This window comes from Vibrio sabulosilitoris (genome assembly GCF_055391395.1).
In genome coordinates this window covers 1,441,789-1,499,459 of the sequence record NZ_AP029600.1, presented here as the reverse complement: position 1 = coordinate 1,499,459, position 57,671 = coordinate 1,441,789, and the positions used below count along the sequence as shown (strand labels likewise).

General features: G+C 46.7%; 54 protein-coding genes and 1 riboswitch (2 of these 55 only partly in view). Of the genes, 28 read left to right on the top strand and 26 right to left on the bottom strand.

Annotated features, from left to right (window positions below):
* The 8 genes from ACZ5R2_RS22200 to ACZ5R2_RS22165 form a co-directional block, all read left to right on the top strand.
* Positions 1–496 carry the 3' portion of a DUF6279 family lipoprotein gene (locus ACZ5R2_RS22200; RefSeq protein ID WP_464902466.1) on the top strand. The gene continues 341 nt to the left of window position 1, outside the view, so 496 of the gene's 837 nt are visible here — the last part of the coding sequence; its start codon lies beyond the left edge, outside the window; it ends in the stop codon at positions 494–496.
* Between the two features lie 30 nt (positions 497–526).
* On the top strand, positions 527–1,291 hold the full coding sequence (locus ACZ5R2_RS22195) for a sulfite exporter TauE/SafE family protein (RefSeq protein WP_464902467.1): 765 nt from the start codon (positions 527–529) through the stop codon (positions 1,289–1,291).
* 192 nt (positions 1,292–1,483) lie between these two features.
* Entirely contained in the window at positions 1,484–1,693 is a 210-nt protein-coding gene (locus ACZ5R2_RS22190) for a hypothetical protein (RefSeq protein ID WP_464902468.1), read from the top strand.
* A gap of 318 nt (positions 1,694–2,011) precedes the next feature.
* Positions 2,012–2,725: an amino acid ABC transporter ATP-binding protein gene (locus ACZ5R2_RS22185; RefSeq protein ID WP_464902469.1), complete on the top strand. Its 714-nt coding sequence runs from the start codon at positions 2,012–2,014 to the stop codon at positions 2,723–2,725.
* A 17-nt stretch (positions 2,726–2,742) separates the two neighbouring features.
* On the top strand, positions 2,743–3,540 hold the full coding sequence (locus ACZ5R2_RS22180) for an amino acid ABC transporter permease (protein ID WP_464902470.1): 798 nt from the start codon (positions 2,743–2,745) through the stop codon (positions 3,538–3,540).
* Between the two features lie 82 nt (positions 3,541–3,622).
* Complete coding sequence (locus ACZ5R2_RS22175) at positions 3,623–4,414, top strand: transporter substrate-binding domain-containing protein (RefSeq protein ID WP_464903688.1); 792 nt, start codon at positions 3,623–3,625, stop codon at positions 4,412–4,414.
* Positions 4,415–4,464: 50 nt separating this feature from the next.
* On the top strand, positions 4,465–5,370 hold the full coding sequence (locus tag ACZ5R2_RS22170; RefSeq protein ID WP_464903689.1) for an amino acid ABC transporter permease: 906 nt from the start codon (positions 4,465–4,467) through the stop codon (positions 5,368–5,370).
* A 239-nt stretch (positions 5,371–5,609) separates the two neighbouring features.
* The gene (locus tag ACZ5R2_RS22165) at positions 5,610–6,815 is read left to right on the top strand and encodes a hydroxymethylglutaryl-CoA reductase (protein WP_464903690.1); all 1,206 of its coding nucleotides are present in this window, start codon (positions 5,610–5,612) and stop codon (positions 6,813–6,815) included.
* 83 nt (positions 6,816–6,898) lie between these two features.
* Here the strand turns inward: ACZ5R2_RS22165 and ACZ5R2_RS22160 are convergent, their stop codons facing one another.
* The gene (locus ACZ5R2_RS22160; RefSeq protein ID WP_464902471.1) at positions 6,899–7,294 is read right to left on the bottom strand and encodes a ribosome recycling factor family protein; all 396 of its coding nucleotides are present in this window, start codon (positions 7,292–7,294) and stop codon (positions 6,899–6,901) included.
* Between the two features lie 125 nt (positions 7,295–7,419).
* Complete coding sequence (locus ACZ5R2_RS22155; protein ID WP_464902472.1) at positions 7,420–7,863, bottom strand: VOC family protein; 444 nt, start codon at positions 7,861–7,863, stop codon at positions 7,420–7,422.
* Positions 7,864–7,959: 96 nt separating this feature from the next.
* Between ACZ5R2_RS22155 and soxR the strand changes: the two genes are divergently transcribed.
* A complete protein-coding gene (gene soxR, locus ACZ5R2_RS22150; protein ID WP_464903691.1) occupies positions 7,960–8,382 on the top strand; it encodes a redox-sensitive transcriptional activator SoxR in 423 nt (140 codons plus the stop codon).
* 22 nt (positions 8,383–8,404) lie between these two features.
* On the opposite strand, the gene ACZ5R2_RS22145 is transcribed toward soxR, so the two are convergent.
* From ACZ5R2_RS22145 to ACZ5R2_RS22130, 4 genes are all read right to left on the bottom strand, one after another.
* A complete protein-coding gene (locus ACZ5R2_RS22145) occupies positions 8,405–8,899 on the bottom strand; it encodes a YchJ family metal-binding protein (RefSeq protein ID WP_464902473.1) in 495 nt (164 codons plus the stop codon).
* Positions 8,899–10,119 carry an EAL and HDOD domain-containing protein gene (locus ACZ5R2_RS22140; RefSeq protein WP_464902474.1) on the bottom strand — a complete coding sequence of 407 codons (1,221 nt, stop codon included), beginning with the start codon at positions 10,117–10,119 and terminating at the stop codon, positions 8,899–8,901. Before ACZ5R2_RS22140 ends, ACZ5R2_RS22145 begins: the two co-directional genes overlap by 1 nt.
* 66 nt (positions 10,120–10,185) lie before the next feature.
* Positions 10,186–10,938, bottom strand: coding sequence for a UDP-2,3-diacylglucosamine diphosphatase (lpxH, locus tag ACZ5R2_RS22135; RefSeq protein WP_464902475.1), 753 nt, complete (start codon positions 10,936–10,938; stop codon positions 10,186–10,188).
* A gap of 61 nt (positions 10,939–10,999) precedes the next feature.
* Positions 11,000–11,494, bottom strand: a complete 495-nt coding sequence (locus ACZ5R2_RS22130) for a peptidylprolyl isomerase (protein ID WP_438456961.1) — start codon at positions 11,492–11,494, stop codon at positions 11,000–11,002.
* Between the two features lie 201 nt (positions 11,495–11,695).
* Here ACZ5R2_RS22130 and cysS point away from each other — a divergent pair, with 201 nt between their 5' ends.
* Together cysS and ACZ5R2_RS22120 are read left to right on the top strand one after the other, a co-directional pair.
* Positions 11,696–13,078: a cysteine--tRNA ligase gene (cysS, locus tag ACZ5R2_RS22125; RefSeq protein ID WP_464902476.1), complete on the top strand. Its 1,383-nt coding sequence runs from the start codon at positions 11,696–11,698 to the stop codon at positions 13,076–13,078.
* A gap of 95 nt (positions 13,079–13,173) precedes the next feature.
* Entirely contained in the window at positions 13,174–13,752 is a 579-nt protein-coding gene (locus tag ACZ5R2_RS22120) for a thymidine kinase (RefSeq protein WP_438456963.1), read from the top strand.
* Positions 13,753–13,820: 68 nt separating this feature from the next.
* Here the strand turns inward: ACZ5R2_RS22120 and infA are convergent, their stop codons facing one another.
* From infA to aat, 3 genes are all read right to left on the bottom strand, one after another.
* Positions 13,821–14,039, bottom strand: a complete 219-nt coding sequence (gene infA / locus ACZ5R2_RS22115) for a translation initiation factor IF-1 (protein ID WP_001040192.1) — start codon at positions 14,037–14,039, stop codon at positions 13,821–13,823.
* Positions 14,040–14,119: 80 nt separating this feature from the next.
* Entirely contained in the window at positions 14,120–14,818 is a 699-nt protein-coding gene (locus ACZ5R2_RS22110; RefSeq protein WP_464902477.1) for an arginyltransferase, read from the bottom strand.
* 56 nt (positions 14,819–14,874) lie between these two features.
* A complete protein-coding gene (aat, locus tag ACZ5R2_RS22105; protein WP_464902478.1) occupies positions 14,875–15,582 on the bottom strand; it encodes a leucyl/phenylalanyl-tRNA--protein transferase in 708 nt (235 codons plus the stop codon).
* Positions 15,583–15,804: 222 nt separating this feature from the next.
* On the opposite strand from aat, the gene aroA reads away from it, so the two are divergent.
* The gene (gene aroA / locus ACZ5R2_RS22100) at positions 15,805–17,085 is read left to right on the top strand and encodes a 3-phosphoshikimate 1-carboxyvinyltransferase (protein ID WP_464902479.1); all 1,281 of its coding nucleotides are present in this window, start codon (positions 15,805–15,807) and stop codon (positions 17,083–17,085) included.
* Positions 17,086–17,140: 55 nt separating this feature from the next.
* Here aroA and ACZ5R2_RS22095 read toward each other — a convergent pair whose 3' ends face one another.
* Positions 17,141–17,389, bottom strand: a complete 249-nt coding sequence (locus ACZ5R2_RS22095; RefSeq protein ID WP_464902480.1) for a YciN family protein — start codon at positions 17,387–17,389, stop codon at positions 17,141–17,143.
* Between the two features lie 331 nt (positions 17,390–17,720).
* Here ACZ5R2_RS22095 and topA point away from each other — a divergent pair, with 331 nt between their 5' ends.
* The 4 genes from topA to ACZ5R2_RS22075 all read left to right on the top strand — a co-directional run bounded on the left by topA (position 17,721) and on the right by ACZ5R2_RS22075 (position 24,487).
* Positions 17,721–20,351, top strand: coding sequence for a type I DNA topoisomerase (topA, locus tag ACZ5R2_RS22090; protein ID WP_464903692.1), 2,631 nt, complete (start codon positions 17,721–17,723; stop codon positions 20,349–20,351).
* 433 nt (positions 20,352–20,784) lie between these two features.
* The gene (gene glgC, locus ACZ5R2_RS22085) at positions 20,785–22,077 is read left to right on the top strand and encodes a glucose-1-phosphate adenylyltransferase (protein WP_464919455.1); all 1,293 of its coding nucleotides are present in this window, start codon (positions 20,785–20,787) and stop codon (positions 22,075–22,077) included.
* 1 nt (position 22,078) lies between these two features.
* Positions 22,079–23,533, top strand: coding sequence for a glycogen synthase GlgA (gene glgA / locus ACZ5R2_RS22080; protein ID WP_464902482.1), 1,455 nt, complete (start codon positions 22,079–22,081; stop codon positions 23,531–23,533).
* Positions 23,534–23,686: 153 nt separating this feature from the next.
* Positions 23,687–24,487, top strand: a complete 801-nt coding sequence (locus ACZ5R2_RS22075; protein WP_464902483.1) for an alpha/beta fold hydrolase — start codon at positions 23,687–23,689, stop codon at positions 24,485–24,487.
* Positions 24,488–24,506: 19 nt separating this feature from the next.
* Here the strand turns inward: ACZ5R2_RS22075 and ACZ5R2_RS22070 are convergent, their stop codons facing one another.
* The 10 genes from ACZ5R2_RS22070 to cmoA all read right to left on the bottom strand — a co-directional run bounded on the left by ACZ5R2_RS22070 (position 24,507) and on the right by cmoA (position 33,961).
* On the bottom strand, positions 24,507–24,821 hold the full coding sequence (locus ACZ5R2_RS22070; RefSeq protein ID WP_464902484.1) for a putative signal transducing protein: 315 nt from the start codon (positions 24,819–24,821) through the stop codon (positions 24,507–24,509).
* An 8-nt stretch (positions 24,822–24,829) separates the two neighbouring features.
* The gene (locus ACZ5R2_RS22065) at positions 24,830–25,531 is read right to left on the bottom strand and encodes a TVP38/TMEM64 family protein (RefSeq protein ID WP_464902485.1); all 702 of its coding nucleotides are present in this window, start codon (positions 25,529–25,531) and stop codon (positions 24,830–24,832) included.
* 282 nt (positions 25,532–25,813) lie between these two features.
* Positions 25,814–26,404, bottom strand: a complete 591-nt coding sequence (locus tag ACZ5R2_RS22060) for a TfoX/Sxy family DNA transformation protein (RefSeq protein WP_464902486.1) — start codon at positions 26,402–26,404, stop codon at positions 25,814–25,816.
* Between the two features lie 111 nt (positions 26,405–26,515).
* Positions 26,516–26,627: riboswitch (cyclic di-GMP riboswitch) on the bottom strand.
* Positions 26,628–26,766: 139 nt separating this feature from the next.
* A complete protein-coding gene (gene purR / locus ACZ5R2_RS22055; RefSeq protein ID WP_464902487.1) occupies positions 26,767–27,780 on the bottom strand; it encodes an HTH-type transcriptional repressor PurR in 1,014 nt (337 codons plus the stop codon).
* A gap of 185 nt (positions 27,781–27,965) precedes the next feature.
* On the bottom strand, positions 27,966–28,619 hold the full coding sequence (gene torD / locus ACZ5R2_RS22050; protein WP_464903646.1) for a molecular chaperone TorD: 654 nt from the start codon (positions 28,617–28,619) through the stop codon (positions 27,966–27,968).
* Positions 28,620–28,797: 178 nt separating this feature from the next.
* Complete coding sequence (locus tag ACZ5R2_RS22045) at positions 28,798–29,763, bottom strand: alpha-L-glutamate ligase-like protein (protein ID WP_464902488.1); 966 nt, start codon at positions 29,761–29,763, stop codon at positions 28,798–28,800.
* 3 nt (positions 29,764–29,766) lie between these two features.
* Positions 29,767–31,272, bottom strand: a complete 1,506-nt coding sequence (locus tag ACZ5R2_RS22040; RefSeq protein ID WP_464902489.1) for an inactive transglutaminase family protein — start codon at positions 31,270–31,272, stop codon at positions 29,767–29,769.
* A gap of 11 nt (positions 31,273–31,283) precedes the next feature.
* Entirely contained in the window at positions 31,284–32,054 is a 771-nt protein-coding gene (locus tag ACZ5R2_RS22035; protein WP_464902490.1) for an ATP-dependent zinc protease family protein, read from the bottom strand.
* Positions 32,055–32,172: 118 nt separating this feature from the next.
* Complete coding sequence (gene cmoB, locus ACZ5R2_RS22030; protein WP_464902491.1) at positions 32,173–33,144, bottom strand: tRNA 5-methoxyuridine(34)/uridine 5-oxyacetic acid(34) synthase CmoB; 972 nt, start codon at positions 33,142–33,144, stop codon at positions 32,173–32,175.
* A gap of 88 nt (positions 33,145–33,232) precedes the next feature.
* A complete protein-coding gene (gene cmoA / locus ACZ5R2_RS22025; RefSeq protein ID WP_464902492.1) occupies positions 33,233–33,961 on the bottom strand; it encodes a carboxy-S-adenosyl-L-methionine synthase CmoA in 729 nt (242 codons plus the stop codon).
* 309 nt (positions 33,962–34,270) lie between these two features.
* Between cmoA and ACZ5R2_RS22020 the strand changes: the two genes are divergently transcribed.
* Complete coding sequence (locus ACZ5R2_RS22020) at positions 34,271–35,428, top strand: D-alanyl-D-alanine carboxypeptidase family protein (protein WP_464903647.1); 1,158 nt, start codon at positions 34,271–34,273, stop codon at positions 35,426–35,428.
* Positions 35,429–35,450: 22 nt separating this feature from the next.
* On the opposite strand, the gene ACZ5R2_RS22015 is transcribed toward ACZ5R2_RS22020, so the two are convergent.
* Positions 35,451–36,326 carry a DUF72 domain-containing protein gene (locus ACZ5R2_RS22015; RefSeq protein ID WP_464902493.1) on the bottom strand — a complete coding sequence of 292 codons (876 nt, stop codon included), beginning with the start codon at positions 36,324–36,326 and terminating at the stop codon, positions 35,451–35,453.
* 299 nt (positions 36,327–36,625) lie between these two features.
* On the opposite strand from ACZ5R2_RS22015, the gene aspS reads away from it, so the two are divergent.
* Positions 36,626–38,404: an aspartate--tRNA ligase gene (aspS, locus tag ACZ5R2_RS22010; RefSeq protein ID WP_464902494.1), complete on the top strand. Its 1,779-nt coding sequence runs from the start codon at positions 36,626–36,628 to the stop codon at positions 38,402–38,404.
* Between the two features lie 397 nt (positions 38,405–38,801).
* On the opposite strand, the gene ACZ5R2_RS22005 is transcribed toward aspS, so the two are convergent.
* Both ACZ5R2_RS22005 and ACZ5R2_RS22000 read right to left on the bottom strand, forming a co-directional pair.
* Positions 38,802–39,896, bottom strand: coding sequence for a carbohydrate porin (locus tag ACZ5R2_RS22005; RefSeq protein ID WP_464902495.1), 1,095 nt, complete (start codon positions 39,894–39,896; stop codon positions 38,802–38,804).
* 252 nt (positions 39,897–40,148) lie between these two features.
* On the bottom strand, positions 40,149–42,407 hold the full coding sequence (locus ACZ5R2_RS22000) for a beta-galactosidase (protein ID WP_464902496.1): 2,259 nt from the start codon (positions 42,405–42,407) through the stop codon (positions 40,149–40,151).
* Positions 42,408–43,380: 973 nt separating this feature from the next.
* Between ACZ5R2_RS22000 and ACZ5R2_RS21995 the strand changes: the two genes are divergently transcribed.
* The 7 genes from ACZ5R2_RS21995 to ACZ5R2_RS21965 all read left to right on the top strand — a co-directional run bounded on the left by ACZ5R2_RS21995 (position 43,381) and on the right by ACZ5R2_RS21965 (position 50,062).
* Positions 43,381–44,544 (top strand): iron-containing alcohol dehydrogenase, encoded by a 1,164-nt coding sequence (locus tag ACZ5R2_RS21995; protein WP_464902497.1) that lies wholly within the window; start codon positions 43,381–43,383, stop codon positions 44,542–44,544.
* Between the two features lie 4 nt (positions 44,545–44,548).
* Positions 44,549–44,842 (top strand): SemiSWEET transporter, encoded by a 294-nt coding sequence (locus tag ACZ5R2_RS21990; protein ID WP_464919454.1) that lies wholly within the window; start codon positions 44,549–44,551, stop codon positions 44,840–44,842.
* Positions 44,843–45,003: 161 nt separating this feature from the next.
* The gene (locus tag ACZ5R2_RS21985; protein ID WP_464902498.1) at positions 45,004–45,729 is read left to right on the top strand and encodes an IclR family transcriptional regulator; all 726 of its coding nucleotides are present in this window, start codon (positions 45,004–45,006) and stop codon (positions 45,727–45,729) included.
* Positions 45,730–45,873: 144 nt separating this feature from the next.
* The gene (locus ACZ5R2_RS21980; RefSeq protein ID WP_464902499.1) at positions 45,874–46,782 is read left to right on the top strand and encodes a 2-dehydro-3-deoxygalactonokinase; all 909 of its coding nucleotides are present in this window, start codon (positions 45,874–45,876) and stop codon (positions 46,780–46,782) included.
* Complete coding sequence (locus tag ACZ5R2_RS21975) at positions 46,772–47,419, top strand: 2-dehydro-3-deoxy-6-phosphogalactonate aldolase (protein ID WP_464902500.1); 648 nt, start codon at positions 46,772–46,774, stop codon at positions 47,417–47,419. Before ACZ5R2_RS21980 ends, ACZ5R2_RS21975 begins: the two co-directional genes overlap by 11 nt.
* Before the next feature lie 119 nt (positions 47,420–47,538).
* Entirely contained in the window at positions 47,539–48,876 is a 1,338-nt protein-coding gene (locus ACZ5R2_RS21970) for an MFS transporter (protein WP_464902501.1), read from the top strand.
* A 22-nt stretch (positions 48,877–48,898) separates the two neighbouring features.
* On the top strand, positions 48,899–50,062 hold the full coding sequence (locus ACZ5R2_RS21965) for a mandelate racemase/muconate lactonizing enzyme family protein (RefSeq protein WP_464902502.1): 1,164 nt from the start codon (positions 48,899–48,901) through the stop codon (positions 50,060–50,062).
* Between the two features lie 247 nt (positions 50,063–50,309).
* Here the strand turns inward: ACZ5R2_RS21965 and ACZ5R2_RS21960 are convergent, their stop codons facing one another.
* The gene (locus ACZ5R2_RS21960) at positions 50,310–51,269 is read right to left on the bottom strand and encodes a nitrilase family protein (RefSeq protein WP_464902503.1); all 960 of its coding nucleotides are present in this window, start codon (positions 51,267–51,269) and stop codon (positions 50,310–50,312) included.
* A gap of 94 nt (positions 51,270–51,363) precedes the next feature.
* Between ACZ5R2_RS21960 and ACZ5R2_RS21955 the strand changes: the two genes are divergently transcribed.
* Positions 51,364–52,242, top strand: a complete 879-nt coding sequence (locus ACZ5R2_RS21955) for a LysR family transcriptional regulator (protein WP_464902504.1) — start codon at positions 51,364–51,366, stop codon at positions 52,240–52,242.
* A gap of 296 nt (positions 52,243–52,538) precedes the next feature.
* Here ACZ5R2_RS21955 and ACZ5R2_RS21950 read toward each other — a convergent pair whose 3' ends face one another.
* Complete coding sequence (locus ACZ5R2_RS21950) at positions 52,539–53,345, bottom strand: PhzF family phenazine biosynthesis protein (protein ID WP_464902505.1); 807 nt, start codon at positions 53,343–53,345, stop codon at positions 52,539–52,541.
* 75 nt (positions 53,346–53,420) lie between these two features.
* Positions 53,421–54,962: a bifunctional metallophosphatase/5'-nucleotidase gene (locus tag ACZ5R2_RS21945; protein ID WP_464902506.1), complete on the bottom strand. Its 1,542-nt coding sequence runs from the start codon at positions 54,960–54,962 to the stop codon at positions 53,421–53,423.
* Between the two features lie 138 nt (positions 54,963–55,100).
* On the opposite strand from ACZ5R2_RS21945, the gene ACZ5R2_RS21940 reads away from it, so the two are divergent.
* Complete coding sequence (locus ACZ5R2_RS21940; RefSeq protein ID WP_464902507.1) at positions 55,101–56,378, top strand: transposase; 1,278 nt, start codon at positions 55,101–55,103, stop codon at positions 56,376–56,378.
* Between the two features lie 309 nt (positions 56,379–56,687).
* Positions 56,688–57,671, top strand: the 5' portion of a protein-coding gene (locus tag ACZ5R2_RS21935) for an arylsulfatase (RefSeq protein WP_464902508.1). 840 nt of this gene lie beyond the right edge of the window; only the first 984 of its 1,824 coding nucleotides appear in the window; its start codon is at positions 56,688–56,690; its stop codon lies beyond the right edge, outside the window.

Genomic DNA, 57,671 nt, shown 5'->3' with positions numbered 1-57,671 from the left:
GCAACTTAGCGATCAGCAGGCAAGCGAATTTATGACCAGCTTGCGCTCACGCCACAGCAAGTTTCAAAAAAAATACCAATCAATGGACGATGATGAACTGCGCGAAGTGTATGCTGAGCGCGTTACTGAAAATGTTGAGTATTGGTTTGGCTCTGTGACGCCTGAGCAAGATAAATTAATCCAACGCTGGGCAAGTGAGGTGGAAGTGACGGTGTCTGACTGGACGGAGTATCAGACTCAACTGCGTATTGCGATCAAGCAGATGCTGGCCGAGCGACAAGACCCGCAAGTGGTGTCGCCTATCCTGCAGCGCATCCTTTTTCAACCTAGAAGTTATTATTCTGCTGATTTAGAAAGAAAAGTCGCGCATAATCGGCAAGTGATGAGCCAGTATTTGGTTCCGATAGTCAATATGGCCACTGAGCGTCAGGCTCGACATTATCGTGAGGCGCTGAAGGATTGGAGAGAGGTGGCCACTGATATCGCACAAAATTAATCGAAAATTACCGAAAAAGGACGAGTTACTTTGGAATGGACGCTATTGTTTCTTGCTGGATTTGCAGGAGGCATCCTTAACAGTATTGCCGGTGGCGGCAGCTTTATTACTTTTCCCGCGTTGATGATGACAGGGGTCCCCCCTATCTATGCTAACGCTACTAACACTTATGCCTCATGTGCTGGTTATATCAGTGGTACTTGGGGGTTTCGTCAGGATATCGCCCAATCTCGTCGACAGCTGTTTCTGACCATCTTAGGCAGCTTGGTCGGTGGTGCACTTGGCGCGTATTTGCTCCTCACCGTTGATGATAGCCAGTTTCTCAATGCCATTCCTTGGCTACTCTTGTTCGCGACTTTGCTGTTTATTTTTGGCGCTAAGATCACTAAGCTTTTGCAGCGTGTGCAAGGGGACGGTGTGAAAAAGGCGGGTTGGGTGTCGCTGGTTATTGCCCTGTGCTTAATTGCGGTCTCGGCCTATGGCGGCTTTTTTAACGCAGGCTTGGGCGTGATTGTACTGAGCTATTTAGTGATTGCTGGCTTTACCGATATCAATCAGATGAACGGGCTAAAACTGCTTATCTCCTCGTGCGTGTCGTTGATTGCGATTGTGATTTTTGTCGCAGAGGGTGCAATAGATTGGCAGCGAGGCAGTGTCGTTATGTTGGGCACCTTGCTCGGAGGCTATGCCGCCGCAAGAGTTTCACGCACCATCAAACAAAGCTATGTGAAGGCATTTGTCGCTGTATTCAGCCTGTCATTGACTGGTTACTTTTTCTACGATGTCTATCTCTAAACCTCGATCACGCTTTAATATGTTTTGAGGTTTCTTTAGCTTATTCTGAGCCAGTTTATGTCATAGTCAAAGGGTACTAAGTAAGCGTTCACCCCGCTGCACATTTTTAACGCTGAGTAGTACCCTTATTCACCAACCCACAACACCACCTATGCCCCCTTTTCTCGGTCTTTTCCGCATATAGGAGGGGTTATGAATAAGAAACTCGGTCAAGTAATGACAAGCAGTCGCATGGTATCGTTTATCGCGTTCCTATTCGCGACGTTTGCCTGGATACTCAACCTCAAGGCGTTGTTTACCTTCTCACTGATCGCCTGTGTCGCCAGCGCCAGCCTTTATTTGAGCGAGCGACGGCTCGTCAGAGGCGAGAATCGAGAGGCGAGAAGCGAGAAAAAGCTCTAAACTCGACTCTCAATACGAGGGGCTGACACCCAGCAAGGAGCCATTTCCTTACAGGGGGCTATCAACACGCGCCCCTCGCAGCGCAGCGATCTCGCTTCTCGTAACGCAGTGAGCTCGATTCTCACCGCAAGGGCTGACGCCTAATAAGGACCCCTTTATTCCCCGAGGAATATCAACATGCACCCCTCGCAGCGCAACGATCTCGCCTCTCGCAACGCAGTGATCTCGCCTCTGCCCCCAAGGGCAAAAAAATCCCCCAGATTTGTTTCAATCTTGTTATGATGGTTTTATTCCTGCGTAACCACAAAAGATAATAAAATGAACGCCATAGAGTTTCGCCAGGTCAGTAAGTGGTATGGTGATTTTCAAGCTTTGAACAATATTAACCTGTCTGTCGCCAAAGGAGAGATCCTCGTTGTGTGTGGGCCGTCTGGTTCGGGTAAGTCGACCTTGATCCGCACAGTGAATGGACTTGAATCTCTCTCTAGTGGGGAAATTCAGGTGTTGCCTTACCTGACGGGTAGCTTGGCAGGAAAGGTGGGCATGGTCTTTCAGCACTTCAACTTATTCCCGCACCTCACCGTGATGCAGAACCTTACTCTCGCGCCGGTGCGCACACTGAAGCTATCACAGGCAGAGGCTGAGCAGCGTGCGCTGGCATTTCTCGAGCGGGTCAATATTCAAGAGCAGGCGCATAAGTATCCCGTGCAACTGTCGGGAGGTCAGCAACAGCGGGTGGCGATTGCTCGTTCGCTGTGTATGCAGCCAGAGGTGTTACTGTTTGATGAGCCGACCTCTGCGCTTGATCCTGAAACCATCCAGGAGGTGCTTGATGTGATGGTCGATCTGGCTCAAGACGGGATTACCATGATGTGTGTCACTCATGAAATGGGCTTTGCGCGTAAAGTTGCGGATAGGGTCATTTTTATGGATGAGGGCCAAATTCTGGAGGTTGCGCCACCAGAGCAACTTTTTGCTGCGCCGAAACACCCTCGCACCCAGCAATTTCTTAACCAAATTTTGAGTCATTGATGATGAACAGTGCAGTCATGATGGCTAAAGTTTTAAAGCCCGTACTTTCGGCCCTGTTGCAAATCATTGTGCTGGTGTTGGCGATTGTCTGGGTACTGGACTCAGGAGCCCAGGCAATGGGTTATCGGTGGCAGTGGGAGCGAGTGCCGGATTTTATCGCTTTCTATGAGGATGGACAGTGGTGGTCAGCCGAGTTACTTCAAGGCTTGGGGGTGACGCTAAAGTTATCGGCTCTAAGTCTATTGTTTACCGTCATATTTGGTCTAACGACGGCCCTGCTCAAGCTATCCAGCTCTGTCGTAGGGCGAGCTGTTGCGACCAGCTATGTGGAGCTGATCCGCAACACGCCACTGTTAGTCCAGATCTACTTGCTGTATTTTGTCTTTGGTCCAGTGATAGGGCTCGATCGCTTTTCAACCGCTGTATTGGCATTATCACTGTTTCAAGGGGCTTACACGGCGGAGATTTTACGCGGTGGATTAAATAGTATTGATCGGGGGCAGTTTGAGGCAGCAAGCAGCCTTGGCTTGTCGCGCTTTTATACCTATTTTGATGTGATCTTACCCCAATTGCTGCAACGCACTCTACCACCAATGACCAATGAGGTGGTTTCTCTGATCAAAAACTCCTCAATCGTCAGTGTCATGGCGATCTTCGATCTGACCACAGAAGGGCGCAACATTGTTTCAGAAACGGCGATGCCATTTGAGATTTGGTTTACCGTCGCCGCGATCTATCTCATGCTGACACTATCACTGTCGGGGCTGTCAGCTTGGCTAGAGCATCGATTAGGCGCGCAGTGGCGCCATCAATAAACTTCTCATTAAGGAGACAATAATGATTGATAAAGGACTAGGTAACGGGCTCAGAGCGTTGGGCAGAAAAGGCTTAACGGTAATGCTGGCTGCGGTGGTTGGTTTGAGTGCAAGCTTTGCCTCATTGGCAACAGAGACACCGAATTTGGATCAAATTAAGGAGCGCGGGACGCTTCGAGTCGGTATGTCGACCTTTGTGCCGTGGGCGATGCGCAATAAGCAAGGCGAGTTGATAGGTTTTGAGATTGATGTGGCCAAACGCCTGGCTGAGGACTCTGGTTGGCAGGTTGAGTTTGTGCCTACCGCATGGGATGGCATCATTCCAGCATTGCTAGCACAAAAGTTTGATGTGATCATCGGTGGTTTGTCGATCACCGAAGAGCGTGAGAAAAGTGTATTGTTCTCAGACCCTTACTCACACTCCGGTATTCAAGTCGCGGCAAGCAAGTCCCTAGCTGGTGATCTGACTGAGTTGAGTGATTACGACTCGCGTCAAATCAAGATTGCGGTTCGTCGCGGCGCTACGCCTGTGCAAGTGGCGCGTGAAACCTTCCCCAAGGCACGTTTACTGCAATTTGATGATGAGGCACAGGCATTTCAAGAGGTCCTGAATGGTAATGCTCACGCTGTGATTGCCTCAAGCCCGAAGCCTGAGCATGAAGCGGTCAAGCATGCTGATAAACTGTTTATCCCGTTTAGTGAGCGCCTAGCAATGGGTAACGAAGCATTTGCTGTGCGCTTGGGTGAAGAGGACAAAGCGGAGTTCTTTAACCAATGGATTGCGGCGCGAACCGCCGATGGCTGGTTAAAGGAGCGTTATGAGTACTGGTTTGCGACTCTAGATTGGCAAGACCAAGTGGCTCCAGGTCAATAATCAACAGTTGGATATAAAGATGGATACAAAGCGACGTGGATAAGGGGTCAATGTTGTCTGAGCAGGGATCGTTGGCAAAACCACTGTGGTTTGCTCGGCTCAATCGCCTAGATGTGCTGCTACTTGCCGTGCTAGCTTTAGGGGGCTTGTGGTTGGTCTATCGCTCATCAATCGGAGTAACCTACCATTGGCAGTGGAGCAAGGCGTTTGACTTGTTGTTCACTCGCCGCGCTGACGGTGGCTTACCCTATTTCTTTCAGGGTCTGATTGCCACGCTACGTCTCAGTCTTTGGGGGATGGTGCTGGCGGTGGTACTGGGCACAATGCTCGGGGTGGCGCGTTTGTCTTCATTGGCTATAGTGCGCATTCCGGCCAACCTGTTTGTGCAGTTGGTGCGTAACATTCCTCCGTTGGTGTTCGTATTTATCTTCTACTTCTTTATCTCCAATCAGTTGATCCCACTGCTGGGGCTCGAGCAGGTATTGAGAGGCTATCGTGGCGAGCCTAATGCGTTGCAACTCTGCCTTTTTGGCCCAGCGAACTTATGGGAAAACCTGCTCTCGGGTGTATTGTGTGTTGGGCTGTTATCGTCGGCCTATGTCGCTGAGGTGGTGCGCTCAGGCCTGATGGCAGTGCCTAGAGGGCAATGGGAGGCGGCTGATTCACTCGGCCTATCCACTTGGGTAAAGTATCGCTTCATCATCGCTCCCCAAGTGCTAGCAGCGATTACTCCAGCATTGGCAGGACAAGCCATCTCTCTAGTCAAAGACACCTCAATAGTGTCCTTGATCTCCATCCAAGAGATGACCTTCGTCGGCACCGAAATCGCCAACTCATCAGGCATGATCTTCGAAATCTGGCTAGTCGTTGGCTTAGTCTATTTCTTAATTTGCTTTAGTCTATCCCTAGCCTTCCGCCACCTAGAACAACGCAGCCTTAAACACTTAAAACAATAGGAGCGAGGGTAGGGTTACACTGCGTTCCGAGGTTCGAGGAATATAACGCGCGCGATAGACCCCTCGCACCTCGTAGGGCGAAGCCCGTACCCGCACCTCGCCCCCTGCTTTTTGTGGTATTTTTTTTTGTAGTCAGTAAAATCGTGCCACTTAGTGGTAGTGCACAGATAGACAGCGACAAACATATGCCTAAAATTAATTTACATCGACAAGACCATGCCTCTGCGCTAGCTGATGAGATGGATAGCGATATGATAAAGAATAGGCTAGAGCCTCGCTTAGGAAGAGCGAAAAATCGTCTGACTCCAAGTCCTTACATTTCAGATAAAAACCTAGAGCGTCGTTGGAACAAAATCGACAACCCACAATGGCAGTCGCTGCTACTTGACGATACGACACGTGAGCAGGCAGATGTCTATAACAAGAACATTGAGTACTTTATAGGCACAGTCAAGATGCCGGTCGGCGTGGCTGGCCCTTTGCGAGTCAATGGCCTGTTTGCCCAAGATGACTACTTGGTTCCTCTTGCAACAACGGAAGCGGCGCTGGTGGCCTCCTATCACCGCGGCTCGCAATTGTTGACGGCTGCAGGCGGTGTCAGCGCGATGTTGCTCAACGAGGGGGTAACCCGCACACCTGGTTTTGCCTTTTATAGCTTGGTCGAGGCTGGGCAGTTTGTTGCTTGGGCGGTGACTCAGTATGGTACTTTTAAACAGATCGCCGAGGCAACGACGTCCCACGGCAAACTTAAAGACATCAATGTCAATATTGAAGGTAACCACGTCTACTTGGTGTTTGAATACCTAACGGGTGATGCGTCGGGACAAAACATGGTGACGATCGCCACCAATGCGGTGTTCGAGTACATTATGGACAACTCACCCGTCTCTTCAGAATTTGCCTTTCTCGATGGCAACCTCTCTGGTGATAAGAAAGCCACTGCGCAAACTCTGCGTAGCGTTCGTGGCAAAAAGGTCACGGCGGAGGCGCATATTTCGGCTGAGTTAGTTGAAAAATACCTGCACACCACACCAGAGCGTATGATGCAGTTTGCTCAGATGACCACAGTTGGTGGTACGCTCAGTGGCACCATCGGCATCAATGGTCACTATGCGAATGCTTTAGCTGCGTTATACATTGCCTGTGGTCAGGATGCAGCCTGTGTGGCGGAGTCGGCTGTGGGCATGACGCGGCTTGAAATGGATCGCGATGGTGGACTGTATGCGAGTGTCACGCTACCGAACATCATGGTTGGTACTGTGGGGGGTGGAACCGGCCTACCAACGCAGAAAGCCTGTCTTGAGATGATGGGTCTGCACGGCAATGGAAAGTCGCAAGCGTTGGCGGAAGTGGCGGCGGCATTGTGTCTTGCGGGAGAGCTGTCAATCGTGGGCGCTTTTTGTGCGGGCCACTTTTCGCGCGCTCACCACAAACTTGCACGCTAAATGGGCATAGCCGTAACGCGCTGCCTGTAATGGCCTAACTAACCCAGTAGCGCCTTATCCTATCAAGCGCGATAGGGCGCCGATCACCACGTTTCCTCTAGCGAAAGGCGTGCTTGCCGTGCCTGCATCAGTGAGCACTGCGTAGCCTGCATTAACTCCGTCAACGTCATGTTTGGCTGCTCTTGTAGCATGCGCTGCAGTTTAACCTCTAGGGGCTCAAGCTTGTCCTGATGCTGATTTAACATTGCTTGCACCTTGTTGATGAGAAAATCCGCCTCCGTTTTTGCTTGGATTTGATATTGGCGAACAAAGGCATCAATGGCCATAGGGCTGCCAACCAGTTGCCAATTACGCGAGCGCCGAACCCGCTTTAACTGACACAACTGTGCTTCACACAACTTTTTTGCTAGGTCAACATTCTGCCGCTCAAGGCGGTGCAGCAAGGAAGGTAAAGGGACAGTGATTGGCTCGCAGGACATAAGTGATAAACCGCATTAGGACGCAAGGGTTAAGCTTAAGAAAGCTCGAGCGCACTTGCAACACTATCTAGGCCCACATCTGTCCAATAGGAGCCTTTGTATAGAGTGAAGCAAGTGCCTATCAACTAAGCAATATTGTCATAGCGATAGCGCTGCTTAGGTTCTTGGGTGAAGTATTCGACCAACTCCCACTCAAATCCGGCACTGTCCCAAAAGTACACACGTTTACGACTGACTTCATCGGCAATTTCACCATTCATTCGATAGCCGCGCTCGAGCAATCGCTCTTTGATTGCCTCTACGTCGGAGACGATCAGGGCAAGATGATTCACCCCAATATCATAGTAAGGTCGGCGTTGGTCCTTGGCGGTGTCTTTAACACTGGACTGGTGTAACTGTGGCTCTTGCAGGGCGAGATAGCTCTCGCTGTTGCCAACGTGGGCCCAGCGGTAACTGTCTTGTGGGCTGTTGTCAGCGCGTACCTCGAAGTCGGGGGCAACGATGTCTAAAAATTCAATTGCGGCATCGATGCTTGGTACAGTGATATTGGCATGTTCTAGTTTTGTCATAGCGTGATCCTTATTGATCCAATCCCAAAAAGTGGCTTAACTTGTCACTAAAGAGCGTAAAACCTAAACTTAACTTGAGGTCAAGAAGGAATTTGCATTATGTTATCAGTCGGCCAAGTGGCTAAGCGCGCAGACGTTGCTGTATCTGCGGTACACTTCTATGAACGTAAGGGGTTGATTGTCTCGACGCGCAACAGCGGCAATCAGCGGCAGTACACCAGCGATGTACTGCGGCGAATTGCCGTGATCAAGATAGCTCAACAAGTGGGCCTATCACTTGAAGAAATAAAGCAAGCCATGGCAGTGCTGCCACTAGAGAAAGCGCCGAGTCAGGCACAATGGCAGCAAATGAGTCAGCAATGGCGTGGTGAGCTTGAAGCCCGTATCGAGAATATGCACAAGTTGCACAAACAACTCAGTCATTGCATTGGTTGTGGCTGTCTATCGATGAAAAGTTGTCACTTGTACAATCCTGATGACGAGCAGGGGTTAGAAAAAACGGGCCCCACTTTGTGGTAGCCCGTGTTGAAGTTTGCTGACGCTAGCCGCAACACTTTTTAAACTTCTTCCCGCTGCCACAGGGACAGGGATCGTTGCGACCGACCTTGGCCGAGGTGGTTGTATTTTGGCGATCAGTCTGTGGTTCTGGGTCTGGGAAGGTACCGTCGATGTAGTACCACAGACCATTTTCACGAACAAAGCGTGAGCGCTCCTCAAGACGGAACTCTTCACCATCTTGTTCAAGGTAGGCCTTGAAGGTAACAAAGCCCTCATTAGCATTATTGCCAGGCTCGCGAGCGACCACCTCGAGGTTGACCCAGTTACTGTGTACCGACTCGGCGATCGCCTCACGGTCGTCTTGGGCATGACACGTTGGGTGATAGGTATTGATGACAAAGTCAACGAGATTAAGTACGTGAGCACAATAGCGTGCACGCATGAGCTGTTCTGGCAGTTGGGCGGCGCTGTGCTGTTGGTGGACAAGCTGACAGCAGTTTTGGTAGGGCTTACCGCTTTTACATGGACATGGTTTCATTATGTGGTTCCGGTCGGTGCCGAGGCTAAGAGCTCATTGGTCCAACTGACTGATTGGTCGTAGCAGTGACTTAGGGCCTCATCAGATAATCCCAGATTCAAGGCAAGACGGTTGAGGCTCGGCCAGTTTGCACGCTCATAGCTGATGGTGGTTCCTAATATTCGCGCCAGTATGCCAGTCCCTTCGGTAAGCGCAAGCTTAACTTCATCATCAATCGGAATGCTCTCGAGCAAATCGTGCATCGGTTGGTCAAGCAGGCTATCAAGCAGTGAAAACATACCGGTCAGAAACGCCGCGCTGGGATCGACATGGGTTCGATTGGCCAGCAGTTCACAAAAACGTGCCCGTTGAACCGACAGGCGGTAGAGGTAGTCCGGTTTAGTATCGCGTGTCGAGGCGATCGCGACTAGGGCGACAAACTTTCTCAAGCGTTCTTCACCAAGGTAAACCAGTGCTTGGTGGAAAGACTTGATCCGCGCAGTGACCAAAAAAGATGAGTTAACGTAGGTCAGTAGCTTATACGACAATGAGACATCCTGAGCAAAGATGGCTTCTACGGCTTTGTAGTCGATGGGGCTTTTGGACAATGCTTTACACAGCTGAACAACGGCAATAAAGGACGGCTCTAGCGCTTTGCGCTGGATCATCTCTGGCTTACTAAAAAAGTAGCCTTGGAAGTAGTCAAATCCAGCTTGGTGGGCAAGCTCAAACTCTTGATAGGTCTCGACTTTTTCCGCTAGAAAGCGGATGTTAGAGTCGGCGAAACGGTCAATATAAATTCGTGCCTTGTCAATGGAGAATGACTGAATATCAAACTTGATAATGGCAATATAAGGCAGAAAGGCACGCCATGCTTTACTCGGCACAAAGTCATCGAGAGCGATGATATACCCTTCGGCCGCGAGCTCTCTCACTGCACTGAGCAACTCAGGCGTGGGCGGACAGTCTTCAAGGATCTCGACTACCAGATTTTTGCGCGGAAACAGAGTAGGTACGCGATTAATCAGGCTTTGATAGGGAAAGTTGACGAAGCCAAGGTTATCACCCAGCGAGTTGTAGTGGGTAGACAAAAAATGGTCAGAAAGTAAGCGACTGGTCGCCAGCTCTGGGTCAACCTCTGGAAAGGTGTTATTGGGCCCATCGCGAAAAAGCAGTTCGTAACCAATGGTGTGCTTTGACCGATCTAAGATTGGTTGCCTGGCGATATAGGAGTACTTCAAGAGTCAGCTTAGGTAATTTGTCGATGTCTATACTATACTCCAATCAACTATTTTGTTTAGTTACAATTACTTAAATTGATCACATTTTCTTACGTTATCAATGTTAAAACTGTCTAATGACAAGGTTTGTTGGTCGATTCGTAGTACATAACCCAGTTCTCCCCAGTCACCGATCACGACACGACGTGCTTGTTTATCGCCTAATGTAAAGCGGTGGATAGCCGGTCTGTGGGTGTGGCCATGGATCATCAAGGTGACATCGTGCTGCATCATCACGCGCTCGACTTCACTCTGTGTCACATCCATGATCTCAAGTGATTTAGTTTGCTTATCGTGTTTGATGTCGCCCTTGATCTTGGCGACGATCCGCTCACGCAGTGCGAACGGCAGGTGATTGAACAACCATTGTAACCACGGCTGATGTACTTTACGTCGATAATTCAGATAGGCCTGATCTTGAGTGCACAGGGTATCACCGTGTAGCACCACCGCGCGCTGGCCATACAGCTCAATCACGGCCTCATCGTCCAGCAGCGTGACCCCGGTCTCTCTGGCAAAGCGCTTACCCACTAAAAAGTCTCGATTTCCTTTAGTAAAAAAGCATGGCACACCCGCTTGAGTTAAAGCTTGGAAAGCTTCGATGATTGAGCGAGCAAACGGAGAAGGGTCATCATCTCCAGTCCAAAAATCGAACAAGTCGCCAAGCACATAAACAGCATCGGCTTGTGGCGCTTCTTCTTCTAATAAACGAAAGAAAGCTTGGTTGAGCTCAGGAACCTTTGGAGAGAGGTGAAGATCGGAGATAAACAGTGTGGTCATAGTCGATACGTCAATAGATGGGGCGGCGCTGCCACCCCAGTCTTTAATTATTCTTCAATAATTACTCTTCAATAGTTGTGCCAGTGATCACAACGTCTTCAAGAGGAACATCTTGGTGCATGCCGTAAGAGCCTGTGCTTACGCCTTTGATCTTGTTGACGACATCCATGCCTTCAACCACTTCGCCAAATACACAGTAGCCCCAGCCATCTAGGCTCTCGCTACGAAAATCTAGGAAGGTGTTGTCGTTAACGTTGATAAAGAACTGCGAGCTTGCTGAGTGCGGTTCCATAGTACGCGCCATCGCTAGTGTGCCGACTTTGTTGCTCAGACCGTTGTTTGCTTCGTTCTTGATTGGCTCGCGAGAAGTCTTCTCACGCAGACCAGATTCCATGCCACCGCCTTGGACCATGAAACCGTCGATAACACGGTGGAATAGAGTGTTGTCGTAGAAACCATCACGACAGTACTGAAGGAAGTTGGCGCTTGTGATTGGCGCTTTCTCTTCGTTTAGTTGGATTTTGATGTCACCAAAATTAGTGTGAAGGGTGATCATGATGATGTCCTTTAGTCATGTATGTGTTTTAAGAGTAGCGATTCTATCGTAACTACCTTGATAATCCTATGTGAAAAAGTCCACTTTGGCACAAAATCCTAACGCTTCTGCTGCGATTTTAGGCGATAGAGGATTACTTAACCACGCCCATGTTGCTATACTAGCGACCAGTTTTTCTTACACCAATATTAGATAGCGATCATGTTAAAAATATACAATTCCCTTACACGCCAGAAAGAGCAATTTAAGCCAATCGAAGCCGGCAAGGTCGGCATGTATGTGTGTGGGGTAACCATTTACGATCTCTGTCATATTGGTCACGGTCGTACCTTCGTGTCGTTTGACGTCGTGTCGCGTTACCTGCGCTACCTTGGCTACGACTTGAACTTCGTACGTAACATCACGGATATCGATGACAAGATCATCAAGCGTGCCGCCGAAAACGGTGAGTCATGTGAAGCGCTAACCGAGCGTTTGATTGCAGAGATGCACGCTGACTTTGATGCGCTGAACATGGCGCGCCCAAATGTTGAGCCACGTGCAACTCAGTACATCCAAGAGATCATTGATCTGGTTGAAAAGCTTATTGAGCGCGGCTTTGCTTATGTAGCAGACAATGGCGATGTGATGTTTGAGGTCAGCAAGTACGATGAGTACGGCAAGTTGTCTAAGCAAGACCTTGATCAGCTTCAAGCCGGCGCACGTGTCAGCGTTGAAGTCACTAAGCGCAGCCCACTGGACTTTGTATTGTGGAAGATGTCTAAACCAGGTGAGCCAACATGGGAATCGCCATGGGGGCCTGGTCGCCCGGGTTGGCACATTGAGTGTTCAGCAATGAACTCGTCAATTCTAGGTAACCACTTTGATATCCACGGTGGTGGTTCTGATCTGCAGTTCCCTCATCATGAGAACGAGATTGCTCAATCTTGCTGTGCACACGGCACCCAGTATGTGAATACTTGGATGCACAGCGGTATGGTGATGGTGGATCGCGAGAAGATGTCCAAATCACTGGGTAACTTCTTCACCATTCGTGATGTTCTTGGTCACTATGATGCAGAAACCGTGCGCTACTTCCTGATGTCAGGTCACTACCGCAGCCAGCTGAACTACAGCGAAGACAACCTAAACCAAGCTCGCGCCTCTCTAGAGCGTCTATACACGTCACTGCGTGGCCTTGATACTTCAGTTGAGGCAAGCGGTGGAGAAGAGTACGTGACTCGCTTTGAAGCGGCGATGAACGACGACTTCAATACGCCTGAAGCCTACTCTGTACTGTTTGACCTTGCGCGTGAAATCAACCGCGTGAAAGCGGAAGACCAAGCGGCAGCTAATGCGCTGGGCGCGGTGATGATCAAGCTTGCTGACGTGATTGGTATTTTATACCAAGACGCTGAAGCCTTCTTGAAAGGCGACGCCGGCAGCGACGATGAAGTGGCTGAGATTGAAGCGTTGATCAAGCTGCGTAACGATTCTCGTGCGGCTAAAGACTGGGCGAACGCGGATATGGCGCGCGACAAGCTGACCGAGATGGGTGTCGTGCTTGAAGACGGTGCAGAAGGGACTACTTGGCGTCGTAAGTAAGATGGTGTCGTAAGTCATCAAGACAAAAGGGCTGAGATTCAGCCCTTTTTCTTAATCAGTCAAAATCAATTTCAAGTTTCAAAAGGTAAGTCTCTGTGGCTCAGATGTATTTTTATTACTCGGCAATGAATGCGGGTAAGTCCACCACACTTCTTCAATCCTCGTTTAACTACCAAGAGCGTGGCATGAATCCGTTGATTTATACCGCGGCGTTAGACGACCGTTACGGTGTGGGTAAAGTGAGTTCACGCATTGGCTTGCAGGCCGATGCACAGCTGTTTGGTGAGGCTACCGATCTGTTTGCTGAGATCACCGAGCTGAATAACGCCGAGCCGCGTCACTGCATCTTGATTGATGAGTGCCAGTTTTTGAGTAAAGATCAGGTGTACCAACTGACGGAAGTGGTGGATAAGCTCAATATCCCAGTGCTGTGTTATGGTTTACGCACCGATTTTATGGGTGAGCTATTTGAGGGCAGCCGTCACTTGCTGGCGTGGGCCGATAAGCTGATTGAGCTTAAGACGGTGTGTCACTGTGGTCGCAAGGCGAACATGGTGATCCGTATGGATGAGCACGGCAACCCAATTAAACAGGGTGATCAGGTCGCGATTGGCGGGAATGACCGCTATGTCTCTGTTTGTCGTCAGCACTATAAGCAGATGCTAGGCAAGTAATTCATTAGTCAATTAGCAATAAAAAACGGAGCCAGAGGCTCCGTTTTTTATTGCTAGGTAATCAAAGATTAACGAGCACGGAAGACGATGCGACCTTTAGACAGATCGTATGGAGTCATCTCTACAGTTACTTTGTCACCCGTAAGAATACGGATGTAGTTCTTACGCATTTTACCTGAGATGTGTGCTGTCACTACGTGGCCATTTTCTAGCTCAACACGGAACATAGTGTTTGGAAGAGTGTCAAGGACAGTGCCTTGCATCTCGATTACGTCTTCTTTAGCCATTTAATCCTCTTTTGTAAATGGTGTGTTTTGCACCCTCAAGCATGGGCACAAAAGCAGAATAAATAAAGTTGAGGCGTATTCTACCCTTGCCAACGCCGATTTACTAGCCTTTGATGGCGTTGAAAGCGGACTTTATAGTTCATTGCCGGGCATTCATCGATTTGATAGCCAAGATAAAGCCAGGGTTTGCGTCGTTGACGGCAAAACTCAATCTGTTTTAAAACCGCCAGCGTGCCGAGCGAGAGTGGGTGATCGGGGTCGAAAAAAGTGTAAAACGCGCTGCCACACTGGGGCATTAGGTCTGTGACTGCGACGGCCACTAGGCGATCGTGCTCGTACAGGTGCAAGAACTTGGGTTTAAGCCACTTGCAGTGGGAAAACTTGAAAAAGTCCTCTTTTTTCGGTGGGTACATGGTCCCATCACGGTGACGGGCCTCAATGTAGCGACTGTAGAGATCAAACCAGTTGTCATCGAGCTCAGCGCGCATAATGGCGCGCAGATGTGAGGCTTTCTTTAATAAGCGCTTTTGACTTTGCGAGGGTTTGAAATCACCCACCGAGATGCGGATCGCCTCACAGGCTTTGCAATTGGCACAGTGGGGCTTATAGATCACCTCACCGCTGCGACGAAAGCCATTGGCGAGCAGCAGTTGGTAGCCTTCTGGTGAGTGGTTAGGCTCATCCAGTGCAACCGCCATGCGCTCCTTAAGCCCGGGCAAGTATGCGCAATTGTGCGGCGCAGTTAGACCAATTCTAATGTGATACAAGTCTGAATTCATTTCGTCCTACAGCAAAGTAACATCCGCTAGCAAACCCTCTCTTTCAAGCTAGTCGATCAATCGAGACTGATCCATTGCGCTGCAAAGCATTGCTTATCGATAGTCTCGGCTTGCAGTTGCTCAAGTTGGGCGATAAATGCTTCACGCGACAGTTCCAAGGCACCGAGAGACTCAAGGTGTGGGTTCATGACTTGGCAGTCGATCAGTTCGCCCCCATAACGTGCGAAGTGCTGACAAAAGTACCACAGCGCAATTTTAGATGCATTGGTTTGCAAGCTAAACATCGACTCCCCACAAAAAAGCTGACCAATTGATAAGCCATACAATCCACCAACCAAACGCTCTTGATGCCACACCTCAACTGAGTGACAGTGGCCAAGGGTTGCAAGGGCCTTATAGGCCGCTTGCATCTCTGGGTGTATCCAAGTCTCATCGAAGCTGCGGGTGGAGGCACATAAGCTGATAACCTGCTCGGTCGCGCGATTAATCGAGATCTGATAGCCATGCTTGCGCTGAAACTTCTTGACGCTTTTTGAAGGCTTGAAGGTTTTTGGTGCAAACACTGCTCGCGGAGCAGGGCTCCACCACAACAATGGTTCTCCCGGACCATACCAAGGGAAAATCCCGCTTTGGTAGGCCCTGAGTAAGCGCTGCGGAGAGAGATCTCCGCCAAAGGCGAGCAAGCCGTTTGGATCGTCTAACGCATCAAACGGCGAGGGGAACTCATGTGAATCTGGCGCAAGTTCAGTTAAATAGAAGCTCATATCAAGGTCGGCTAGGCTAACGATGGCAGGATAGTATTAAGTTTTGCCCGAAATGCCAACTTAACCAGTCGTCAGCTTGAGTTTACGCGGCAATTTCTTGATTGATAGCTAGGTTCGGCGCTGGAGTTATCCAGGCTTTTTGGGTAGTCTGCTTCAATCAATCATGAATACTCACTGCTGCCCTCCCTTATCCAGCAGTAGACCTAAGGGAATAATTAGTTAATGGAAAGCTTGACCTTAAATCCGATCCAACGCGTCAATGGCGTTGTAAACCTTCCTGGCTCAAAAAGTGTTTCTAACCGTGCGCTGCTGCTTGCCGCACTGGCCAAGGGCACCACACGTTTAACCAACCTACTTGATAGTGATGATATTCGTCACATGCTCAATGCGCTGACTAAACTCGGTGTAACTTATCGTTTGTCGCAAGACAAAACGGTGTGTGAAGTCGATGGGCTAGGGCGTCCGTTTGAAGTCAGTGAAGCACAAGAGCTGTTTTTAGGTAATGCTGGTACAGCGATGCGTCCACTGGCGGCGGCACTTTGTCTTGGTCAGGGTGAGTACATCTTGACGGGTGAGCCGCGCATGAAAGAGCGTCCGATCGGTCATTTGGTGGATGCGCTGCGTGAAGCGGGTGCTGAGATTGAGTATCTGGAAAATACTGATTATCCGCCACTGAAGATTTCGGCTACGGGGCTTAAAGCGGGCAGCGTATCAATTGATGGCTCGATTTCAAGTCAGTTCTTAACCGCTTTCTTGATGGCTGCGCCATTGGCTGAGGGTGAGGTGACGATCAATATCGTTGGCGAATTGGTGTCTAAACCCTACATCGATATCACCTTGCATATCATGCAGCAGTTCGGTGTCGAGGTAGTCAATAATGACTACCAGCAGTTTGTGATCCCGACAGGTCAGCACTACGTTGCACCGGGCGATTTCTTAGTCGAAGGTGATGCCTCTTCAGCGTCTTACTTCCTAGCGGCTGCGGCAATCAAGGGCGGCGAAATCAAGGTCACTGGTATTGGCAAAAACAGCATTCAAGGTGACATTCAGTTTGCAGATGCACTTGAGAAAATGGGTGCGGAGATCGAGTGGGGCGATGACTACGTGATCTCGCGCGTCGGTGAGCTTAACGCGATCGATATGGACTACAACCATATCCCAGATGCGGCGATGACCATTGCCACAACCGCCTTGTTTGCTAAGGGTACCACTGCGATCCGCAACGTCTACAACTGGCGAGTCAAAGAGACCGATCGCCTTGCTGCGATGGCGACCGAACTGCGTAAGGTTGGGGCGCAAGTTGAAGAGGGTGAAGACTACCTGCTAGTCACGCCAACCGCTGAGCTAAAGCACGCTGCGATTGATACCTATGATGATCACCGCATTGCGATGTGTTTCTCGTTGGTGGCGTTGAGTGATACTCCGGTCACCATCAATGACCCGGGCTGTACTTCGAAGACATTTCCAGACTACTTTGACAAGCTAGCACAACTGAGCTGCTAGTCATTCGGGCGATAAAAAAGGAGGGCAAAGCGTCCCTCCTTTTTGCATTGTGTGGTTAGTTTTCTAGCGTAAATTCTTTTGATAGATGGTGCGCTAAGTATTTGAACATATTAAACACAGCAGTGGTATTTGGGGTAGGAAGCCCCTTGTCATCTAGGAAGTATTCGCCCTTGAAAATCAGGACACCCTCTTTTTCTTCGACTGTGTCAGCGCGCATACCTTCGATGTAGTCATCGTGTTCTTGGATAACTTGGTTGGCAATCAAGAGTAGGTCGAATTGTGAGATAACTTTCTTATCACTCATGTGTTGGGGTTCCCTAAAGTAATTGATGGCGGCAAGTTTAGAAAAATCTGTCGTGGGACTCAACCGATTTGATGAGCTTACTGGGCTATAAACGACACGTGAGTGAAATTAGTTAAAAAATATCAACTATGCAGATGAAAATGCTACGTATATAAAGAGGGAATCCCTCACGTGGTACGGCTGCAGAGGATTGCCGAAATGTCCAGCAGTCGGAAGTTTTTTTGCAAAAAGATATTGATCTTCTGAAAATCTCGCTCAATAGTAAAAAAAGAACGCATTATTGAGTATGTCGTACCGTAACGGCGTGCCTGAAATAGAGAATATAAATCGTATGGGTAAATCACTGGTTATTGTGGAGTCGCCAGCTAAGGCGAAGACCATCAATAAATACCTAGGTAAAGACTTTGTGGTGAAGTCGAGTGTCGGTCACGTGCGTGATCTACCGACTGCAGGGCAGAGCACTGGGCAGAAAAAAGCAGCCGCAGTTTCTACTAAGGGGATGAGCCCTGAAGAGAAAGCGCGCGTCAAAAAAGAGAAAGACCGCAAAGCGCTGATCAAAAAAATGGGTATCGACCCTTACAACGAGTGGGAAGCAAACTATCAGATCCTACCGGGCAAGGAGAAGGTTGTCTCTGAGCTACAAAAACTGGCGGAAGATGCAGATTACGTTTATCTCGCAACCGATTTGGACCGTGAGGGAGAGGCTATCGCTTGGCACCTTCGCGAGATCATCGGTGGCGATGAAGAGCGATACAAACGCGTAGTATTTAATGAAATCACTAAAAACGCGATCCAGCAGGCGTTCGAGCAACCGGGCGAGCTGAATATTGATGGCGTCAATGCGCAGCAGGCCCGTCGTTTTATGGACCGTGTGGTGGGCTTTATGGTGTCACCACTGTTGTGGAAAAAGGTCGCACGTGGTCTATCAGCTGGCCGTGTTCAATCGGTGGCGGTGAAGCTTCTGGTTGAGCGTGAGCGTGAGATCAAGGCGTTTGTTCCAGAAGAATTCTGGGATGTGCATGCAGATACGCTAACGCAGGACAAGACCAACTTCCGTCTCCAAGTAGCGCAAAAAGATGGCAGCGCGTTTAAGCCAGTCAACGAGGCAGAAACCAAGGCGGCAATGAGCGTGTTGGAGAAGGCCGCTTACGAAGTGTGTAAGCGTGAAGACCGTCCAACCAGCAGCAAGCCATCTGCACCTTACATCACCTCGACACTGCAGCAAGCGGCAAGTACCCGCTTGGGCTACGGCGTGAAAAAGACCATGATGCTCGCTCAGCGCCTCTATGAGGCGGGTTACATCACGTACATGCGTACTGACTCGACTAACCTGAGTAAAGAGGCTGTGGAGGCCGCACGCGAGTTTATTAATAGTGAGTTTGGTGACGCTTACTTGCCTGCTAAGCCACTGGTTTATGGCAGCAAAGAGGGCGCACAAGAGGCGCACGAGGCTATCCGTCCATCTGATGTGGCTGTCAAGGCAGACGATCTGAAAGGTATGGAAGCGGATGCGCACAAACTGTACTCGCTTATCTGGAATCAGTTCGTCGCGTGTCAGATGACGCCAGCGAAATACGACTCAACCACAGTGAGCGTTAAAGCTGCCGAGTTCACCCTCAAAGCCAAGGGCCGTATCCTTAAGTTTGACGGTTGGACACGCGTTCAGCGCCCACTGGGTAAAAATGAAGATCAGATCCTGCCTGCAGTGCAGGTGGGTGATACGCTGGATCTGCAAAACCTAGATCCTAAGCAGCACTTTACCAAGCCACCGGCACGTTTTACTGAAGCGGCCTTGGTGAAAGAGCTTGAGAAGCGTGGCATCGGTCGTCCTTCGACTTATGCATCGATCATCTCAACGATCCAAGATCGTGGTTACGTTAAAGTTGATCAGCGTCGATTCTACGCAGAGAAGATGGGTGAGATCGTCACCGATCGTCTCGATGATAGCTTTGATGATCTGATGAACTATGACTTCACTGCGCGCATGGAAGAGAAACTCGACCAAATTGCGGAAGGTGAGGTGAATTGGAAACACATGCTGGATAATTTCTTCGGCGACTTCACTGACGAGCTGCAAAAAGCAGAGCTGGATGAAGGCGAAGGTGGCATGAAGCCAAACCACATCGTGATGACCGATATTGAGTGTCCGACTTGTTCACGCCCAATGGGTATTCGAACTGCATCAACGGGTGTATTCCTCGGTTGTTCTGGTTATTCTTTGCCGCCAAAAGAGCGCTGTAAGACGACCATCAACCTTGGCGATGAAGAAGGGATTATCAACGTGCTTGAGGAAGACGTTGAGACGGCGGCGCTGCGCGCCAAGAAGCGTTGTCCAATCTGTGAAACCGCGATGGACGCTTACCTTATTGATGACAAGCGCAAGCTGCACGTGTGTGGTAACAACCCGAACTGTGAAGGCTATGTGGTTGAGCATGGTGAATACAAGGTTAAGGGCTACGATGGTCCGGTTGTTGAGTGTGACAAGTGTGGTTCTGACATGGTGCTCAAAAATGGCCGTTTCGGTAAGTACATGGATTGCACCAATGAAAACTGTAAGAACACGCGTAAAATTCTGAAAAATGGTGAAGTTGCGCCACCGAAAGAGGACCCAGTGCACTTCCCAGAGTTGCCATGTGCCAACTCTGATGCGTACTTTGTGCTGCGTGATGGGGCGTCAGGCCTGTTTATGGCAGCGAGCAACTTCCCGAAATCGCGTGAAACAAGAGCGCCTTTGGTTGAGGAACTTGCTCGCTTTAAAGACCGCATCTCGCCTAAGTTCCACTACCTTGCCGAGGCACCAACGCATGACCCAGACGGTCGTCCTGCGGTTGTTCGTTTTAGCCGCAAGACCAAGGAAAACTACATCCGCTCGGAAGATGATGGTAAGCCTTCTGGTTGGACAGGTTTGTACATTGACGGTAAGTGGGAAATCACCGACAAGCGCAAGAAGCCTAAAAAATAACCACCATTTGTAAACATCAGGGCGGCCAGTGGGTCGCCCTTTTTTATGTCGCGATTGCATGGAAGTTATATTGCAAAAATGAAACTGATACCTAAGAATACACAGGTATGTCCACTGTAGAATAAAATTTGTGACCACCGACACTGACGCTGCTAGTAACTTTTCTTCATAATGGGTTCTCTTAAGCACACAAGGTGCTTAATGGTGTCAAGAAAACTGCTCTTTTCTATTTGTTCGCATGTAACGTTTTTCGCATATAACGACTCGGTCTTACTCTTCCCAAGGCTGAGCAAATTCCATTGAAGAATGTTATCGCTGAAGATCGATGGATAGGCAGCTGGCTTATTCTTGACATAAGGTGACGCTTGTGACTTGAAACACGTATCAACAAAATTAATCACGTGTCTCAGCTTGCAAGCGATGCCCTACAAACGTGTATTTCTGTTCCCCTCACTTTTTCAAAGCAGGGTACGCGTTAAATGATAAATATAAATATGGAGAGAAAACTATGGCTGGTGTTTTAGGGATGATCCTCGCTGGTGGAGAAGGCTCACGTCTGATGCCTCTTACCGAAACACGTACTAAACCTGCTGTTCCCTTTGGCGGTAGCTACCGATTAATTGATTTCGCACTGAACAACTTCCGTAATGCCGACTTAATGAAGGTTTACGTGTTGACTCAGTTCAAATCACAATCTCTATACGTGCACATGAAAAAAGGTTGGAACCCAACCAGCATCACTGGGCGCTTTATCGATCTTATCCCTGCGCAGATGCGTGATGGTAAGCGTTGGTACGAGGGTACAGCAGATGCAATCTACCAAAACGTTGGCTTTATCAAGCTTGAAGATCCGGATCAAGTCGCTATTTTTGGCTCCGATCATATCTACAAGATGGATATTCGTCAGATGCTTGATTTCCATAAAGAAAAGAAAGCAAGCCTGACTGTTTCAGCGCTGCGTATGCCGCTGGCTGAGGCGTCATCATTTGGTGTTATTGAAGTAGATGAAAATGGCAAAATGATTGGTTTTGAAGAAAAACCGGCCAATCCTAAGCCAATCCCTGGCCATCCTGATATGGCTTTGGTTTCAATGGGTAACTACATCTTTGAGACCGAGTGTCTATGTAGTGAGCTACATGAAGATGCCAAAAACTCTGAGTCGAGCCATGACTTTGGTAAAGATATCATTCCAAAGCTTTACCCAAGTGGCGACGTGTATGTTTATGACTTCTCAACCAATGATATTCCGGGTGAGAGGCCACAAACCTACTGGCGTGATGTGGGTACGATTGGCTCTTACTGGTCAGCGCACATGGACTTGCTAGAGGAAGATGCTCCGTTTTCGCTTTATAACCGCAACTGGCAGTTACATACCTACTACCCTCCATTCCCACCGGCGACCTTTGTTGATGCCGATCACCGTAAGGTGAAGATCACAGATAGTTTGGTCTCAGGGGGAAGTTATATCCAAGGATCAACGATTTACAAGTCGGTTCTCGGCTATCGCACCAACATTGCTTCTGGTACAACCGTGTCTGAATCTGTTATTTTAGGTGATGTGAAAATTGGCGCAGGATGTAAAATCCGTCGCACCATCATCGATAAAGACGTTGAAATCGCACCAGGCACCGTCATCGGCGAAGATCTCGAGTTGGACGCTAAACGCTTCCACGTTTCTTCTGAAGGCATTGTCGTGATTGCGAAAGGAAGTAAAGTAGGATACTAAAGTGGAAAAACTAAATCTCTGGTTTCCCGTTTCAGAGGCACAAGGACTAGTGAAAAGTGGCGGCTTGGCGGATGTAGCCAAGGCGCTGCCAAAAGCATTGCAAGAGCTGGGGCACGAGGTGGCGATCGTGCTGCCTGCGTATCGCAGCATCTCCCATGTTTCAGACACCCAGGTGATCTTAGAAACTGAACTGAACCATTGGCCGCACACCAGCTATTGCGTGCGCAAAACCCAACTTGACGGCGTCGATGTATATTTGATCGACTGTCCTCAGTATTTCGACCGGCCAGAGCTCTATGCAGAGAATAACCATGCTTATCATGACAATGGTGAGCGTTTTAGCTTCTTCTGTGCAGCAAGCCTAGACGTGTTGCCGAAGCTGGATATTCGCCCTGATATCGTGCATGCGAATGATTGGCATACTGGCTTTGTTCCGTTTCTGCTCAAAACGCGTTACCGTGAAGACCCGTTTTTCCACTCAATGAAGAGTGTACTTACGGTGCATAACGCATTGTTTAAAGGGATATTCCACTACCATCAGGTACAGAATATTCCTGAGCTGAACCTATCGGGTATGGAGTTCCTTCAGTATGGTCACGATCAAGTGAGTATGCTGCGTGCGGGAATTGCCTTTGCCGATAAGATCAATGCAGTCAGCCCGAACTATGCTTCTGAGCTACTCACTCCTCTGGGTGCACACGGTATGGTGGATGATTTTGTTCATCGTGCCTCGGATCTGCATGGCATAGTTAATGGTTGTGATTACTCGGAGTGGGAGCCGTCGAAAGACGAGTTTTTGCCGACACCGTACACCAGTGACACGGCCTCTCTACAAAAGGGTAAAGCGGATGCGAAGCACACGCTTCAACAAGAGGTGGGACTGCCGGTTGGCGATAAACCCATGTTTGGTATGGTGTGTCGTCTAAGCCACCAAAAGGGTTTCTCTTACTTGCTGCCAATTATCGAGAAGTTCCTGAACAACGATGTTCAGGTGGTGATCATCGGTACCGGTGAGGCGGAGATTGCCTCTTGGCTGCGCAGCATTGCTCAGAATTATCCAAACAAGTTTGCATTTCTTGAGGCGTACAGTAATCGATTTGCACACCTGATTGAAGCTGGCTCTGATTTCTTCTTGATGCCATCTGAGTTTGAGGCGTGTGGTCTGAATCAGATTTATAGTATGGCCTATGGTACGCTGCCGATTGTGCGTGAAGTGGGCGGTCTGAAAGATACCGTTGTCGATTATGATCTGCATCCAGAGCAGGCGACAGGCTTTAGCTTTAATCAGCCAACGCCTGAAGCACTGTTAGTTACGATGCAGCGTGCGTTGTTGTTTATGCTGCAAGACTCAGAGGGCTTTGTAAAGGTTCAACAAAGAGCCATGTCTCAAGACTTTAGTTGGCAAGAGTCTGCCCATCAGTACATCAAGATGTACCAGTTGGCACTCAAGCACTAAGCTGAAAATTGGCGTTAATATAAAGGGCTGAATCTTGATTCAGCCCTTGCTGTATCTACGGTTGAGCAATTCCCAGTTACAAATATTGATAGAGCGTTTGTTAGGGTTTTATGCTAGGATTTTGTGTGAGTTCGTTATTGGTAATACAGAAACATGTCAAACAGTTTGCTTTTTCACAAGACATTCAAGCACCCAACTAGCAAGGAGTGGGTGGTTTTTGTCCATGGAGCTGGCGGCAGCTCGTCAATTTGGTTTAAGCAGATAAAATCATATCGCGAGCATTTCAACTTGCTTTTGGTCGACTTGCGCGGTCATGGTAAGTCCAATCAGTTCATTAAAGATATCATCACCAACCACTACACCTTTAAAGACGTTACCAAGGATGTTCTGAAAGTGCTCGATCACCTGAGTATTTCATCGGCGCACTTTGTCGGTATGTCACTAGGGACGATTATTGTCCGTAATGTGGCTGAACTAGAGGCACCACGTGTGCGCAGCATGGTGCTAGGAGGCGCTGTAACCCGCCTAAACGCCCGTTCACAGGTGTTGGTTAAGCTGGGTGACATGAGCAAGAACTTCCTGCCTTACATGTGGTTATACGGCTTATTTGCCTATATCGTCATGCCGCAGCGCAGTCAGCGTGAGTCACGACATATGTTTGTGCGTGAAGCCAAGAAGCTGTGCCAAAAAGAGTTCAAGCGTTGGTTTAAACTTGCCACGGACGTTAATCCACTGATGCGTTATTTTCGTGATAGAGAATTACCGATCCCGACCCTGTACTTAATGGGCGAGCGTGACTACATGTTCATCAAGCCTGTGCGAGAGATGGTGTCGCTCCATGCCCAGAGTGAGCTGCTTGAAATCGAGAATTGTGGTCATGTGTGTAACGTTGAGCGTCCGGAAGAGTTTAACGCGCACTCAATCTCATTTATTAAGCGTCACTCACCGGCGTAATCCAGCACCTCTCTCTCGACTAATGTGGTGCCGGTGCTCCGCATTGCCAACAAGCACCAAACTGTCCCTCATTGTGTTCCTGACACTCACTGCATTGCCATCCAGAGAGACTGGCTTGCTGTTGAAATAGATAGCGCTCAATCAAGCGCTCGGCGGCGATTCTATCGTCGGCATTATACAGCCAAACATGAGGAAAGGTCTCTTCGTTAAACGGTAGTTCCCCTTGCAAGCCAAACAAACCATCGCCGCGCACCTCACAGCGGATCTGGTGTTGCTGGAGCATCTGCGCGACGATATGAGCTTCGGGTGGGTGTTTAGCAAAATAAATCTTCATTGCTGTCCTTATTTTGTTGCAGCGACATTACGTCTACGCTCGACAAAGTTCATTACCCACTTCATCAGCACCGGGAACAATCCGAGTAGCGCAAATGAGATCAGCACTGAAGGTGACACAATACCACCTAACGAGTCTATTTGTGCCAGTTGAGTACCGGCGTTTAGATAGACCGCTGTGCCGGGCAGCATACCAATTTGGCTAAAGAGGTAGAAACGACCGATAGACAAAGGTGTCAGACCCATCAGCAAGTTGATTAAGAAGAAGGGAAATACTGGGATTAAGCGTAACGATAGCAAGTACAGCGCACCGTCTTTCTCGATACCTTTGTTGATGGTACCTAGTTTGTCACCAAACTTACCCTGTACCCAGTCACGCAGCAAAAAGCGGCTGCTAAGAAACGCAAGCGTTGCACCGATACTGCTAGCAAAAGACACTAAGACTAAACTGGTCCAAAAACCAAACAGTGCTGCACCGAGTAGGGTAACCACTGCAGCGCCAGGTACCGAAAAGGCAGTAATACCGACATAAGCGAAAAAGTAAATTGCCGCTGCAGTGACAAAGTTAGCGTCGATAATGCTGCGCAGTGCCGCTTGTTGCTCTTTGGCGTTCTCGAGCGTCAGATACTGACCAAATTGTGTCGCTAGTGTTACAATGATAGCCACCAAAACCACACCCAAAATCACTTTTGTATTAAAAAACTTTTTCATCACTCTAATCCCTGTTTTAGCTGCAGTATACCGTAATTGGACTGACTATACAGACAGGATAGGAGAGAAATTTCTTTCACCAAAAAAAAAGGCAACAGGCTGTCGTTCTACGAGGTTCGAGTACGGGCTAGCGAGGGCTCTAGAGCACGTAGGAACACCTCAATTGGCCCCCAAAGCTAATGAAGTCTATTCACAGTTAGAGTTTAGAGATACGCGAAAATCAAAAAAGCCAGCTGATCGCTGGCTAAAATTTAGGTAAAGAATAGCAGGTTATATCAACGATTAGCAAAGCTGGTTAGCTAAATCATCACGTTGCTGCTGAGGGATCACCGACCAGTGGGTGCCTCTGAGTGCTCCTTCTAGAGAGTAGAGCAGCTCAAGGTTAACCGGTACAGTGTGGGTTTCCTGAATCGCGCGATAAGCGTTAACAGAGCCCGCTTCCTCGAGCTCAGAAACACTACCTATCCCTGCTTTTTTGAGCATTCTTTCCGTCGCAAGGCGCAGATTAGGTAAATCTTTAAGGCGCTGCGGCTTGGCGGTTTCTTGCTTAATTTTATCTTTTTTTGCGGCATCGAGAGCCACTGTTGCCATCTCAAGCAGACGCTGGGGATTCTCTAGGCAATCCTCAGCAAGTTGAAAATACTTAGTAACAACAGGAAAGCCCTTCTTCTCATAAACATAAGGTTCGAGGCCTTTGGCGGTAATTTCGGCATCTAATTCACTGCATTTGCGAATGTGCAAACGATTGCTAACGATGAGTGCAAACATTGCATCATCGACAAAAACGCCGAATCCGCCGAACATTGATCGCGATTTTACGCTCCCTAGTTGCTCAAATAAACGCATTGAGTCTTTTAAAATTGGTCTATCCATGGTTTTGTAAATCTCGGTAGTGAAACAACAGCCACCTAAATTCAGGCCCGAGAATTTAGCAAAAACGACGCGACACTTACATGAAGCAGGTAAATGAAGGGTCTTTTCACCGTCGGCAACCCCGCTACCTTTCTTCAAAAACGAGAGTTTTCACCCAAGTAATTGAAGGGTAAGGCCGGAGGCTTTGCGTCCCACCCTTTCAGATGGTTTGCCCTGTGCGTGGCATACGCCAAAATCATAATAAAAAGCTGGGCTGATATCACACATTTACTAACCGTAACGTGATATTAGTCCCAAAAAAGACTGGTCAATTCTTTTCAATTACACACTAACCGTGTAGGCATTTGATTTTGCTTCAAAAATTAATCTAAATTATTGATATCTTTGACGGTTAGTCGCTCTACGACCTCTGGGTGCATCTCAAAAACTCGCTTTTCATGCTCCTTGTTTTTGATTCTTTCTAACAGGATCTCAAAGGCATTTTTACCCACACGTCGTTTCGGTTGGTGTACGGTGGTCAGTGGTGGAGAGAAGTACTCGGCCAGCTCGATATTGTCATAACCGATCACAGACATATCTTCAGGGATACGAATACCGTTTTCCTGCAAGCGACTCATAAGACCAAGTGCCATGGTGTCATTAAAACAGAATACCGCGGTCGGCTTTTCATCCATTGCAGCGATCTTGTCCGCGGCAAGGACGGCAGTGTCACACTCAAAGTTGCCCTCAAGGATCCAATCCTCAACCACATTGAGGTTCGCCTCATCCATCGCGCGGCGAAAGCCGCTAATACGCTCCATACACGCAGCCTTTTCAAAGTGGCCGCTAAGGCAAGCAATCTTTTGGTGGCCCTTATCAATTAGAAACTTGGTCGCAAGGTAACCGCCCTCTTCAGAGTTATCAATGATTTTGTCAGCTTGAGAGGTTTCAGGGCCCCAGTCCATGATTACTTTTGGAATGTTAGGGTGGCTATCGAGCATCTCGTTGAGCTCTTCAGTCAAGTCTGAACACATGACCAGAATGCCATCGACACGTTTTTCGGCCAGCATACGAATATAATCGCGCTGTTTCTCGTAAATACCACCGGTGTTACACAAAATTAGGGTGTAGCCCTGACGGTAACAGTAACTCTCGACACCATCAATGACCTCAGAGAAAAACAGGTTAGTGGACTGAGTGACGAGCATGCCGATGGTACGGGTTGAATTACACTTCAAACTACGCGCCACCGCACTAGGAGCGTAATTAAGCTCCTTCACCGCTTGGTTTACTTTTTCTTGGGTAGCCTCAGCAACGAATCGGGTCTTATTGATAACGTGCGATACCGTTGTGGTAGAGACACCAGCAAGACGTGCGACATCTTTAATAGTGGCCATTGGTGTGTTCCTTAATAGTACTTATGGTTACCGCACAGATCTCAAGCGTTCGAACGTATCATGGTGAGGGAAATGCGGTATTCGCTAAGGGGTAAACAAAAAAACCGCTTTTACGAAAGCGGCTAAAAATATCCGAACATTTTAGACTGCTATCGTTTGCGGTGCAAACTTAATCGCCAATTGGGCTAACTTTCCTCGCCCAATAAGTAAAGACAGTCCAGCTTGAGAAAGGCGAGCAGTAACTCACTTACTGCAGCATAGAACCCAAACTGGTCGCGTTTTTTACATAAGGCGCAAAATTGAGGTACCCAAGTGAGCAGGTATTGGCGGATAAATTGTTCTTGCTCAGCAAAAGCCTGTTCAAGGTGGCGCTCCTGCTCGAGTTCATTCGAGCGAATGATGAGGTTGCCAAGAAAATCGAGCTCGACACCGAGGTGATCTGGGGGCTCATTCAAACCTTGGGAGACTTGAATATTATGCTCAGCGAGAAGTTGCTTCATTTTCAGGGCTGGTTGGCCATTGAGCATATGTTCAGGATCCAGATATACCGAGGCATAAGGTAAGGCCCCTTCTTTATCAGACTTAAGGAACAAGTCGCAAAAATCAGCGGCGAGTTCCAATTGAGCGTCTTCCCTGTCTTGCAGGCGATTGAGCGTATCAATAAAGTTTGCCACGGGTTGCTTTAACTGTGGGTTCTCCTCCAAGCCACTCAGAAATGCGCGAATTTCTGGACTTTGGTACTGGGCAAGATCTTTGTCGTCCAGCTCTCGACTGAACAGGCTTGAGAGCCACCAGTAGATCTCTGCTCGCTTATCATTAAACGCTTTCACTTCTTCAATCACGACCAACCCCACATCTCGTTCACTATGTTGATAAGTATAACTAATTTCTAAATAGTGGCATGGAGCAATAATGAGAGTAATAGACAAGCATTTCTAGGAGACCTGACGTAATCGATTGTTAGTATGAATAAAAATGCCGCCCGATGAGAGGGCGGCATTTTTGCTGTTTACTGACTTACTTGTTGAAGACACCAAACTGCTTAGCAGCGTAGGCGACCCGCTCTTTGGGTTTAGGGTATTCCGCTGGGAGCTCAAGGTTTTCAATATGCTTCAGTCGCGGAAGCAAGCCACTGCCGTTGGCAATTTGGATCGCTAATCCTGGACGAGCATTCAACTCCAGCACCATTGGCCCTTCTTCTTTATCCAGAACCATATCAGTACCCATATAACCAAGCCCAGTCATCTCCCAGGCACTCGCGGCAAGTTCAAGCAGACGCTCCCAGTGTGGGACTTGCAGTTGACTGAGCTCTTGGCCAGTGTCTGGGTGGTGCTCAACCGGTTGGTCAAACTGTACTGCGCGGACGGCGCGCCCTGTGGCGATATCAATACCAATCCCGACGGCGCCTTGGTGCAAGTTTGCTTTGCCATCTGAAGCAGTGGTTGAGCAGCGCATCATGGCCATGACAGGGTAGCCTTTGAACACGATGATCCGAACATCAGGCACTCCCTCTACGCTGTAGCCTTCAAAGCAGTCATCAAACTTAATCAAGTTTTCGACCACGGCCACGTCGTTTTTACCACCGAGCGAGAACAGGCCAGCAAGTGTGTTGCTGATATGACGTTCAACGTCCTCTTCGTTGATGGTTGAGCCAGAGGGCTTGGTGTAGACGCCATCTTGGTGGGAAATCACCACCAAGATACCCTTACCACCACTACCTTGAGCCGGTTTGATCACAAAGCCCGGCCAATCTTTGACCATCTTGTGAATTCGTTTCACATCCGCCTGGGTAGAGATGGTGCCAATCAGTTTTGGCACAGTACATCCCGCTGCCTCAGCAATGATCTTGGTTTTGAGTTTATCATCCACCAAAGGGTATTTAGAGCGATCGTTGTAGCGGCCAATGTAACTGTGGTTACGTTGGTTCATGCCCATGATCCCTTTGGCGCGCAGTTTACCGGGTGAGGTTAAACGTGAAAACATCGTTTAGTCCTCCGTTAGCGGTTTGAAGCGACGCAGCTCAGTTAGACGATAGCCAGTGTAGGTACCAAGGAGCAAGATACCGCCAAGTACGACAAACTGTAGACCGATAAAGTTAAATGTTAGGTGCTGGACATAGCTGTTGGTCATCGCCAAGTACACAAGCACAGCAGTGAGCAGTGAGCCACCACCTTGGAGCATAACCTCTTTAGCGCCTTCCTCCTCCCACAAGATTGACATACGTTCAATGGTCCATGACAAGATAATCATCGGGAAGAAGGTGATCGATAAGCCCTCAGTCAGGCCAATACGGAAGGCGACAACGGTAAATACTGAGATGATCATGATTACCGTGATGATCACCGCCGAGATCCGTGCGACCAACAGTAAGTTAAGTCGTGAAAGGTAACTACGGATCACAAGACCAGTGCCGACGATAAGTAGGAAGCCAACAATACCCGTCACAAGCTGAGTTTGGACAAACGCTACCGCAATCAATACGGGCATAAAGGTACCCGAGGTCTTAAGACCGATGATCACACGCAAGAACACGACGATAAGGGCGCCGATAGGGATCAGCATGATGGTCTTGAACATTGCCTGCTCTTCCAGCGGAAGGCTGTGAATCGAGAGGTTTAGCAGGCCGTCGGCGTCGACTTTATTATTGGTCGCCGTCTGGGCAGAAACTTCTTGGGCAATCATAGAGAATAGGACTTGGCTGTTACTGCCACCAATCAGATCCAGAAGCGAGACATTCGACTCGTCCCAAATCAGAATATTTGGCGCCATTCCCTGAACACCCGATTGCGGGTTAAACAGCTGCCACTGCTTGCCATCCCAAACCTGGTTCATTGGCTGAATGCTTTGACGGCGGCGGCCGTCTTCTAGCTCAATCACACCGGCGACTTTGCTCGGAACACCCGCATAGGCGAGGATCTTATCGACCGCTTCAACTTTAGGCATGTCGTTGAGGATCAGCGCGGCGTTTTGACTGTCACTGTCGTTAAGCGACTTAATCAACTCGCGGGTAAAGGTAATATCGTCAGCAGAGCGTTGTTTGGAACGGTCAATCAAAGCCAGTGCCGCAGCTTCAACGGGGCCGCTGAAGGTAGGCTTACCACGCTCACCTTGCGGTGGGATAGGCTCGACATCGGCATTTGGGTCAACCAAGAACTGAGTTTTGTAGTAGATGGTCTGCGGGCCGGTGGCTTCACGGATCGACCACTCTGCACGGCGACCTGCATCAGTCTGTAGATAAGAGACACCGTAGCCCTGAGAAGATGCTGATTCACTGATCAACGTATAGCCAGGCTGAGTATGTGGTGCGGCGAGTGAGGCTTTAATGGGCTCACCTTTACCAGAAAACTCGATACGTGCTTCGATATCCCATACTTGACGTGTCTCCCCGGGCGTCCAGGGCACACCGTAGGTTTGGTGTCTAAGCACACTGAGTACAATCCCAGCCGTAACCAACAGGACGACAGAGATATAGAATGGAATTTTAGACGTCATAAGTTACCTTGTTATTGTTGTTTACGTTCCGTATGAATGTAATCTTTGCTCACATCAACAAGTGCAATGTCACGAATAAAATCACGACCAAGCAGCACTGGATGAGTCATATGAGAGCGATTGGCGAGCGTAAATTGTGTCTTCTCGTGGATATCACCTAAGCGAACCCACAGATCAATCACATAACGACGCTCACTATCCGTATTGCTTGATTGACGGATCTTCGCCATTCTAGCCACTGGTGCTTCAACTTTTACTGGCTTAGACGACGCATCCTCAATCTTCTGGCCTTTTGAATCTGCAATGTGGAAGCGAACCCAGCGCTTACCATTACGCTCAAATTGCTCGATATCAGCGGCGTTAAGGGAAGAGATTGAAGCGCCAGTGTCAACACGAGCGTTTAGCTCTGTTTCAAGGTTGTCAAAACTAACGCGCTCAACCCCACCAAGTACCACATCATTGTGTTCGCTTGGTTTCTGGTCGGCAGTCTCTGCCACTTCGACTTCTTGCTCTTCCGCGTCTAGCACTACTTGCTGGTCAAGTCCTGCCTCTTCAAGACGCAGATCCCACGTGTAGTTGAGCTCGGCAATCTCGTACTCCAGACTTTCAATGTAGTCGCTCTGGTTGGAAATTTGTAGCTCTAAACGATTAATTTTGTTAACAATCGCAAGCTGAGATGATTTAACTTGCTCAAGAGTTTGCTCATGGAGAGCGACGTGATCTGTCGTTGCACATCCGGATAAGCCAACGGCGACGAGTGCAGGGAAAAGTCTTGAAGTCATTTTTGTTTGTTATTGATAAACCCGAGTAGCGCGAGTTTACCCCATAAAAAGGAAGGCGAAAAGCCTTCCTTTGGGTGGGATGTGTGTTAGAGCAAGAGTTGAGTTAAGTTTTTGTCAATTATAACTTATTTGCTACAAGGATTGCTCTTCTTGGTGCCGGGTAACCCTCGACGGTTTTACTTGGGTCATTCGGGTCCAAGTAGTCTGGTAAAGAGTTATGAGTCATCCACTCTGTGGTGCGCTGCTCACCAACTGAAGTGGTGTTTTCATCCACAATACGCACGTTGACAAAACCGACTTGCTCAAGCCAAACCTTGAGCGCTTTCGCCGATGGGAAGAAGTAGACATTACGCATCTGAGCGTAGCGTTCAACAGGCACCAGCACTGCGTTTTCGTCTCCGTCGATAACCAGGGTCTCGAGGATCAATTCACCGCCAGAAACAAGCTGATCTTTCAATTGGATAAGGTGATCAAGCGGCGAGCGGCGGTGATAGAGTACGCCCATGCTAAATACAGTATCGAAGGCCTCAAGTTTCGGCAGTTGCTCAATGCCCAGCGGCAACAGGTGCGCGCGCTGATCGTCGCCCATTAGTTTGCGAATCGCCTCAAACTGGATTAAAAACAGGTGCGAAGGGTCAATACCGACACACAGGCGAGCACCCTCACCAAGCATGCGCCACATGTGATAGCCGTTACCACAGCCGACATCCAGCACTGAGCGGTTTTTCAGTGGTGTGATGTGGGGCAGTACGCGATCCCACTTCCAGTCACTGCGCCACTCGGTATCAATGTGGATACCATGAACGTGGTAGGGGCCTTTGCGCCATGGGTGGAAGGTGCGCAGCAGGTTCTCAAGCTTTTTAAGCTCACCGGCAGGCATTGGCGTGTCGTTACTCATTTCAACCTTATCGGTCAGGTTGATTTGATCAGGTTGGCCGTTTGGGATCTTATTCAAGGCACGGACCCAGCGCGCGAAGTCACCATGTTCTGCATTTTGCCAATCGGTTAATTGTTGCGGCAGGGTATTGAGCCAAGGCTGTAAGCGGGTGTCTTGTGCAATCAATTGGTAGAAGTTGGCAAAATTAAACATAGTGGTTGAACCCAAAAAATCAGAATGTAGTCCCTAGCATCAAAGTGACACTTGCTGCTTGGCTAGGGGGCTAGGCAGCAAGAGCGAATTATTTTATGGCGAACATCGAGCCAAAGTTAAAGCACTGGAACCAGACCTCAAAGCTTGAGTAGCCAATCTGCTCAAAGCGCTGTTTGTGCATCGCCACTGAGTCAGGGCGCATGACATTCTCAATCGCACTGCGTTTTTGGCTGATCTCAAGCTCACTGTAGCCGTTAGCGCGCTTAAAATCGTGGTGCAGGTCAATCAGTAACTCGTTGGATACGGTGTCTTCAAAGACAAACTTCTCTGACACGATCAAGATGCCACCTGGGCGCAGACCTTTATGGATCTTGGCCAGTAGAGCAAATCGGTCTTCAGGGGACAGAAATTGCAGGGTGAAGTTAAGTACCACCACAGAGGCATTACTGATTTCAATCTCACGAATATCAGCCTCAACTACCTCAACCGGCGTATCACTGCGATAGGCGTTCACATGAAGTTTACAGCGCTCCACCATCGCGGGTGAATTATCAACTGCAATGATCTCACAGCCCTCTTGGTGAATATGACGGCGCATCGATAAGGTCGCCGCGCCAAGCGAGCAGCCAAGGTCATAAACCCGTGTATTGGGTTTGACAAAGCGCTCGGCGAGCATACCAATCGCTGAGATGATATTACTGTAGCCAGGTACCGAGCGTTGAATCATATCTGGAAAGACTTCGACCACGCGCTCATCAAAAGTGAAATCACCGATCTTATCGATTGGCGCAGAAAATATCGTGTCTTTATTTCTCATACTGACTCTCGCTGTACACTAGCCTGACCACCTTTTACCAGTGGCAAAAAAGGCGCGTATTTTACGGTAAAAATCCAAGTTGCTCAATGACTTCATTTTAGCCACTTTTTGCTTGTCCACTCGGTTAAGTTTTAAAGGACATTTCTCTTTTCAATATTGTACCGCGGGTAATGTGGACTATGCTCAAGATAGCAAAGGAAATTTTTGCGCTTATCTATTGAACTGTAAGTGAATTTCTTCAGTCGACCAGTACGAGTTTACGGTGTTGGTTAGTCAAGTTAGGGAGAACAGATTGTGAAAAAGCGTTTGTTGGTAACGGTAACATTACTATGGTGTTGGAGCGGTATTGCATCGGCGATTGATGTTCCCAGTCCTCCGGAGCTTAGTGCCAAAGGGTATGTGTTGATGGATTATCACTCTGAGGTGGTGATCGCTGAGCAAAATGGTGATGTCGCCTTAGCGCCAGCCAGTCTGACTAAGTTGATGACTGCCTACGTGGTGGGGCAAGAAATCTTGGCTCAGCGTTTGGATTGGCAAGATACGGTGACGGTGAGCGTGAACGCCTGGTCGCAAAAGTTTCCCGAGTCATCCAAGATGTTTATTGCCCCTAAAGATCAAATTAGCGTGGCCAATTTGATGCGCGGGGTCATCGTTCAATCGGGCAATGACGCCTGTGTTGCCCTCGCTGAGCATGTGGCTGGCAGTGAAGCTGCCTTCGTCAGTTTGATGAACGAGTGGGCGGATAATCTTGGCATGTACGATACCCGTTTTATCAATTCACATGGCTTGGATGCCGAGGGCATTCAAACGACTCCGCGTGATATGGCGCTGCTGATGAAAAATATCATTGAGGATGTGCCTGAGGTTTATCAGATATACAGCGAAAAGCAGTTTACTTGGAATGATATCAAGCAGTACAACCGCAATAGTCTATTGTGGGATAACGCGGTGAATGTTGATGGCGGTAAAACGGGCTACACCTCAAATGCGGGTTACAGCTTGGTCAGCTCGGCCATCGATGGCGACAACCGACTCATCTCAGTGGTGATGGGCACCAATAGTAAAGATGCTCGGGCGAGTCAGTCGAGAAACCTGCTTAGCTATGGTTTTCGCTTTTATACCACATTAAAGATTGCTGATCGGGGCGATGTAGAGTCGAAGGTCCGCGTATGGAAAGGCGATATTAACCAAATCGATGCTGGCTTTGATAAAGACGCCTATATTACTTTCCCGCGCAATAAACGCAGAACCCTAGAGCGCACTGTTGTGCTTAATGAGCCATTGATGGCGCCAATTAGCTTAGGGCAAGAGGTAGGTCAAATAATCTGGACAGACGACGAAGAGGTGGTGGTCAGCTACCCACTAGTCAGCGCTCAGGCTGTTGAAGAAGGTAACTGGTTTACCAAGCTTTGGGACGGTGCGGTGTTGTGGTTTAAATCTTTGTTTGCTTCGTTTTTGGCAAGTTGATGAACTAGGGTGGACTACCCGTTTAAAACAAGTCAATTTGTGAGCTTGAGTTACTCTCTTGCAAATGAGCGATCGGCGGCAGTTTATTTGCCCCCATTGTATCCTCGAGAGCTTGATATAACGACAGCGCTAGCTCTGGTGCGAGCACATTGTCTGGTGTGTGGATCATTAAATAGGGTTGGATCCCCTGCGATATCCAAGCGGGGATCTTATTTAACCAAGGTGTAAAGAAGCCGAGGTTTTCATCGAGTTCCGGATGACCAATAAAGCGGATCATAGGTCTGGAGGCCGTAGCGAGTGCATGGACCGGAACCTTGGGTTTTTTCTGATGAGCATCGATGACCGCAGCTGTGGTGGGCGGGGCGGCGAACACTGGGCGACTATCCATAATCACACGGTCAATTTTTTGCTCGATAAGCCACTGATTAAGGGCTTGCTCTTCAGGCCCTTTGGCAAAAAAAATCGGATGACGGACCTCTACGCCCAGTGGCAGTTCTCGTGGGAAGGCGTGGCAGAAGGTTTTTAGCTGCTCTAAGTGCTCAAAACCAAATGAGGCTGGGAGTTGTATCGTCCATTGACCGACTTTTTCGACCACAGGCGCCATGGCGCGAAGAAAGTCATTCAGCTCTCCTCGGCAATTGTGCAGCAGTTGCCTGTGAGTAATTTGCTGCGGCAATTTAAAAGTAAAACGAAAGTCGTCTGGGGTCGCATCGCGCCAGTTGCGCGCAGTGGCAAGGTTGGGCGTGGCATAAAATGTGGTATTGCCCTCCACAGTGTGGAAATACTGCGCATACCTTGCCAAGCGCTCGGCAGGCTTGGTGCCTTTGCCGTAAACGGTGTGCTGCCACTGGTTATGTGACCATAGAGTTAGGCCCAGTCTGAGCGGATAGTCTTTCATTTGGTTTCACTCTGTGAATGGTTCACTTAATCTACGTCATATCGACGTGCTTTTCACCCCTCATCAGCTCTATATCTCCTCGTCAATAATCGGTATAATCGCGGCAAATTTTGCCTTTCTGGTAGGCTTTTGCACACTTAATAAGCTAATTGCTACCAGTTCGGTATAAAACACACCAAATTGTAAACTGAATGGTCGATTTCATCGGGCTTTCAGCGTATAAATGGAACTTTGAACCATCGGCAAATGAGTGCTGGTGGAGAGTCATCAACAAATTTTAAGATATTGGGAATTTCATTATGCGTACCCATTACTGTGGTCACCTGAACAAGTCCCTGGCTGGACAAACTGTAGAACTGTGCGGCTGGGTTAATCGTCGTCGTGATTTAGGCGGTCTAATTTTCATCGATATGCGAGATCGCGAAGGTGTCGTTCAGGTAGTCGTTGACCCAGATATGGCAAAAGCATACGAAGTTGCAAACCAACTGCGTAACGAATTCTGTATCAAGCTAACGGGTGAAGTGCGCGTTCGTCCAGAGAGCCAAGTGAACAAAGACATGGCAACCGGTGAAGTTGAAATCATCGCTAACGGCCTTGAGATCATCAACCGTGCTGACGTTCTGCCACTTGACTTCAACCAAAACAACAGCGAAGAGCAGCGCCTTAAATTCCGCTACCTTGACCTGCGTCGTCCTGAAATGAGCGACCGCATCAAGCTGCGTGCAAAAGCGTCAAGCTTCGTGCGTCGTTTCCTTGATGACAACGGCTTCCTAGACATCGAAACACCAGTACTGACCAAAGCGACCCCAGAGGGCGCACGTGACTACTTGGTGCCAAGCCGTGTCCACAAAGGCAGCTTCTACGCATTGCCTCAGTCGCCACAGCTATTCAAGCAGCTACTGATGATGTCAGGCTTCGATCGTTACTACCAGATCGTTAAGTGTTTCCGCGACGAAGACCTGCGTGCTGACCGTCAGCCAGAATTTACTCAAATCGATATCGAAACCTCATTCATGAGCGCGGAAGAAGTCCGTGCAACGACTGAGCAGATGGTTCGTGATATGTGGCAAGAGCTACTGAACGTTGACCTTGGTCAGTTCCCAATCATGCCATTCTCTGAAGCGATGCGTCGCTTTGGTTCAGACAAGCCAGACCTACGTAACCCACTAGAGTTGGTTGACGTGGCTGACCTAGTGAAAGACGTTGAGTTCAAAGTCTTCTCTGGCCCGGCAAACGACGAGAAAGGTCGCGTTGCTGTGATCCGCGTACCTGGTGGCGCTAAGCTGACACGTAAGCAAATCGACAGCTACGGTGAGTTTGTTGGCATCTACGGCGCGAAAGGCCTAGCGTGGATGAAGGTCAACGATCGCGCTGCTGGCATGGAAGGCATCCAGTCTCCAGTTGCTAAGTTCTTAAATGAAGAAGTGATCAACGGCATTCTTGAGCGCACTGGCGCAGAGTCTGGCGACATTATCCTATTTGGTGCGGACAAAGCCAACGTGGTTGCAGAAGCGATGGGTGCGCTGCGTCTTAAACTAGGTAACGACCTTGAGCTGACTGACACTAAAGCATGGGCACCACTTTGGGTAGTTGACTTCCCAATGTTCGAGGAAGACGACGAGGGCAACCTGCACGCGATGCACCACCCATTCACGTCACCACTAGGTGTGAGCGCAGAAGAGCTGAAAGCTAACCCAGCAGCGGCCAACTCAAACGCATACGATATGGTGATCAACGGCTACGAAGTGGGCGGCGGTTCTGTGCGTATCCACAACGCTGAGATGCAGTCTGCGGTATTTGATATTCTAGGTATTGATGCGCAGGAGCAACGCGCGAAGTTCGGCTTCCTGCTGGATGCTCTAAAATACGGTACACCACCACACGCAGGTCTAGCATTTGGTCTTGACCGCCTAGTGATGCTACTGTGTGGCACAGAAAACATCCGCGACGTGATTGCGTTCCCGAAAACAACCGCAGCATCATGTCTGCTAACTGACGCACCAAGTGTTGCTAACCCAGCTGCGCTTGAAGAGCTAGCGATCACAGTAGCTGCAGCGCAAGACAAAGCCTCTGAGTAATTGCTAGATTATTCGGATCAATTAAAGCCCACTCATGATTGAGTGGGCTTTTTCGTGTTTAATCGCGTATGTTGCAGGTTTTTGCTAAGCGTCGCCAAGTTGATCGTGACACTTTCAACCTACTTTCCATTCATAATCAAACTCTCATTCTTCATTGCAAGCTTGTCAAATTGTTTTGGTCGATCTCTTTCTAGGCTGGCCTCGCCTAAATCACTCTAGGCAACTTTATCACTAGATAAAGCCCTCAGACGCGTAGATCTAGCCATTTAGCACAGGTGACCCAAAAGGCGAGAGGTGGACAAAATAGTTGAATTACTCTTCAAATAAAACGATAGGGGAAAACTAGGCTAACGAGTGAAACGCTAACCTACGCGAGTCTCTCCCCTTGAACACACGCTCAAAACTGATAGTGAAGACGAACTCTAGCCCCGAAATCGTCGTCCTCAGAAAAGGCGTCTTGATTGCTTGTGCGGTTTCTCACCGAAGTAAAATAAGTGCCAAGCAACACTGTAAAGTCTGGTATCGATAGGAAATCGTTTATTCCGAATGAAGAGTAGAGGGTTCCAACACTCACATCACCCTTAGCCCAACTGCTGTCGTACGTATTTTCAGCATGGACATAACCGATACCAAAACGGTGGTAGAGCATGTTGACACCGATAGATGAGTTGGTTTCGTCTACTGCCTGCATATGAGCGAAGTTGGTATTCGCTTCCAAATTTTCGATAGACCAATTCAGGGTCAGGCCATAACCAGTCCGGTCAGAAATATCTTTGCCTTCTAAATCGACTATCGCATTCTTAATTAGGTTTTGCTCTAAGCCGGCTGCGATAGTAAAGTCGTGAAACTGATAAGCAATCGCTGGACGAATAATAAATGAGTCCTTTGAAGTATCTTTATCGACCTCGACACCATGATAGCTATCGTTGAAAAACTCGGAGCGGTCACCTATGATGCTACTCACTTCAAAATAAAACGAGTCGACACTTTGACTATACATGATTTGACCGTCACCACCTCGGCCACGAGCCTCTTTCAACTGATAAATGTACGCACTTTCTCCCATGTAGAGGTTATTCGATGTATCTCCTGAGTACTCCAGAAATACATCAAGACCTACAGGAAAAAGATCATAGGCTTCGTACCTACCAACCTTGATAGACCAACCGTTTTGCTGACCAAAATTTAAATAAACATCATCTACTGACACGCTGCCGGTACTACGGAATAGTGGTTGGGCCTTAAAGCCAATATAGTGTCCATTAGGAGTGTTTTTTGAGCCAGCGAACTCTATAAGAACCCGACCATCTTGGTTGAACTCATCGTCGTAATCAATATTGGACTCTCTATTGCGATAATTGAAGTTTAGCTCAACATTGCCATCAATAGTTAAATGTTGTGAGTTGCTACCTACGTTATATTGGCTTGCAAAAGCAGAAGTGTTTATAGTAACCAAAATTAGTGCGCTAATATAGGTTTGTGTCATTTTCATTTATCTGTTCCTCTAATGGTTAGATAACTAATGTGCTATAATTAGGTCTTTACGGTCGTTTCTTTAAAGAATAATGCTATATAATGTTCTCGTTTATCAAAGAAGCGTTAGATTTCAGTGGTGGCACGTCGTATTTAATTATGCTGATTATTGTCAGCCCTTGATAAATCGTAAGGTAATTACAAGGTGGATTTTACTACCACTAGTGTATTGAGAGTGGATAATATTTACACTAGTGGTAGTGAAGAAAAATTACTTATTTATACTTGTGAACTTTCTTGGATAAAGGCTTGAGTTTAACTCTCGAGCAGCATCTACAAGATGTTTATAAGGCGTATCAGTTACATCAACAAAGCCAATATTATAATTTTCTCCATCGTGTGCTCGTCCTGTTATAGGGGAGTCGATATATTGAAACCAGTGTGCACCAACAAAGTATGGGTTATCAATGACTGAATTCATATATTGAACGTACTTGATACCTCTCTCTTGTTGGTTTTCTGCGTGGACCAAACCAGGATTATAAAAGCCAGTATCTGTTGCCCCTATATGAAACTCTCCCATAATACTAGGCATATCTAAGTCGTCTAAAAATGCCCACTCTTTTTGGTGTAAATGTTCACGATAGTAATTGTAACTCATCACATCAACATGTTGTTTGGCTGCTTCCAGTACTTCTGGTGTCATTCCCCAATCGGCGAAGCGTGCTCCCATATACATATGATTTGGCAGGTAGGTTTTAATTGCATCCTGCACCGTAGAGAAATACTTAGCAGCAAATCTCTCAGTAAGCATCGCTAGATCTGAGATCAGCTCAGGGCTATAATCGTCAAATTCGATTGGTTGGTTAACACTCTCCCAACTATCAAAGTCGATACCCCATCGATTGCTTAGAACATCAATATCAGCATATTTGCTTTTCAAGACATCAACAAAAGCCGCTTTTGCAGGGCTAACTGCAGAGACATTTTTCAGTGCGTTTAGAGCGATACCATATTGCGATTCTGGCAGGCCTTTTACACCCCAACTCATTTCATTATCGACAAATATCCCAACGCACCACGGGTTATCATTAACCTCCTTTCCAATTTGTCTAACTGTCGCTAGAGTTCGTTCTTTAAAGACCGGGTCAAAGGGGTCAGGGAGAGGGGACCACATATCATTACCAGAGGAAACGGTGGCAAAATCTCCTATTATCCAGCCATTGGCAAAATAGGGTACTTTGTCATTTGTGTAAAAACTTGATGCGGTCCAGTTGCCCAAAGAGGTGAAGCCCCAATCTAGCATTCTATTTAAGGTAATATCTTGCCATTCAGAATAGTAGTTATCTCCATACTTTCTTTCTAAGTTGGCCTGATAGAAACTGAATGTTTCGCCTTTTTCTAACCCACCTGAATGTACCGAAAAGCGATAACCAAAGTGTTTTGCTAATGGTGAATTGTATTCTGGTAACCAAGAAAACATTCTTGCTCGATGTTGAGCAGTGATTTGTCGTGTCTCTAACGTCTTACTATCGACAGTGTGAATATCGCTGGAGTCATCTGGCGTGTACTCGTCGTATCTTTCGTCTTTCTCCATATTCAAAAAATCGAAACCTGTCATCGTTACCGTATTTGCCATACGAATATTGGCAATACCTGTAGCAAAGTAAAGGTAACCTTCCGGGTCAACCAGCGACCATATATCACCGATTTTTTCGGCGCGGAAGTACCCGCTCCCTTCAAGTTTAGGGCCATTTTTCCAGCCACCAAATTTAGAACGATCGCTAATACCTGCTGAACCAGACAACTGCTTTCTTTCTTGTACTGCTCGTTGTACAAGTTCAGAGTCAGACGTTACTTTATTTTCAACGTTGCTAGTGCTTTGCCCATAGTTATCGACGATCTTACTTAGGTAGTCATCATTGTATTGATAGTCATGGACAACAGAAATATTGCTCAGTTTTATTGTTTTGTCGACGAAAACCTTATCAATGTAAAAGACAATCTCAGATATATTTTCTACATCTAATTGGTCGCTACCGCCTCTAAAAATAAGCTTTTTAGCATCAATCATTGCATGCTCAGGACCCTCTCTCATGCCATTATCAAAGGTTAAATCATCGCCCCTTAATTCAAAGTAATAATTGTCCGTGCTGTTTGCGGGAAGAGAAATGTTTCTGATGGTTGCTTTCCCGGATGAATCTGTAACCTTAACTTTAATATGGGTAGATTCGGCGTTCTGATTTTCAATGGTAAACATAAGGCTAGAGCCTTTGTGCTTTGAAAAATCCCACGCTGAAGAGGGCTTAAAGGAGACTTGAGATTTCATTGGTGTCGAATCGAACACGATCAGGTAATCAGAGCCAGACTCTCCAACTTTGGTTACATTCGCATTTAACGGACTAAAAGCAATCGAATTGCTGTCCGTTTCCAAATTACTAGTTTTTATTAGATTAACTTCGGCGTTTGCAGTGAGTGACATAGCCGATAAAAAAACGATAGCTGAGTTCTTATATCTCCGTGTATCCATATATCTGATTCCTTGAAGCTTGATACATTTATAGTGAGGTTTTCACGTTGCGCGAATTATTATTAGTGTGCCACTAAATGCATAAACAATTCCACATATCGGAACAAATACACAGGGTACCTAACACTTTTAGCTGTCATTGTGATCGTGCTACAGCAAGATGATCATGCGGGGCAATGACGGTATACTGGCTTTACACAATAAGCACAGGCATGTTGCAAGACCACGGCCTCCTGGCCACTAACAAAGCGGGGTCGAGTAGATACTATCTCCGCGGCAGGGGGGTTCTGGTCGCAAGCCGTGACCATTTATAAAAGTGATCCAGCGAGGCGTTTGGTGGTAGCTACTGGTTAACGGAAGTCAATACATGGTCTACCAAAAGTCTGATGTCCAAAGAGCAGACAGACGTTATGCAATCTATCGGTACTAGAAACCGAACATGTCGTCTAGAGCGCGAAGTTCAAAGCCATCTCTTACTTTGAACGCTGGGCTGCAATACCTTTGATATACCCATGTAGTCACAAACCACTACTCAGTATGATTGGCTAAGCTTGCACTCAAGGCAGTCAAGGCAGTCAAGGCAGTCAAGGCAATTATGCGAACATTTAGTGGCCCCAAATCGGGAGTGGCTAACGCGGGCGGCCAGCTAAGCAAACTCTGAGGTCTGGATCCTGAGGTCACGGGGGTATAGCAGGCAATGGTAAGCCAATGGTACGTGCTTTTGTTAACCAGTTATGGTTGGTCGAGCGCTGAAAGTGTGACATTGATCAATCTCGTGTTCCGCTTTTCGGGAAAAAAGTTCCATTATGTTGTCTTGGAAGCGGCCTGTGACCTATATTACGTGTAACAGCTAAGCTTATTGTATTACAAACGTAGTCGCTGAGGTAAGATAGACGAATGACTAAAATCGTCTTAGTCAGTGAAAGCAATAAAGTAAGTAAGAGCAAACAACAGTTAAATTATGAGGAAAAGAATGAACAATTTTGATTTTTGCAACCCAACAAGAATTCTATTTGGTGAGGGGGCTGCTGAAGGACTACGCTCTTATATACCTCAGGATGCAAAAGTGCTGGTTGTATATGATGCAATAATCGAACACATTGGTACACTAGACAAAGTGCTATCTCATGTACCTAATACAGTATTTAAATTTAATAAAATTGAGTCTAATCCTAAGTTTGAAGTTTTGATGGAAGCCGTTGAGCTTGTAAGAAAGGAAAAAATTGACTTTATTTTGGCCGTCGGCGGTGGTTCGACTATGGATGGCGCTAAGTTCATTTCGATTGCATCAAATAACGAAGCTTTCATCGGTAATGAGTCAGAGATACTGCATGTAGAACCTATGACTGATAAACGCATTACTCAGTCGATCCCTCTAGCTACAGTGGTTACGTTGCCAGCGACAGGCTCTGAAATGAACCCACACGCAGTTATCAGCCGCGGAGAAGATAAGCTGGGTATTTCCTCGCCATTCATCTATCCAGCGGTTTCGGTTCTAGACCCTACCTACACATTTACATTGCCGGCTAGCCAACTTGCGAATGGTATTGCTGATAGTTTCATTCATACTGCAGAGCAATACATCACATTCCCGGCAGAAGGGCGTTTTCAAGATAGAACAGCAGAAGGCATTCTACGAACGTTGGTTGAGGTAGCAGATACCAATCTTAATGAACCAAAAAACTATGATGCACGAGCAAACCTAATGTGGTGTTCGACGATGGCGCTTAACGGACTGATCGGTTCTGGTGTTCCAGTCGACTTCGCAACACACATGATTGGTCATGAAGTAACATCATTGTTCGGAATCGCCCACGCTCCAAGCCTAGTGATTATTATGCCGGCACTATGGCGTGTTAGAAAGCAGCAGAAGTGGGAAAAACTACTCCAATATGCTGAGCGTGTTTGGGATATTACCGAGGGCACTGAAGAAGAGAAGATTGACCTAGCTATTGACAAAACAGAAGAGTTCTTCCGATCTCTGGGTCTAAAAACACGTTTTTCTGAGCATGGGTTGTCTTTTGAACAGGTAGAAGGTGTTCTTACTTTGCTAGAAAAACACAACATGACTAACCTGTCAGAAACAGGTGATCTAGATTTGTCTTGGTCGCGCAAGATTCTACAGGAAGCTATGTAATACAATGGCGATAGAGATGGTAAATGTCGGTCTGATTGCGGCGTTTCTAACAACAGTTTCCTTTATACCTCAAGCGTTACAGACAATTAAGACTCGTGATACGTCTGGGATATCTCTGCCAATGTATGTCCTGTTTAGTACTGGAGTCAGTCTATGGGTTATATATGGGTTTCAGATAAATGATATCTCAATTATTGTCGGCAATATATTTGTGTTGTTGTTTGTTATTCCTATTCTCTCGATAAAAGTAAAGTCGGTCTTATTAGACAATAAGACTTTGAAAAAAAGCAATATTTAGGAAGCTCACCTTTGACGGAGCAAGCACAAGGTTGCTCCGTCGCATCGATAATCAAGTTCCAATATGTGGAACAAACAGTTCCGTGAGATGGAACTATGAGGGAGGTCACATCTAAGAAATTCAACTTTGGTAATATTACCGTATTACTAATGAGGTAGTTAATGAATTCTTACAAAGGTAACCAAACTGTAAATAAGGCATTTATGGTCATTGATGCCATTTCAGATGGACACAGGCAGTTAAAAGACATATGTGATGAACTTGGCCTACCAAAGACGACGGTACACCGGTTGTTACATGGCTTGACAGAGGCTAGATACGTCAGAGAGGTCAAGGGAATTGGTTTTGTTCTAGGCACTAAAATGATCCAACTGGGAAACCGAGCGCAGCAAGATATGCCAATTAAAGAAATTGCTCGACCAATTTTACGTGAGTTGTGTGATTTAACTGAGGAAACCGTGCACCTTGGCATTATGGATGAAGATCAAGTCTTCTATATAGATAAATTTCAAGGACAGCGTCCCATCCAGCTCAGATCACAGATTGGTGACCGTCTGCCTCTAGCAGCGACTGGAATAGGCAAAGCATTGATGTTAGATATGCCTAAGACCGAATGGCAGAGAATATTAAAAAAGCAAGTTCCAGCGAATCAAGACAATATGCTTGAGCGGCTAGAAAAGTACAAACAATTTGGCTATTGCTTTGATCTTGAGGACAACGAGGACTTGGTTCATTGCGTCGCAGTACCAATTAGAAATCGATATAACAATATTATAGCTGCATTGTCTGTTACAAGTGTTAAGTCATATCTACCTAAAGAACGGATGAAACGACTGGCTCCTATAGTAAAAGACTTTAGCGATAAAATAACAAAAAGCCTTGGTTAGCCAAAGGTAATTAAGATCTGTTTGCATTTTGCCTAATATTATATAGTACCCTGTTTTTGGCTCTGATTTATAAACGGTAATAAATTATTTCTTTTGATTGCGCATTATTTATAGCGCTATGATAATTTTCATACAAGGTTTAACATGAATAATAGTGAAGAGATTGGTTGGCTAGCTATCGACTGGGGGACAACTAACTTCAGAATATTTGCAATGTCCAAAAGTGGTGACGTTGTAAAGACGATAGAAAGACCAATGGGTATTTTACAAGTAAAAGATAGTAAATATTCTGAAGAGTTAAAGAATATACTAACTGAAAGTTTTGGTGATGAATCTTATACAAACTTTCCTGTGATGATGGCGGGTATGATTGGATCCAAGCAAGGTTGGCATGACGCAAACTACGTACCTACACCTTCTAGTATCAATACTATCACTGAAAGTAAGTATCAATTTACACTAGACTGGGGTGCTGACGCAGCAATATTACCTGGAATTTCTCACAAGAGTGATGATAGGTATGAGGTGATGCGAGGTGAAGAAATTCAACTATTCGGGCTTTCTGAGTTGGTTTCTCAAGATGAGTTCTGTGCCTTGTTCCCTGGAACTCATAGTAAACACATTTACTACAAAAAAGACCAAGTTGTTTGCTTTGATACATTCATGACAGGTGAGTTGTTCTCTGTGCTGTCCAAGAACAGTATTCTTGGTGCAAACCTACCGGAGCAACAAACATCGTTTGATGATTTTCAAAAAGGTGTTCTAGACAGTAAAGATAGCAACATTATGAATGCTCTATTTCAAGTCAGAACAAAAAGACTATTTGGTGATGTAGAAGAAGATAAAGTGCTGGATTATCTATCTGGTCTACTGATCGGATACGAGTTGCGCATGATTAAAACAGATCAAGTTTATATTGTAGGTGGTGAGCACTTAACAGACAGATATAAACATGCATGTGGCTTGCTTGGTGTAGAGGCCATGAGTTTTTCAGGAGATAATTGCTTTGTCTCTGGGATGAAAAAAGTAAAGGAGATCAACGATGACAATTAACAGCAATAGCTTTTCACTTAAAGAACACATTCCTTTGGTAGCGATTATTCGTGGTGTGAAACCAGAAGAGGTTATTGATGTTGCACAAGTCTTGATTGATGAAGGCTTTACAATGATTGAAGTACCGCTTAACAGTCCTGATGCCTTAGAAAGTATCAGTAAGTTAGTTAAGTATTTTGGCTGTGAAAAGTATCTAATTGGCGCTGGTACCGTGACTACCGCTGAAGAGGCTAAGAAAGTAGTCGCGACAGGTGCAAATTTAATTGTTAGTCCTAACGTTGATCAAGACGTGCTTGAGGTAGCCAAGCGCTCTCAATGCATTTCTCTTCCAGGAGTTGTAACACCAACAGAGGCATTTAATGCCATCAAATGGGGAGCCACCGGTCTCAAACTATTTCCAATCGATATGGTTGGTATTGATGGTCTTAAAGCCTTGAAAGCAGTTTTGCCTAAAGACACATTGCTATTTCCTGTTGGAGGTATTAACCCTACGCCAGAAAGCATGGAACCGTATATTAAACTTGGAGTTAATGGCTTTGGCTTAGGTTCGGCACTTTATAAACCAACTAATAATCTTGATGAAGTCAGAGTTAACGCTCGACAATACATTGAAAGTTTCAAAGCAGTTACTCAATAAAATAGTACTGATTTGAAAATCAAATTAATTTAAATTTTTAGCCTGTTTTACTTGTATTGATATTAACCTTGTCTAATATCAACTAACTTTCCTATCATTTATATAATCTGGGGGTGTTTATGGCACATTCTGAAGCACAAGTTTTAGATGCACCTAAACAAAAAAGAACACATAAACGTTTTTTCATCGTTTTCTTGCTGTTTATTACTGTAGTAATTAATTATTTGGACCGAGCAAATTTGTCGATAGCGGCGCCTGCAATGATGCAGGACTTATCGCTAACAACAGAGCAAATTGGTCTAATATTCTCTGCATGGGGTCTTGCCTATGCTAGTTTTCAAATACCAGCCGGTTGGTTAGTAGATAAGTTTAAGCCAAAGTACTTTTTGCCTGTGATTCTAATTCTTTGGTCAATAGCTACGGTAGCGATTGGTTTTGTTTCTAACTTCATGCTTATTATCGCGCTCCGATTCGTTGTAGGTATGTTTGAAGCACCGAGCTATCCAATTAACAGTAAGATCGTTACTAACTGGATACCTGAAAACGAGCGTGCATCTTCGATTGCAATTTATACTTCAGCTCAGTTCGTTGGTCTTGCATTTCTTGCTCCGGTTTTAAGCTGGCTTCTAATTACCTACAACTGGCAAATGGTATTTATTGCGACCGGTGTTGTCGGAATTGTATGGGGTGTTATCTGGTATTTCACTTACGATGAGCCACAAGAGTTTAAAGGTATTTCACAATCTGAGTTGGATTATCTAGGAGAGCATGGTGCTCTGTTGGATTCCAAGGCAAAAGAAAAAGAAGCAACTCAAGAAGCGACAAATGTAGATACCAGTTTTGCAAAAGACTTAATTTATATCTGTACTCGTAAGAAGATCATCGGTACGTGTATTGGCCAGTTTGCATTAGGTTGTGCAACTATCTTCTTCTTAACTTGGTTCCCTACCTATCTTGTGGAATACCATAATCTATCGTTTGTTAAAGCTGGATTTATGGCATCTCTTCCATTTTTGTGTGGCTTCTTAGGGGTAATTTGTTCAGGCTTTACATCTGACTATCTATTGAATCGTGGCTATTCGCTAGCTACAGCTCGAAAGGTACCTATTATTACAGGCCTATTGCTGACAAGTACGATTATCGGTGCAGAGTTCTTCCAGTCACCAGCTATGGTTGTCGTGTTTATGTCGATTGCATTCTTTGCAACAGGTCTTGCATCAATTACTTGGACGTTGGTTGCTTCAATTGCACCTCAACGATTAATTGGTCTAACTGGCGGTGTATTTAATTTTGTAGGTGGTCTGTCTGCTGTTATTTGTCCAGCGGTAATTGGATATTTAGCAACGGGTGAAAGTTTCTTTTATCCACTTCTATTTATTGTTTGCATGAGTTTTATGGGTGTTCTATCCTATTTATTCCTTGTGGGTAAAGTAGAAAGAATTGAAGATAGAGTTTAATTTAAATAATTAGGTAATAATAATGAAAATAGCAAAAATTACACCATATATCATTAAGGTTGGGATTCGAGATCAACTGCTTGTTAAAATCGAAACAGATGAAGGTGTATATGGTTGGGGTGAATCAGGCCTATCCAGTCGTGAACGTACCGTAGCACAAATTATTAAGCAATTCGCTAAGTTCCTTGTTGGACAAGATCCAATGAATACTGGTCGAATTTGGCAGGAATGTTATCGTTCACATTATTTTGAAGGTGGTCGAGTAACTTCGGCAGCTATCTCTGCTATCGATATCGCACTACATGATATCAAAGGTAAGATCTTGGGTGTTCCAGTGTATCAACTTCTAGGTGGTAAGCAGCGCAATAAAGTAAAAGCTTTCGCTACCGTACCAACAGATACCAATGAAGTGATGCTGGCAAATGCTCAAAAAATTAAGAATTTGGGTTGGGATACAATTCGTTTTGTCGGTGCAGGCATTGATTGCTGGCAGAAAGGCATTACTGAATGGGAGCCGTTGCCATCGATGGCTAAAACGATTCCTTTCCTTATCGAAGCGCGTGAGGCTCTAGGCAACGAGGTTGTTATTGGCCTAGAATACCACCACCGTTTAAGTGTTGCTCAAGCTGCTTCTTTCTGTCAGAAGCTTCCTAAGGGAACTCTAGACTTCCTAGAAGAGCCGATTCGCGACGAAACACCGGAAGCTTATGAGCAACTGCGTAAGTTGACTGATGTACCATTTGCTATTGGTGAAGAATTTGCGTCGAAGTGGCAATTTATGCCATACATTGAGCGAGGCATCTTCCAGTACAATCGCTTAGACATTTGTAATGTAGGTGGATTTACAGAAGCAATGAAAGTGGCTGCTTGGAGTGAGACTCACTACATCGACCTAATGTTGCATAATCCTCTGGGACCGATTTGTACAGCCGCTTCAGTTCATTTGGCAGCAGCTGTTCCAAACTTTGATTGTGTTGAAAGCCGAGTATCACCAATTGAAAATCTTGGTTATGACAATCCGGAACTTTTCCCAGTTCAGCCTAAGCTGGTTGGTAACTACTACGAGATTCCTGAAGTTCCAGGACTAGGTGTTGAAGTTAACGAAGAGATGCTGAAAGATGCGTTGATCGCAGATTGGGAGTGTCCGCACCTTACTCGTGAAGATGGCAGTTTCCAAAACTGGTAAGCTTTACTTGCTGGTTAAATAGTTGATTTAATTATTTACTAGTAGCGTTATTGTTGTCAGGCAGCGACTATGTTATGTACATGGTCGCTGCTTTTTTGTATTTACCTATTCATCATCGTCTCACTTAAACCTTCTGCTTTTATTGTCTATCTACTGTCTTAGTAACCTTCTCTGCTCATTATTTGAGTTAAAGCAATACAGTCGCCAGCATTTCCTTTTCAGGCGACTGTTCAATAAGTCAAGCCATCTATTTTTGTGTAGAGAATCTTGCTTGATAAGGAGACAGTTCATCCCCCTGCATCGTTAAGGGAGTGTAGAGATTAGGTCGACGACCTCTGATCCAGCGCCTGCCTGTACACAAACTCAGATCTTTCGCATTGAGATCGGCAATGACCATATCATTTTCGACGCTGTCAGTTTCAGCGATAATCTCGCCATAGGGGTTGAGCACCATCGCATTTCCCGTTCTAACTTCATCCATATCAACCCCAACACCGTTACTAAAGATCAGGAACATGCCGTTGTCATGGGCACGCGCAGGTAGCCAACGCATCAGCCACTTTCTTCCTTTAGCGCCCTGCATTTCAGAACGAGTCAACTCTGGATCTTGACCCCGATTATGCCAAAGCTGGGGATCAATCAACCCCATCGCATTAGGGCTGCGAGAGTTCGTGCCGCCTGTTTGATGAGGCGCAACTAGAATATCCGCCCCTTTTAGTGCTGTTATACGAACGTTCTCGACTAAATTATTGTCCCAGCAAATCAGGATTCCCACACGGCACCCATGTGGCGTATCAAATACAGTGTATTCATTACCACTTGTCATGTATTCACTGATAAACGTATGCAGCTTTCTGTGTTTGGCTACCTGACCATCAGGCATTGCCATGACATAAGAGTTGTATAGATTTCCGTCGTTGTCTTTTTCAATCAAACCAGCACCGATGCTGAGCTGATATTTTTTAGACATTTCTAGCAAGCGTTGAGAAGTTACTCCTTGTGGGATGAATTCCGACAAGTCATCGATCTGTGACTTCTTCAGTTTTGAAACATGCCAGTAACCAGTAACGCACATTTCAGGGAAGACAACGATTTTTGCTCCTTCTTTAGCGGCTTTTTCTACGTAACTTTGAATAATCGATAAGTTGTAGTTTTTATCGTTTGCATGGTGATTGAATTGAACAGTGGCAACACGGATGTCTTTCATGGTTGGTCCTTTTCTCAGTGAATATCCATCATTTTAAAAACCTCATTCGATTCCGTATAATGAATAAATTTCCTACTAACAATGAGCACATGGAATGGATTTGGGTGATTTACGCACTTTCTGTCAATTAGCGGAAGATGGTAATTATCGTGTAGCTTCAGAGCACTTACATATTACTCAGTCAGCTTTAACGAAGAAGATTCAACGTCTTGAGGCTTTTTGTGGTGTGGTTTTATTTGAAAGAGGGAGACAAGGGGCCAGTTTGACGGCGGCAGGAGCTACTCTTTTACCTGAAGCTCAGCGACTTGTTTCAAGTTTTGAATCATACAAATGTCTGACCCAACGTGTTGCCAAAGGCATTGCAGGGAACCTCAATATAGGTTTCGGTATTTCTTCTTACCACCTTGCACCAGATTACATCGCTAAGTTTAAAAAACACTATCCAGAGATCCACATTACGCTCAACGATATACCGTCCCAAAACCAGTCGGAGGCGTTGCTTTCGGGAGAGCTTCAGCTCAGCTTTAGTCGACTTCCCGCTGTTGCTCCTTTGAAAGGGTTAAAGCTCTTGACAGATCGCCTAGTGATAGCGACACATAGGAGCCAAGTCGTAGACAAAAACAAATTGTGGTCTTCGCTAGATTCCATCGATTATCTACAGCTGAACCCTGCACGAGGCGTAGGTTTGAGCCAACAAATCGGCATGCTTTTGGGGGAGCATGAGAAAAAACTGAATGTCGCTCAAGAGGCTGATGATATTCAAACACTGTTGGCGTTAGTATCTGCAAATTTGGGCTTCACTATTTTGCCAGCAAGCGTAAAGCATATTGCCAATGAACACGTTACTTTTTGGGAGCTGTCAGGGGAAAGCAGCTCATGGGATGTCGGCCTAATTTGGAATGAGCAGTTAAGGAGTTTTGCAAAAGATAATTTCATTCAATTTGTGGAGAAAATTCAAAGTGAACGTGGTTGATTATATTGTTGCTCTACATATCATCTACGCCCAGTAGTGAGTGAGGAAGACTCTTTTGTGGCCAAGTTCACCCGCACGGCCATACACCTCATCTTCAGCAGCATACTCGGTAATACCTCGTCAACGAGTTCTGCCGAACTTGCAAAGTCCTTACCCTGCAAGCTCGGCAGTTTTAGGTGGAATGGCAGTGCTCCACCTATTTTGCCCTGCATCATGTCAATGGAGTTGATACTCAATGCAGCTAATTTGCCTTGGTCAAAGTGGTTTGAGTGATAATCCGGCTAAGTGGTAAACCCTCACGTAGCAAGACACTCAATAACCTGCATCAATTCGACGTTCACTGTCAATTCAATCGTATTATCCTGGTTTGTGGCAATTTGAAAATACCCACCTTTTGATGATAGTTGGGTCACTTCTAATGCCTTGGTTGACAGCTGTTTAGACCAATATGGAGCGAGTGAGCACTGAGCAGAACCTGTCGCAATGTCCTCATTAATACCAATAGTTGGGGCAAAGTATCTCAATACGTAACCGTTAGTGCCCTTTCGAGCAGTTAGGATTACCGCGTGGTAATCATTGATATTTTTTAATACATCAAAGTTAGGCTCAAAGTTATGAACCTGCTGCTCACTTTCAAGAACGAACACAAGGTCTCTAGTTGTGAAAACATCGACGGCTTCCAAGCCAAGTAACTCGTTGTACTTTGATAGTGTTGGTAGGAAAACAGGTTCCCAGCTCGGCATTGCCATCGTATAACCATCGGCACATCTATTTACCGAAACTACACCATGTTGACTGATGAGCTTGACAGTCGGCTTACGATATTGATTGTGCTCAAAAATAGCCGCTGCGGCGGCTAGGCTGCCATGACCACATAGGTTAATTTCAATATCGCCTGCAAACCAACGAATTTCGAAGCCAAGTTCCGTACCGACAACAAATGATGTCACTGGTTGCCCGAGGTTTTCCGACAGGGCTTGCAATTCGCGTGTTTGCAACCATGCGTTAAGTATGACAACTGCAGCGGGGTTTCCTTGCGCTGCCTTGCCCGTAAATACATTAAAGATATACGCTTTGATAATACCATCCTCTAGTGTGGCCAAGCAGATATCGTCGAATCTGCATCTCGCTGTATCCTACTTGTAATCAGTAGGATACAGCAATAGATGTGTCTGTAATTACTCAGCTAGATCCAGTACTCGCATCTCATCTTTACCCGGTAGCTCCCGATTGGCACGCATATACGCTGCCATTAGATCGGTCATCATCATATCAGTGCGTTCTTCAATGTTGCTCCCTTCGACGAAAGTCATGAACCCATCACCACCATCGGCAATAAAGTTATTGGCAACGACACGATAGCTCTGCTCTGGTTCAATCGCTTCTCCGTGAAGTGTCATGCTGACCACACGACTGCCAATTGTGCGTGAGCTGTCGTAGCGCATTTCAAAACCGGCAGATGCCTGCAGTACTCCGTTGGTCAATCCAGCTGAGTGCTCCATGAGATCTTTTAACTGGTTGCCAGTGAGATCCATCGCCATTGCCGTATTGGGGAACGGGAAGACGCTGAGGATATCACCTAACGTGACACCACCGGCTTCGATATCATTGCGCAATGCACCGCTGTTCATAAAGCCGATGTCGGCGTTTTCAAATGCGAACAGGGTGGCATCTGCACTGATGTTGCCCATCGGTGACGACTGACCGTAAGCACGAGTCAGTACCTCGTCGGTATCGATAACTTTTTGCTCAGCAATAACTTCAACGTTTTGCTTCCATTTATCAATGACCTGTTGGGTTTCTGGTTGTGGAGTCCATTCATCGGCCCAAAGTGTCTTGAGTTCAAACTCGTAACCGCGAATAGTGCGGTTTTCCTCATCAAAATCGAGGACAAGTTTACCGGCATTGATGCCATAGCCGTCAGTAGACACGATAAGGGTGTCATTAACTTCAATTGGCTCTGGGGTGCCGACGTGGGCGTGACCTGTGACTAAGATATCTAGGCCGGTGATTTGCTTCGCTGTCTCGATGTCTTTATCCAGAGCACGACGAACATCAGTGGTGCCCTCACTGGACTGGCGAGCCGGAGTGCCTTGGTGCATAAGCGCGATGGTAATATCGACTTGTGAGCGCAGTTCATCAAGGTACGTTTGCAGGTACTCTATCTCGTCACGTGCTTCTAAGTTCTGGCGCTGAGCAGCAGAGACAGTGTCATAAAAGGCAAACTTGCCATGCAGACCGATCACACCAAAGCGAATACCGTCCCTCTCGATAATAGTGTAAGGCTTGTCCCAGACCGGTTTGTCTGAGTTTTCAAAGAAAACATTTCCCAACAGCAATTCGAAGTCAGCTTTGGCAAGCTGTACCAGCATATTGTCCCAACCATAGTCAAATTCATGGTTACCAATAGAGGCGACATCGTAGTTCATGGTATTCATAATATCGATGATTGCTTCACCCTTGGTCAGGCTGCAGAGGTAAGGACCTGAGAAGTAGTCTCCGGCATCAACAAAGATTGAGGCAGGGTTTGCCGCTTTTTCCTGCGCACTCCATGCGGCGATGTTAGCAAAGCCTCCTACCGGGCGTTCACCATCGACATAGCGAGCGATAAACGGTTCAGAGTGAGCGTGGATATCATTGGTGTAAAGGATGGTGACATCTTTTGCCAGTGCAGCGCCACTTGTCGCGGCTAGTAGCGAAACCAGTAAGGTCTTTTTCATCGGTATCTTGTCTTGTAACGTTGGAAATCGAGGCGCAAATCTAACCGTCAAAACGCACTCAAAGTGTGATGCGTGTCACATCACTAACGTTTGCGCAAACGTTAAAATAAGAAAATACACTTTTTGTTGCCATGAAATATGAAGCTAGTTGATCTAAACGTCTGTAAAAATAACCGATGTGAGAATTTCGGTATCACCAATGCCAATGGTTTTTACGGGCCAGTCTACCGCCTCGGCTTTCGCGCTTATCATTGTCAAAAGTGTGACTCTTATCCTCCCGTGTTAGATAACTCAGGCTTCACTCTGCTCTGGAGTTACATCGCAGAAAAAATAGGAAAATTGACGGCGAAAATTTGTCCCTATTGTGCCAGTGAAACGCAAAAGCGGTTCGGCTCATCGGCGAATGGAAAGGTACGTTACCGTTGTAAATCTTGCTTTAGAACCTATTCGCGTTGGAGTCCCAAGCAAGAGTTTGCCGCAACTTTACCCCAATTAATGCAGTACCTTGGAGGTAGTAATGACTGGTTGTGTTATGTAAACAATACTGCGCTACAACGTAACCAGATCGATAGACAGCTCACGCAATTTAGTGCTCTGGCTCAACAGCACCGATACGAAGAGCAACCTGCTCAGCGCGTTGCTACGTTGGCTTTTACCATACCGTACAAAGGGATACATCAGGGGGAACAAAACCGGATGTGGGTATTATGGAGTTGTGATGTGGATAGTGGCAAAGTCTTGCTTGTGACCAGCAATTGGTGTCCATTTCTGTTGCCACAGGAGAGCCTATATCAATACTCACAACCGAACTCAGAGTCGCTGGAGCACCAAAGCTCAGCTGAGGTGAAGGCGCTAGAGGCAGCCGAGAAACGCAGTCAACGGTTTCTACAACGCTCTCAGTTTGACCAGCTTGACTATGGCCCTAGCTATCTCCAAGCCAAGACTGAGGCAGTAGCTAAACCTGTTCTAACTGCACACGCTCACTGGCGCGCACTACATGCTCTTGGGCATGGTCGTCATGAGGGGGAGCACTATTTGTATCATGAGGTTTTCCTGCGTGGCGCTTGTATGACCCAGTTTGCTGCTCAGGTCAGGCAGGGAAAGTGTCGTATCTTCTATGTTTCAGGCCAAAATGATGGATTGATTGGAGAGCTTGTCGATAGCAAGACACTCGGGTGGTGGCAAAATCGTTGGTATCTTTATCGCCAGGCTGACAAAGAATACGCCGTGACGGCCTTGGTACCCGGTGTTTCGCTCAGAGACACCTCTAGGGCAACGCTGGCCCCGTGCTATCAGTTTGCGGACTTATTGCAACAGCAAGGCTGGCTCGAGATCTTTAAACAGACCTCACCATCGAGAGTGAATGCGCTTCTGCAGTGCCTAGCGACCCAGTTTAACCAGAGCAAAGACGCCTAGCCCCACGTCATAATCTGCCGATTATGGAGAGCTGTCTGACGAAGTGCTGCTGGCGCTTTATTTGCGTGTTTACCCCTCTGTTAAGCACGATACACCTGTCCTAGATCAATTGCTCAAGAAAAACTATGCCTCTAAACCAATTGGGACATAAGAAGTCAAGATTTCCAGTTTTTAAGCAGAGACCATAATGGATATCAATAAAGATGATATTTTGTAGTGGTTAACAAAATAAACACCAAGATCTTTAATTGGCATTCCAATTTGATACATTGAATAAACAATGATGAATTATTGGTATGATTATTAACGATGAATATAAAGAAACCAAATGTTGTTTTTGTGTTGACAGATGACCAAGGCTATGGCGATCTTGCATGTCATGGTAACACGATTATTAATACGCCCAATATTGACAAATTACACAGCGAAAGTACAAGGTTTACAAATTTTCATGTTGGGCCAACTTGTGCACCGACAAGAGCTGGGATAATGACGGGCCACTATGCTAATAGTACGGGCGTTTGGAATACGATAGGTGGTCGTAGTTTACTTCGAAAAAACGAATGGACGCTTGCAACAGCATTTAAAGAAAGTGGCTTCAGAACAGGGATTTTTGGCAAGTGGCATCTTGGTGATATGTATCCGTATCGACCGAATGACAGAGGGTTTGAAAAGAGTATTGTGCACGGTGGTGGTGGCATAGGTCATACCCCTGATTATTGGGGAAATGACTACTTTGATGATACTTATATAGAAGACGGTGAGCCAAAGAAATTTGAAGGCTATTGTACGGATGTGTTTTTTGATGAAGCTTGTAAGTTCATAGAAGATTCAAAAGATAATCAGTTTTTTTGTTTTCTTCCTTGCAATGCACCTCATAATCCTTGGAACGTTGAGAGTAAATACTCCAACCCCTATCAGGATCATGTTGAAGATGGCCGAGCTAGAATGTATGGAATGATTACAAACATTGATGAAAATATAGGGAAACTAAGAAACAAACTTGAAGAACTGAATTTATCCGAAAACACTATACTCATTTTCATGACTGATAATGGAACCAATGGGGGATTCACCCCAGATTGCAATGGTTTCTCAATTGATGGATATAATGCTGGACTAAGAGGAATGAAAAATTCTGAGTATGATGGCGGTCACCGTGTTCCATTCTTTCTCCATTGGCAAGGTGGAGGAATAAATATTGGTAGAGATATAAACACACTCACTGCGAATGTTGATATTATGCCAACGCTACTAGAGTTATGTGATATCCAAGTTCCGAAAGAAAGAACT

Excerpts from the sequence above, each read along its gene's own strand:
- ACZ5R2_RS22190 (WP_464902468.1), top strand. The coding sequence starts at position 1,484 with ATGAATAAGAAACTCGGTCAAGTAATGACAAGCAGTCGCATGGTATCG.
- ACZ5R2_RS22185 (WP_464902469.1), top strand. The coding sequence starts at position 2,012 with ATGAACGCCATAGAGTTTCGCCAGGTCAGTAAGTGGTATGGTGATTTT.
- ACZ5R2_RS22180 (WP_464902470.1), top strand. The coding sequence starts at position 2,743 with ATGATGGCTAAAGTTTTAAAGCCCGTACTTTCGGCCCTGTTGCAAATC.
- ACZ5R2_RS22175 (WP_464903688.1), top strand. The coding sequence starts at position 3,623 with ATGCTGGCTGCGGTGGTTGGTTTGAGTGCAAGCTTTGCCTCATTGGCA.
- ACZ5R2_RS22170 (WP_464903689.1), top strand. The coding sequence starts at position 4,465 with ATGTTGTCTGAGCAGGGATCGTTGGCAAAACCACTGTGGTTTGCTCGG.
- ACZ5R2_RS22165 (WP_464903690.1), top strand. The coding sequence starts at position 5,610 with ATGGATAGCGATATGATAAAGAATAGGCTAGAGCCTCGCTTAGGAAGA.
- ACZ5R2_RS22160 (WP_464902471.1), bottom strand. The coding sequence starts at position 7,294 with ATGTCCTGCGAGCCAATCACTGTCCCTTTACCTTCCTTGCTGCACCGC.
- ACZ5R2_RS22155 (WP_464902472.1), bottom strand. The coding sequence starts at position 7,863 with ATGACAAAACTAGAACATGCCAATATCACTGTACCAAGCATCGATGCC.
- ACZ5R2_RS22145 (WP_464902473.1), bottom strand. The coding sequence starts at position 8,899 with ATGAAACCATGTCCATGTAAAAGCGGTAAGCCCTACCAAAACTGCTGT.
- lpxH (WP_464902475.1), bottom strand. The coding sequence starts at position 10,938 with ATGACCACACTGTTTATCTCCGATCTTCACCTCTCTCCAAAGGTTCCT.
- ACZ5R2_RS22130 (WP_438456961.1), bottom strand. The coding sequence starts at position 11,494 with ATGATCACCCTTCACACTAATTTTGGTGACATCAAAATCCAACTAAAC.
- cysS (WP_464902476.1), top strand. The coding sequence starts at position 11,696 with ATGTTAAAAATATACAATTCCCTTACACGCCAGAAAGAGCAATTTAAG.
- infA (WP_001040192.1), bottom strand. The coding sequence starts at position 14,039 with ATGGCTAAAGAAGACGTAATCGAGATGCAAGGCACTGTCCTTGACACT.
- ACZ5R2_RS22110 (WP_464902477.1), bottom strand. The coding sequence starts at position 14,818 with ATGAATTCAGACTTGTATCACATTAGAATTGGTCTAACTGCGCCGCAC.
- aat (WP_464902478.1), bottom strand. The coding sequence starts at position 15,582 with ATGAGCTTCTATTTAACTGAACTTGCGCCAGATTCACATGAGTTCCCC.
- aroA (WP_464902479.1), top strand. The coding sequence starts at position 15,805 with ATGGAAAGCTTGACCTTAAATCCGATCCAACGCGTCAATGGCGTTGTA.
- ACZ5R2_RS22095 (WP_464902480.1), bottom strand. The coding sequence starts at position 17,389 with ATGAGTGATAAGAAAGTTATCTCACAATTCGACCTACTCTTGATTGCC.
- topA (WP_464903692.1), top strand. The coding sequence starts at position 17,721 with ATGGGTAAATCACTGGTTATTGTGGAGTCGCCAGCTAAGGCGAAGACC.
- ACZ5R2_RS22075 (WP_464902483.1), top strand. The coding sequence starts at position 23,687 with ATGTCAAACAGTTTGCTTTTTCACAAGACATTCAAGCACCCAACTAGC.
- ACZ5R2_RS22070 (WP_464902484.1), bottom strand. The coding sequence starts at position 24,821 with ATGAAGATTTATTTTGCTAAACACCCACCCGAAGCTCATATCGTCGCG.
- ACZ5R2_RS22065 (WP_464902485.1), bottom strand. The coding sequence starts at position 25,531 with ATGAAAAAGTTTTTTAATACAAAAGTGATTTTGGGTGTGGTTTTGGTG.
- ACZ5R2_RS22060 (WP_464902486.1), bottom strand. The coding sequence starts at position 26,404 with ATGGATAGACCAATTTTAAAAGACTCAATGCGTTTATTTGAGCAACTA.
- purR (WP_464902487.1), bottom strand. The coding sequence starts at position 27,780 with ATGGCCACTATTAAAGATGTCGCACGTCTTGCTGGTGTCTCTACCACA.
- ACZ5R2_RS22045 (WP_464902488.1), bottom strand. The coding sequence starts at position 29,763 with ATGTTTTCACGTTTAACCTCACCCGGTAAACTGCGCGCCAAAGGGATC.
- ACZ5R2_RS22040 (WP_464902489.1), bottom strand. The coding sequence starts at position 31,272 with ATGACGTCTAAAATTCCATTCTATATCTCTGTCGTCCTGTTGGTTACG.
- ACZ5R2_RS22035 (WP_464902490.1), bottom strand. The coding sequence starts at position 32,054 with ATGACTTCAAGACTTTTCCCTGCACTCGTCGCCGTTGGCTTATCCGGA.
- cmoB (WP_464902491.1), bottom strand. The coding sequence starts at position 33,144 with ATGTTTAATTTTGCCAACTTCTACCAATTGATTGCACAAGACACCCGC.
- cmoA (WP_464902492.1), bottom strand. The coding sequence starts at position 33,961 with ATGAGAAATAAAGACACGATATTTTCTGCGCCAATCGATAAGATCGGT.
- ACZ5R2_RS22015 (WP_464902493.1), bottom strand. The coding sequence starts at position 36,326 with ATGAAAGACTATCCGCTCAGACTGGGCCTAACTCTATGGTCACATAAC.
- aspS (WP_464902494.1), top strand. The coding sequence starts at position 36,626 with ATGCGTACCCATTACTGTGGTCACCTGAACAAGTCCCTGGCTGGACAA.
- ACZ5R2_RS22005 (WP_464902495.1), bottom strand. The coding sequence starts at position 39,896 with ATGAAAATGACACAAACCTATATTAGCGCACTAATTTTGGTTACTATA.
- ACZ5R2_RS22000 (WP_464902496.1), bottom strand. The coding sequence starts at position 42,407 with ATGGATACACGGAGATATAAGAACTCAGCTATCGTTTTTTTATCGGCT.
- ACZ5R2_RS21995 (WP_464902497.1), top strand. The coding sequence starts at position 43,381 with ATGAACAATTTTGATTTTTGCAACCCAACAAGAATTCTATTTGGTGAG.
- ACZ5R2_RS21990 (WP_464919454.1), top strand. The coding sequence starts at position 44,549 with ATGGCGATAGAGATGGTAAATGTCGGTCTGATTGCGGCGTTTCTAACA.
- ACZ5R2_RS21985 (WP_464902498.1), top strand. The coding sequence starts at position 45,004 with ATGAATTCTTACAAAGGTAACCAAACTGTAAATAAGGCATTTATGGTC.
- ACZ5R2_RS21980 (WP_464902499.1), top strand. The coding sequence starts at position 45,874 with ATGAATAATAGTGAAGAGATTGGTTGGCTAGCTATCGACTGGGGGACA.
- ACZ5R2_RS21975 (WP_464902500.1), top strand. The coding sequence starts at position 46,772 with ATGACAATTAACAGCAATAGCTTTTCACTTAAAGAACACATTCCTTTG.
- ACZ5R2_RS21970 (WP_464902501.1), top strand. The coding sequence starts at position 47,539 with ATGGCACATTCTGAAGCACAAGTTTTAGATGCACCTAAACAAAAAAGA.
- ACZ5R2_RS21965 (WP_464902502.1), top strand. The coding sequence starts at position 48,899 with ATGAAAATAGCAAAAATTACACCATATATCATTAAGGTTGGGATTCGA.
- ACZ5R2_RS21960 (WP_464902503.1), bottom strand. The coding sequence starts at position 51,269 with ATGAAAGACATCCGTGTTGCCACTGTTCAATTCAATCACCATGCAAAC.
- ACZ5R2_RS21955 (WP_464902504.1), top strand. The coding sequence starts at position 51,364 with ATGGATTTGGGTGATTTACGCACTTTCTGTCAATTAGCGGAAGATGGT.
- ACZ5R2_RS21945 (WP_464902506.1), bottom strand. The coding sequence starts at position 54,962 with ATGAAAAAGACCTTACTGGTTTCGCTACTAGCCGCGACAAGTGGCGCT.
- ACZ5R2_RS21940 (WP_464902507.1), top strand. The coding sequence starts at position 55,101 with ATGAAGCTAGTTGATCTAAACGTCTGTAAAAATAACCGATGTGAGAAT.